Genomic DNA, 57421 nt, shown 5'->3' on the forward strand with positions numbered 1-57421 from the left:
CGTCCGATGTCCTCTCCCTGCATCGCCCGGCACAGGGAAGTGGTCGTCCCACGATTGACGCTTCGGCCCTGTCGCGCCTGAAGCAGGGGGCGATCCTCATCAATACCAGTCGTGGGGGAGAAGTGGACGGTCCTGCGCTGGCGGAGGCTCTGAAGGCAGGGCATCTGGGCGGAGCAGGTCTGGACGTGATGTCCCCCGAGCCCCCTCTGCCGGATGATCCGCTGCTTGGAGCGCCGAATGTCGTTCTGACGCCACATATCGGTGCGACGACGGAACAGGCTCTGCGGCGCATGGCGATGCTATGCGCGTCACAGGTTCAGGATGCTCTGGCGGGGCGTGTGCCGCCGCACTGTCTCTGACTTTTATGAACCTGCCTCCCTCTTCCTGACGGAGAGAGAGGCAGGCCTGTTTCAGCGAGCGCCCAAACCACCGCCGCTGCTAGTGGTGATGGCATAGGTCTGGGGTGTCTAGTATTCTTCGATGGTCATTTTATGGGACCACGTGCTCTGCGGAAGGGCCGCGATCTTGCCCAGAACGGCCTGTCGGGAACGCTTGATGATGAAATCGGCCAGTGGATCAAGGGTGTTGAGCTGGAACTCGTCTATCATGTCATACAATGCGCGGACATTAACATCGGTACAGGCCGTCATTTCCACACGGGGGAATATGGCGCACAAGACATCCATTCGGGCTTCAGTGATCAAGGTTGTGGCCATCATCGGGGCCTTTGAGCAGGTGGCTCGGTTCACCGGTGACACTGACGGGAATGTCTCCGCGCACCGTGATCCGGCGCAGGAGGCGGGGATGGGTGTCGAAATCGGCCGTGGCGTAATGCTGGGTGGCGCGATTGTCCCAGATGGCGATGTCACCGGGCTTCCAGTTCCAGCGGACGGTATTGTCGATCTGCGTGATGTAGGACTGGAAGATTTCCAGGAGCCGGTTGGCGTGCTGGGTGGGAATGCCGCGGATTTCCTTGAAAAAATGGCCCAGGATCAGTGTGCGTTCGCCGGTTTCGGGATGGACGCGGACCACAGGGTGTTCTGTTTCGTAAATGCGTGAAATGAAGCGGGCGCGGAAATCGGCGATTTCCTCGTTGCGGGTATCGTATTTGTAAAAATTGGTGTCGTAGTCGTTGCCATGAACCGCCCAGAGCGTGTCCGCGAGCTGTTGCAGCGAGGCGGGCAGGTCGTCGTAGGCCGTGGCGGTATTGGCCCAGAGCGTGCTGCCGCCATAGGGCGGGATCGTGATGGCGCGCAGGATCGAGGCCTTGGGATAGGCGGGAACGAACGTGACATCCGTGTGCCAGGAATCCGTGGAGCGGCCGTTGCGGGATTTCAGTTCGAATGTGTAGGGGGTGCCTTCGGCGGCGGGGATGGTCGGGTGGAGGATGGGGTCTCCGAAGATGCGGCTGAGAGTTTCATGCTGGGCGTCATCAAGGAACTGGTCGCGCAGGAAAATCACCTTGTGGCGCAGCAGCGCCTCATGGAGAAAGGCTTTGTGCTCTTCGGGCAGGGGCTTGCGGGCGTTGATGCCGTGCACGATGGCCCCGATGCGGGATGTGACCTTTTCAGTCGTGAGGCTGTCGGCGGCCGTGGGGTCGCGGGGGACGATACGCAGGGTTTTCATGAGGGGACTCCTTCGGACTGGGGGAGTGTGGTGTGGTTGCTGACGCGGTCGGGACGCGTGACGGTCGGTGGTGTGATGAAGAAGGTGAGGAGGGCGCTGGTCAGGAAAAGTGCGGCGTAGATGAGGATGATCCCCTGTGTGCCGACGGTGCCTTCGAACGCGTAAACGATGAAGGGGCCGATCCAGACGCTGCTGCCCGCCCCGAGGTTGAGCAGGGACATGGCGATGCCCTTATGGTCCGGCAGAAGGGACGGGGTCAGGGCGGAAAGCGGCACGTATCCGGCGAGCGTCATGCCGAAGACGGCGGCTGAGGCGTAGACCGCAAGCAGGCTGCTTTGTGCGTAGAGCAGCGGGATCCAGTACAGTCCGACGCAGCTCAGCGCGCTGCCGATGCCGCCAAACCAGATGACGGTCTGGCGCCAGGAAATATAGTCACTGGCAAAGCCGATCAGCAGGTTGAAGACGATGTTGCTGGCGAAAATGATTTCAAGAAACCGGATCCATACATCCTGCGACAGGCCAAGGCGGCCTGTAAAAAAGAACGGCATGAAGACGATCAGGCCATGCGTGGCGCTGGAATTGACTGCACGTACGATGCACGCCAGCCCCACACCCGGATTCTGGCGAATCTGACGGACGGTTTCGCGCAGGGTGGGGCCAATGTCCTTCAGGCTGCCTTTCTGCGCGCGCGGGGTCGCGGACAGCGGCAGGACGGCAAGCACGCCACCTGCTCCGACGCCGAGAAGTGCGATCCAGAGCGTAACGTATTGTCCGTAAACCGGCAGAAGGAGCTGCGCCACGATGGACCCGACCGTAGGCAGGCCGCAGGTAAAGCAGAACCAGAACAGCCCGACGGCACGGCCCAGACGGTCCTGCCGGATTGTGGTGACGAGCAGGGTCAGCAGTCCGTAGGAGAACAGCGGATAACCCGCCCCCCGCAACCCGTAGGTTAGCAGAAGAAGCGCTGGAGAGTGGGCCGGGATGGCCACGCCAAGGAACAGGAGCTGCGGGAGTATCCAGAACAGCAGGCCGGCCGTCATAACGGTCCGGCTGCCGAAAATATCGCATAGCAGTCCCGAGAACCAGGCAGCCAGCGCCGCGACCAGTCCATAGGCGGTGAAGAGGAGCGCGACGAAATGCTCCGTCTGGCCCGTCTGAACCAGGAACGGCGACAGATAGCCGACCTCAACGCCATCTCCGATCATGAAGACCAGAAGCCCGGCATACTGGAGAGCAAAGCTCCGCGGCAGGCGGCTGGCGGGCAGGAGCGGACCGTTTGAAACAGAGGGGGCGGGAAACGTCGTCTGCATCTCAGAAATCCGCATGAACGGCGCCGAAATACTGGCGTGGCGCACCGAGGACGACGGACTGGTAATCGCCGGACATGGGATAGCCGTTCTGGCCCATGGTGGAGATGTATTTCACGTTCGTCAGATTATAGACGTTGAAGTCCAGCGAGAGGTGCTGGAGGAAGCCCGTATGGGACAGGCGGTGGAGCTGCTTGGTCAGGTCATAGCGGGCGCCGAAATTGGTCAGCCAGTAGGACGGGACTTTCGTGTCGCCCGTGTAGCTGAGGTTTCGCTTGCCGACATACTGGGCCTCGATATGGGCCTGAAGATCGTGCCAGGTGTAGGACAGATCAGCGTGGTACATCAGGCGCGGATAGGCCACGACCTGCTGGCCCCGGATGTTGTAGGTGACGACTGCGCCGTTGACGGTCTGGGTGATGTTGTTGTCGTAGACAGCATGGTTGTAGCTGATGCTGTTGGTCAGGCTCAGCCCCTTGACGGGGGTGAGGGTCACGGCCCCGTCCACGCCGGTCATCGTTACGCCGCCGACATTCTGGATGGTCGTGTAAGGCTGGGTTGTCGGGCCAGTGGAGATGCGCTGCAACCGGTTGGAAAAGATCGTATGGTAGCCGTAGAGCGAGCCACTGACGAGGCGGCCGGTATATCGGTAGCCACCGGCGAAGTTCCAGTCGGTTTCAGGTTGCAGAGTATTCTTCGAGGCCAGATAGGCCGCCTGTGAGGTCGAGAACGGGGATGTGCCGCTGTTGTAGCCCGAGACGGGATAGACCTTCACGTTTTCCGCAATGTCGAAATAGAGCTGATGGCCGGGAGCGAAACGCCATTCCCCGCTGAAATGCGGCAGGAAAGGTTTGCTTGATGTCAGGGAATCTCCGCCCGCAATGGCGGTGGTGCGCGTGTAGGTTTCCCAGTTGGCGAGTGCACTGACGCGGGTCGTGTTCAGGACGGAGCGGAAACCGGCATGAAGCGAGATGGTGTTGGTGACGCGGTAGGTATCCTGGAAATAGGCGACGAACGTGTTGGTATTGAAGACCTGTCTGTAGCCGTCTTCGAAGGGATTCTTGAGATTGTCGAGACCATTGACCGGCGTTGCCGTGCCATTGAGCACGTCTTCCAGCAGGGGCTCCTGATAGAGCGGTTTACTGATGTCGAAATGGGTGTTTTCGTACCAGATTCCGGCATTCAGGACGTTATGCGCGATGCGGTAGGATAGCGATGTCGTGAAGCCGAAGCGGTCCGTGTCGGGCTGCGTAACCTGATCGATCAGCGGTGCGCCGTTGGGGGATGAGATCAGCGGGCTTGCGACCGAACCGCGCTGATAGGAACGGTGTCCATATACCGTGCTCTGCCAGCGCAGGCGGTCGGTCAGGGCAAGATCGGCCGAGACGCCCCCGATATAGGAATGCTGCATCTGCGCGCCTTCGTAATAGGACGCGGTATAGGGGCTTTTGAGGTTGGCGTAGGCGGCCGGGACCTGTCCGCCAGGCAGACCACGCTGGGCCAGTGCCAGACGATAGGCTTTTTCGTAACCGCCGGGCTGGCCGATGAAATTATCGATCGCGTAGCCACCGTTGTTGAACATGTCCAGGCTGTAGTCCTGGTAGTTCTGCATCTCCAGATCGGCGTAGTCGAAGAACGCCGTGATGCGGCTGTCCTGCCCGATCGGATGCAGGACCTTGGCGTTGACCTGCTGCATGAACTGGTCCTGTCCGCCGCGCCATTTGTCTGTGTCGTTGCGGGCATAGGAGACATAAAAGCGCGTGCCCTGGCGGTTCAGATCCCCGCTTTCGAGGCGCAGGAAGGTGCGGTAGGTCGAGTTGCTGCCAAAGGTCTGGTTCACGCTGGCACCGCGCTTATGGGATGGATCACGGGAGATGAACTGCACCGTGCCGCCCAGATTGGAGGTGCTGGCCACGCTTTCCGAACCCGTGGAGGCTGATACATCCATGCGTTCGATATTCTCGGACGAAATGGCCGATGTCGGGCTCAGGCCGTTGACGTTGCTGAACTGCTGGTCCCCGAGCGGGATGCCATCCAGTGTCATGCCGATCTGGCTCTGGTCAAAGCCGTGCATCAGGAACGAATTTTCCCAAGTGTTTACGCCCTGCGGATCACCGGAATTGAACAGCACTCCGGGCAGGCGCGTCAGGGCCTTAAGCGGATTGGTTCCGGCCGCATATTCGCGGATCGTGACGGCAGAGACGGGATTGGACACCCAGTTCGCCTGCCGGTGTCCTTCCACGCCGATGTTCTCGGTGGTGTGGGATGTCAATGCGTGTGCTTTGGTGGATGGCTTGTGAGCAGGCTGTGCCGGTGTGGCATGACGGGATTTCTCACCGGGCTTTGTGGTCGGTGTGGTTGTCGCGGCGAAGGCATGCGTGCTGACCGACAGGGTCAGCAGGGCAATCAGGGAAATGGAACTGCTGGACGTGCGGATGGCAGCGCGGCTCGAAAACGGGAAAGCGGGCATGGAGAGACACTCACAAGATACAGGAAACGGGGATTTTCAGGTCTTGGGAGGATCAACAGCGCCAGGCCGGATGGTCGGCGGCCGGGTGTGCGGATGTGTTCTGCGGGAAAAGGCTTTCGCGCAGGGTTTTGCCAGGTTTGGGTTTGATGCGACCGCGCCGCTTCAGTTCCGGCAGGACGAGGCGGATGAAGTCGTTGTAGCTGTCCGGGTTGACGACCTGGATCAGGTTCAGCCCATCGGTTTCTGAATCTTCGAGCCAGCGTTCGATCTGGTCCGCGACAGTTCCGGGGCTGCCGACGAAAGTCTTGGCGCGGCCAAATCCTTCCGCCGGGCTCGTTGCTTCGGCGATGGTCCAGGACCGGCCGCTGATGGCAGGGTCGAACTGTTCGAGGACGGACTGGCTGGCTTCCGTCGGGCGATAGGTCAGGACCTCATCCGTCTGGTTCTTTGAAAAATCCACGCCCGTCATGGAGGAATAATGAATGAGCGATCCGGTTGCGTCGTAGAACGCCTTGTATTCCGCGAACTTGCGGATGGCCTCTTCTTCCGTCTCGCCCACCACGACGGCGGCAGCGCAGATGAAGCGCAGGCTTGCAGGATCGCGGCCTTCACGGGCGGCTTCTTCCCGGATGCGCCGGACGTTCTTTCGCGTGCCTTCCGCTCCGGCCCCGACAACGAAAATGACTTCCGCATGCTTGGCCGCGAAAGCGCCGCCCCGAGCGGAGGCGCCGGCCTGAAGAAGGACGGGAACACGCTGCGGGCTGGGTTCAGCGGTATGGCCATCCGGGACGCGGTAGTACTGGCCGTCATGGCGGATAGGATGGACTTTTTCCGGATCGGTATAGATCCATTCGCCTGAAGCTGTCTGGCCGCGGATGACGGCGTTCTCTTCCCAGGATTTCAGCCAGAGCTTGTAGACGACATCCATGAACTCGTCGGCGCGGTCATAACGCTCATCATGCGGGATCTGATGGTCCAGCCCGAGATTGCGGGCCGCGCTTTCCTGCTGCGAGGTCACGATGTTCCAGCCCAGACGCCCCTTCGTCAGATGATCGAGGGTCGTGAGCTTGCGGGCGAGTAGATAAGGATGTTCGTAGGTCGTGGACAGCGTAATGCCGAAGCCGAGCGACGTTGTGGCAGCGGCCATGGCCGACACCAGCAGCAGCGGGTCGATCAGCGGGGACTGGATGCCGTGCTTCAGGGCGGCGTCCGGGCTGTTGCCGTAAACGTCGATCTGACCAAGCGCATCTGCGATGAACAGGGCATCAAAGCCGGCATCATCGAGCGTCCGGGCCAGCTCGGTCCAGTAGCTGATATCCTTGTAACGGTGGGTCTGGTCCGCGGGATGGCGCCACAGGCCATAATTCAGGTGCGAGACGGTGGCCATCGTGAAGCCATTGAGGATGATGTGCTGTCCCATTACGCTATTCCCACGCGCCACTGGAGTGGCGGAAGAGTGCCGTTGACAGCATAATCTCCGACGACACGCGTGCGATAGACGCGCGGATTGTGATTGCCGAGCGTGCGGACGTTGCGCCAGTGCCGGTCCAATCCGGCGACGCGAAGGGTGGCACCGCCGCTCAGTGCATCGAACAGGGCGGTCGTGGCTTCGAGTACCAATGGCAGGATACGGTCCTGAACCTGCCAGACTTCGAGTTCGGCACGTGCAACCGTGAGGTCGAGCTCCGGAGCGGGGCTGTCCGCGACGGCCTGAATGGCGCGGGCGGCGCGTTCGACGGCAGCCCCAGCAATGTAGGCACCACTGAAGACATGCCCCACGACTTCAAGGATCTGCGGGTCTTCGGCGGGAAGGTCCGCATTGCCGTGGCTGAAGGTGCGCTTGCGGCGACGGACGGCATCCGCAACGTCTGTTGCGGCAGCGCGGGCGATGCCGGCCACTGTGGCCAGATGATAGAGCTGGAAGAAGGCCTGTGAATACGGGAAGGCCGTGTTGCCGTAGCGCAGGTCGTCTTCTTCCGTATGGACATTGCGGAAATGCGCGGTGCCGCTGGCGGTCAGTCGCTGGCCGATGCCATCCCAGTCATCGACGATCTCAAGGCCGGGATCGTTGCGCGCAGCGAGCGTCTTGACGGTCTGTCCGTCTTCGGTGGTGCCGGTGACGGTCAGCCAGTCGGCATAGAGGGAGCCAGTGGTGAAGAACTTGGAGCCGTTGATGACCCACTGGCCATCCGTCCGGGACAGGGTCGTGCTGAACAGATCGCGTTTGGAGGCCGGCCCTTCCGCGGCGGCGGCCCCTGCGGTCTGTCCGGCGCCGAGGCGGTCGAGCCATTTTGCCCGGTATGCGCCAGCGGGTTCTGACAGGAGATGCTCGACGAAGCCAAAATGGGCCCGGAGCGCCTGCGCGACGTTTGAATCGGCCGTGGCCAGCGCCGTGATGAGGGAGAACAGATCTTCAAGGCTGGCGCCCAGACCACCATGGGCGACGGGAACACGAAGGGCCGTAAAGCCACTCTCCTTAAGGAGGCGGATCTGTTCGAAAGGCAGTTCGCGGTTCAGTTCGGCGTGCAGTGCCTGCCTGCGGATCTGCTCGAAAACGGGAGTGAAGCGGTCGTGAAACGGAGTGGTTTCACGGGCATCCTGTCCCCAGAGAAGGGAAAGGTCAGGAAGCGGAGCGGATATGTAGGTCATGGTATCTGCCTGTGGCGTGCGGTCCGAACAAAGGAGATGAGAGCAGGAAGGAACCTGGCATCATCGGAGGACAGGAACAGAGCAGCGTTGCACACATAAAACTAAACCGTTTCGTTTTATTGATAATACAAGAATTATTGTAGTGATTCTTTTGTTCCGTCAACAACATAGTTATTTAACTAAATAACTATAAAAATAAGTGTTTTAAATTGGGCGTTGTGCCCCTCGCTGTATGATCGGAGCGGGCATTCAGAAGTAGCTGAAACCGGGACGGTTCAAGGCGGGTTCAGGGCCGATACGGCATCTGCGCAGCATGGGGAGAATGTGACCTGGACCCCATTCGCAAACGCTGGCGGCAGGCGGATCATCTGTTCGTGAGTGGAAGCTGATGATCACACGTATTTTTCTGGAAAGCCCGATATGCACCTGTGCCTTGGGCTGGGCTGTATCCTGGGCGGTACTGGCCGGGCGACGGCCAGCACTATTCTTCGTGACGCCTGTTCAGTTGCAGGCGTGGCAGTGTTCCGGAGTGATGCTGCGCAGATAGGCTGCGAACTCGCGGAAGACCGGGGCACGGGGGTCGGAGGCGCGCCAGGTCAGGCCGATCGTACGGCGTGCTTCGGGTTCGGGCAGGCTGCGGACGGTGATCAGATCTTCGAAATCCGCGCGATTGCGGAGTGCGATCTGCGGGATGAGGGAAAAGCCCTCGCCGGCACCGATCATGTACCACAGCATCTCGAGACTGGTGGCCAGACGCTGCTCGCCTTCGCGGGGTACCGTCGGGCAGATGGACAGGGCCTGATCGCGCAGGCAGTGCCCGTCCTCAAGCAGAAGCAGGTCCGGGCGGCCGAGCTGGCTCAGGGAAAGTTTCGGTTTGTGCGCCAGTTCATGTGTGCTCGGGAAAACGGCGAGGAAGGCCTCCTCGAAAAGTGGCGCGCATTCCAGCGCGTCCGACGGCGTGGGCAGGGCCATCAGGGCCACGTCCAGCTCGCTGTTGCGCAGGGCGTGGACAAGCGTGTCCGTCATGTTCTCGCGCAGGCGCAGGCTGAGGGATGGATAATGTTCCCGCAGGCGGGGCAGAAGGCCGGGGATGTAATAGGGGCCGAGTGTGGGGATGACGCCGAGACGCAGGGGGCCTTCCATCGGTCCGGTCTGGGCGCGGGCGACTTCGAGCAGGTTGCGGGCGGCCGCCAGAACCTCGCGGCCGAGCGCAAGGAGCCGTTCACCATCGGGCGTCGGGGCGACATGGCGCCGGGAGCGTTCGAAAAGCGTTACGTCCAGAAGCTGTTCGAGCTTGCGGACCTGTTCGGACAGTCCGGCCTGACTGACGCCGCAGCGTTCTGCCGCGCGGGAGAAGTTGCGCAGGTCATCGACCGCAACCACATATTCGATATCGCGCAGGGACAGGCCGGAAAGGGGAACATAGCTCATGTCCCATAGATAAGACCGAATATCTCAATGGGGAAGTGCGGTTCTGCCTGTCAGGAAAAAATAGCGTTGAAACAGGCCGGCTTCAGGAAAAAGCTCCACGTTTTCTGATCGGGAGTCTTGATATCTTCATCTCGTCAATTCGGTTTTAGCGATCAGTCATATTGACAGGAACTGTTTCCTGTCCCTCTCTTTCTGTGGGACACAGAGTCCGCAACACAACTTCAACCCAAGGTCAGGAGACAGTCTGATGGTTCGCATCAACTCCCCGCTGAAGCCCTTCTCTACCGATGCTTTCCGCAACGGTGAGTTCCTCACGGTCACGGACTCCGACGTTCGCGGCAAGTGGTCCGTTTTCTTCTTCTACCCGGCTGACTTCACGTTCGTCTGCCCGACTGAACTTGAAGATCTCGCTGACAACCAGGCCGCTTTCGACAAGCTGGGCGTGGAAATCTATTCCGTCTCCACGGACAAGCATTTCACGCACAAGGCCTGGCACGACACGTCGCCGGCCATCGGCAAGATCAAGTACACGATGCTAGGTGACCCGACGGGCACGATCGCACGCAATTTTGATGTGCTGATCGAGGAAGCCGGTCTGGCTGACCGCGGCACGTTCCTGATCGATCCGGAAGGCAAGATCCAGTACATCGAGATCACCGCTGGTGGCGTTGGCCGGAGTGCTGCCGAACTGCTCGACAAGATCCAGGCTGCCCAGTACGTCGCCACGCATCCGGGTGAAGTCTGCCCGGCCAAGTGGAAGGAAGGCGGCGAGACGCTGAAGCCGTCCCTCGACCTCGTCGGCAAGATCTGATTCGGCACCGGATCTGATGATGGTGGGACCTTCGGGTTCCACCAGCCCCGCCTCCTTTGTGGAGGCTGCTGCACCGGACAGTCTTCCGGCTCGAACTCCAAACCCCGAAATCCGGAGAAAAACAATGCTTCAGGATGACCTGAAAACCCAGATGCGCGCCTATATGGAGTACCTGCGTGATGCGGTCGTGCTTGAGGCGACCCTTGGTACGGATGACCGCTCCAATGAGGTGCGCGGTCTGCTGGAAGATATTGCCAGCCTGTCTCCCAAGGTCACGTTCTCGGACAAGGGGCACGGCACCCGCATCCCGTCCTTCGTGATCCGCCGGCCGGGCACGGATGTGCAGGTCTGCTTTGCCGGTCTGCCGATGGGGCACGAGTTCACGTCCCTGGTGTTGGCGCTGCTTCAGGTCAGCGGGCATCCGCCGAAAATCGAAGCGGATGTGGTTGCGCAGATCCGTGCGCTGGACGGGGACTACCATTTCGAGACGTATTTCTCCCAGTCCTGCCAGAACTGTCCGGATGTGGTGCAGGCGCTCAATGCCATGAGCGTGCTGAATCCGAAGATCCATCACACGGCCATCGATGGGGCAGATTTCCAAGATGAGGTGGAGCGCCTTGGCATCCGCTCGGTCCCGCAGGTCTATCTGAACGGTGAGCCCTTTGCGTCGGGCCGGATGGAAGTGGCGGATATCCTGGCCAAGCTGGACACGGCTTCCGTGGCCCGTTCGGCAGAGAAGCTGAATGATATGGCGCCGTTTGACGTGCTGGTGCTTGGTGCGGGGCCAGCCGGTGATGCGGCGGCGATCTATGCTGCACGGAAAGGCCTGCGCACGGGCCTCGTGGCCGAGCGGTTTGGCGGTCAGGTCATGGATACGGCCGGGATTGAGAACTTCATTTCCGTGCCGGAAACGGACGGCCCGAAACTCTCGGCAGCACTTGAGGCGCATGTGCGTCAGTATGACGTGCAGATCATTGCCTCGCAGCTTGCGGCGAAGCTGATCCCGGCGGAGCAGACCGGTGGGCTGCACCAGATCGTTCTGGAAAGTGGCGCGATCCTGCGCTCGAAGACGGTCATTATTGCGACCGGTGCGCGCTGGCGGCATCTGGGTGTGCCGGGTGAGGACGAGTATCGCACCAAGGGTGTGGCGTACTGCCCGCATTGCGACGGTCCGTTCTACAAGGGGCGTCCGGTTGTGGTGACCGGCGGCGGCAATAGCGGCGTGGAAGCGGCGATCGACCTTGCGGGGATCGTCTCGCATGTCACGCTGCTGCAGCGCGGGGCGCATCTCAAGGCGGACAAGGTGCTTCAGGACCGGCTGCTGAGCCTGCCGAATGTCACGGTTCTGACGAACGCCCTGACCACCAAGATCGAGGGTGACGGCAAGGAAGTGACCGGCCTGACCTATAGCGATGGCGATGGTGGGCTGCATCAGATCAAGACGGATGGCGTGTTTGTACAGATCGGTCTGCTGCCCAATACGGAATGGCTGAAGGGTACGCTGAAGCTCAGCCCGTATGGCGAGATCGTCATTGACGACCACTGCGGGACGTCTGTTCCGGGCGTGTTTGCGGCGGGCGATGCGACGACCGTGCCTTACAAGCAGATCGTCATTGCGATGGGTGAGGGCGCGAAGGCTTCCCTGTCGGCATTCGATTATCTGATCCGTCTGCCGGTGGCGGCGAAGGCGAACTGAGAAAAGAAGGATTGGGGGTTTTCGGGAGGCGGTGTAGGTCTTGCGCATGCATCCTTACCTGATCCCCCTTCTGACGTTTGCTGCCGCGGCGGCTGTTTTCACGATTACGCCGGGCCTTGATACGGCCATGACATTGCGAACGGCCACGACGTCCGGCTGGAAGGCCGGTCTGGCGGCCGTTACGGGGATCTGCCTCGGGCTGGGCATCTGGGGACTCGCGGCGGCCTTTGGGCTGACGGCGCTGCTGGCGGCCTCCGAGACGGCGTTTACGGTCGTCAAATGGGCTGGCGCGCTCTATCTCGCCTGGCTTGGGATCGGATTGATCCTGCATCCCCGGGCTTCGCTTGGGATAGCGGAGACGGTCCCGGTGCATGACGATGCCCGCGCGGCGTTTCGCCGGGGCCTGCTGACCAATCTGCTCAATCCCAAGGTCGGCATTTTCTACATGACGTTCATGCCGCAGTTCATTCCACCGCATGTGAACGTAAAGGAGTTTTCGCTCCTGCTGACGGCCATTCAGGCCATATTGTCCTTCTCGTGGCTGGCGCTTCTCGTCGCCCTGACCGTGCCGCTGGGACGGTTTCTTTCCAGCCCCGTGGTTGTGCGGCGCATGGACAGGCTGACGGGCGGGATTTTTATCGCGTTCAGTCTTAAACTGGCGCTGAGCAGGAGAGCCTGACCCGATGACCAAAACCTATCTCTTCATGATCTGCTTCGTCGTGGGAGCAACCTGCGCCATCGTGTCTTACGGCATCACCCATCATTAAAATGGCGGGGCCGAAGCCCCGCCATTTTTTCAGTTCGCTGAAGCCATTCCCCGCAGGACGTAGGGCAGGATGCCCCCGTTGCGGTAATACTCCGCCTCATCGACCGTATCGACACGGCACAGCAGCGGGACATCCTGCGTGCTGCCATCCTGACGGGTGATCGTCATGGTTAAGGTCTGGCGCGGTGTCAGGGTTTCGATGCCGTGAATGGCGATCGTCTCCGTGCCGTCCAGCCCCAGCGTCTTGCGCGTCGTGCCCGGCTCGAAGGTCAGGGGCAGGACGCCCATGCCGACGAGGTTGGAGCGGTGGATGCGCTCGAAGCTCTCGGCAATGACGGCCTTGATGCCGAGCAGGCGCGTGCCCTTTGCGGCCCAGTCACGGGACGAGCCCATGCCGTATTCCTTGCCGCCGAACACGACGAGCGGCACCCCGTCCTGCGCATAACGGCTGGCGGCATCATAGATGGACATCTTCGCGCCATCCGGCTGATGCAGCGTGACGCCACCTTCGGTTCCGGGCGCCATCTCGTTGCGGATGCGGATATTGGCGAAGGTGCCCCGGACCATGACGCGGTCGTTGCCACGACGGGAGCCGTAGGAATTGAAATCCTTCACCGCGACCTGATGTTCCTGTAGATACACGCCTGCCGGGGAGGACGGTGCGATTGCACCGGCCGGGGAGATGTGATCGGTCGTGATGTTGTCACCCAGCAGCGCCAGAATCCGCGCGCCGGAAATGTCTTTCGTGGGCGTGGGTTCGGCGGTCAGGCCGTCGAAATAGGGCGGGTTCTGCACATAGGTCGAGCCCGGCTGCCAGTCATAGGTGGCCGAGGTTCCGGCAGAGGCGAGGGCCTGCCATTCCTTCGTGCCTTCCGTGATGTGGCTGTACCTCTCGACGAACGCTTCGCGCGTGACGGCAGAGCCGACAAGCTCCGCGATCTCGTGGTTGGTCGGCCAGATATCGCGCAGGTAAACCGGCGTGCCGTCGGGCGCGTGTCCGAGAACGGCTGTCGTGATGTCTTCGCGCATCGTCCCCAGCAGCGCATAGGCGACGACGAGCGGCGGGCTTGCGAGATAGTTGGCGCGGACGTTGGGCGAAATCCGACCCTCGAAGTTTCGGTTGCCGGACAGGACCGAAGTCGCCACCAGACCATTGCCTTCAATGGCGTCCACCAGTTCCTTCGCCAGCGGGCCGGAATTGCCAATGCAGGTCGTGCAGCCATAGCCGACCGTCTCAAAACCCAGCGCGTCCAGATCGGCGCTCAGATTGGCGCGATCCAGATAGTCCGTGACGACCTGCGAGCCCGGTGCGAGCGACGTTTTTACCCAGGGCTTCGGCATCAGGCCGAGCGCCCTGGCCTTGCGGGCCACCAGTCCGGCCGCGACCAGAACGGCGGGGTTGGACGTGTTGGTGCAGGACGTGATGGCGGCGATGACGATGGAGCCATGTCCGATCGCATAATCCGTGCCAGCGACGGGGGCGGTCTTGTGAATGTCGGCGGGTTTGACGCTGAGCGATTCCGTCAGGGCTTTTTCGAACGCCGGAGTGGCGGCAGAGAGTTCGATCCGGTCCTGCGGGCGTTTGGGGCCGGAAATGCAGGGCGTGACCGTGCCCAGATCCAGCGTCAGAATATCCGAAAAGACTGGCTCGGGCGTGGAGGCATCGCGGAACATGCCCTGTGCCCGCAGCCAGGCCTCCGTCAGTGCAATGCGATGCTCGTCACGGCCGGTCTGGCGCAGATAGTCGAGCGCCAGCGCATCCACGGGGAAGAAGCCGCAGGTCGCGCCATATTCCGGCGCCATGTTTGCGATGGTCGCGCGATCCGCGACTGGCAGATGATCCAGCGCCGGGCCGAAAAACTCCACGAACTTGCCGACCACGCCCTTGGCGCGCAGCATCTGCGTGACGGTCAGGACCAGATCGGTCGCGGTCGTGCCTTCCGGCAGACGTCCTTCCATCCGGAAGCCCACGACATCGGGGATGAGCATGGAAATCGGCTGTCCGAGCATGGCGGCTTCGGCCTCGATTCCGCCAACGCCCCAGCCCAGAACGCCCAGGCCATTGACCATGGTCGTGTGGGAATCCGTGCCATACAGCGTGTCGGGATAGGCGTAGGTGACGTCGCCGACCGTCCCCGTCCAGACCACCTGGGACAGATATTCCAGATTGACCTGATGGCAGATGCCCGCACCGGGCGGGACGACGCGGAACTGGTCGAACGCTTCCTGCCCCCAGCGCAGGAACGCGTAACGCTCGCCATTGCGCTCGAATTCCAGCGAGACATTCTGCTGGAGCGCGTCCTTGCGCCCGGCGACGTCCACCATGACGGAATGGTCGATCACCAGATCGACGGGGACGAGTGGATTGACCTTCTGCGGATCACCGCCGAGCGAGACGATACCGTCGCGCATGGCCGCCAGATCGACCACGGCCGGAACGCCGGTGAAGTCCTGCATCAGAATGCGGGCTGGCTTGAACGGCACTTCCTGCGTGGAGTGGGCGTTCTTCGTCCAGTCAACGATCGCCTGCGCGTCCTCGACGCGATAGGTCGAGCCATCCGTAAAGCGCAGGACGTTTTCGAGCAGCACCTTCAGGCTGACGGGCAGTCGCGAGATGTCGCCCAGTTTTTCCGCCGCGACGGGCAGGGAGAAATAGCGATAGGAGCGCCCCTCGATCGAGAGGTCGCGCTGGCAGTCCAGAAGGTCGTGTCCAACCTGTTTCATGATAGGAATGTTCCTTGAAGGGCTGTCAGAAAATTACTGGATGGCGCGCAGAAGGGCCTGCGTGACGTCCTGCGTGGTGGCCTTGCCGCCCAGATCGCGGGTCCGGAGGCCTTCGACCTGAAGGATCTGCTTCATCGCACCGTCCAGACGCTGGGACAGGTCCTGCCGTCCGACATGGGCGAGCATCATGCTGCCTGCCATCATCAGCGCCAGCGGATTGGCAATGCCCTGTCCGGCAATGTCTGGCGCGGAGCCGTGCACAGCCTCGAAGATGCCCATTTTCTCGCCGATATTCGCACCTGGCGCCATACCCAGGCCGCCCACGAGACCGGCTGTCAGATCAGACAGGATATCGCCGAACAGATTGGTCGTGACGATGACGTCGTAATTCTCCGGACGGATCACAAGCTCCATCGCGCAGGCGTCAACAATGCGTTCTTCCAGCGCCACGCGGCCTTCATATTCCGCAGCGACCTTGCGACCTTCATGCAGGAACAGGCCGCTCAGGATTTTGAGGATGTTCGCCTTGTGGACGAGCGTCACCTTCTTGCGGTTGTGCTTCACGGCATATTCGAAGGCGAAGCGGACGATCCGGTTGCATTCCGCGCGGGTATTGAACCCCGCACCATAGGCCACGGCTTCGGGATCGCCGTCCACGGCCATGTAATGCTCCATCGCAGCATACAGGCCTTCGATGTTCTCGCGGATCACGACCAGATCGACGTTTTCATAGCGGCCGCCAGGGACGATCGTCTGGGTCGGGCGGACATTGGCGTACAGGTCAAACGCCTGACGCAGCGTGACGTTGATGGAGCGGAAGCCCTTGCCCACAGGCGTGGTCAGCGGCCCTTTCAGCACGAGGCCGGTGCGGCGGATGCTGTCGAGCGTGGCCTCGGGAAGGGCCGTACCGTGCTGGTCGAATGCGCCTACGCCTGCGCTCTGGGGATCCCAGAGGAAGGGGGCGCCGAGGGCCTCCATGACGGTCGTGACCGACTGCATGATTTCCGGGCCAATTCCGTCACCGGCGATGAGTGTGGCGGGAATGGTCTTGGTCATGGCGCGTTCCTGTTCGGTCAAAGGGTGGGTCTGTGACGCGGCGGACCTTAAAGAAGTTTCATGTGCGAACCAATGTTTGCAGCAGGGTTTCATCATACTTTAAAGGTATGGAATGATTGAGCTCAGACATCTCCATGCCGTCATCGCCATTGCCGAAGAACGCAATCTGACCCGTGCCGCCGAGCGTCTCGGGATCCAGCAGCCTCCACTGACCCGGTTGCTCAAGGGTATGGAGCAGGAACTTGGTGTTCAGCTCTTTGAACGTCATGCCCGCGGTATGCGCCTGACCTCGGCCGGGCGCAGCATGCTCAAGGGAGCATATGATGTCATCGAACGTATGGATGAGACGGTCGAGGATGTCCGGCGGATCGTGCGTGGTGAGGCCGGAGAACTGTCGATCGGGTTCACGAACTCCGCGCTGTGTCATCCCAGTCTGCCCGATCTGCTGGGACAGTTTCGCGAGACCTGGCCGGATGTCGGGCTGACGCTGACGGAAGGCAATTCCAGCCAGCTTCTGGGGGCATTGCGGGAAGATACCGTGGATGTTGCTTTCGTCCGGACGTCCATTCCCTATGTGTCGGATGTGGTGGTCGAACTGATCGTGGAAGAGCCGATGGTGTTGGCAGTGCCAAAGAGCCATCGTCTTGCAAAAGAGGCCCCGGCTGCGGGTCTGAAACTGGCTGAACTTGAGGACGAGGACTTCATCCTGTATCAGAGCCAGTACAATAACGGCCTGTACAAGACGATCGTGGATGCCTGTCTGGGCGCAGGCTTTACCCCGCGGATCCGCCAGAAAGGCCCGCAGCTTCTGGCAGCCTTGAACCTTGTGGCAGGAGGATTGGGCATTTCACTCGTGCCCCAGTCCATGCAGCAGCATCACGCCGGGCAGGTGGTCTATATCCCGCTTTCGTCCCGTACGGCCCTGACGGCGCCGCTTTATCTGGTGTTCCGTTCGGTTCGGATGACGGGGGCCAAGCTGTATTTCATCCATCAGGCCCGCCGTATCCGGCAGGCCTATGGCGCGGTCGCGGCGGAATGAGGGTTCAGGAGTCCAGAGGCGTTGAAACGGATGGGGGTGTCTGGCGGGAGTCACTGATCCAGCTCTTGGTCAGAGTATAGGCCACGGACAGGATCAGTGGGCCGATGAAGATCCCGACCAGCCCCAGTCCGCCGAGCCCGCCAATCACGCCGAGCATGATGAGAATGAGCGGGATATCGGCCTGTTTGCGGATCAGGAACGGGCGCAGGACGTTATCGATGATGATCGTGATGATGGTGACGACCAGCAGAAGCGCTGCCGGGGCAAGACCACGGTCAAAATAGACCCAGATCACGGCCGGGATCAGGGTGACGCCCGGTCCGGCCTGAAGCAGGCAGACCATGAAGGTCACGGCGGTCAGGATACTGACCCAGGGCGCACCTGCGAGTTTCAGTCCAATGCCGGCCACGGCGGATTCAACGACTGCGGTGACGGTCACGCCAAAGGCCACGCCCCGGATCGTATAGGCGGCGAGCTGAAGCATTTCCTTGCCGCGATTGCCCGCCAGGATGGTGACGAGTGTGTCCGCAACCGCGATCGCTGATTCCGCGCGCATCAGGAGCACACCGAGGATGACCAGCGTGAGGATGAACTGCAGGGCCAGAATGCTGAAACTGCCCGCATAGGCCAGAAATGTGTGGATGAGGGTTTCCGGCGCCGGGATGACCTGCCGGATCATTTCGGGGAACTGCATGCGCTGCATGCGGTCCCAGAATGGCGCGATATGCGGACCGACCAGAGGAAGCCGGCCCATCCATGGCGGCTCATCCGGGATGTGGAGCGTGGAAGACGAGGAGACCAGCGCGATGATATCGCCGAAATGGCTCGAAACCGTCGTGATGGCGAGCCAGAGCGGCAGGATGAACACCAGCATCGCAATCAGGATGGTGAGGGAAACGGCCACCCGGCGGCTGTTTCCGACGAAGGTCTGAAGCCGTCGCAGCATGGGCCAGGTCGTCACCGCGATCGTGACGGCCCAGATCGTGGCGGGAAGGAACGGCTTGAGGATCCAGATGGCGCTGATGACAATGCCGCTCGCCAGCAGGGCAACCAGAACGGACCGGGTATTGTCCTGAGAACCGTTCTGGAAAAGGTCTGGCATTGAAGGCTTGGCTTTCCGTGGAAATAAAATCAGCAGTGCTGCGCTGGGAAAGATAGGCCGATCTGCCCGCAGGAGAAAGTAGGGGTATCTGAAATCTGCGAATGCTTAGTCTGGTGAGGCGGCTGACGGATCGGGCTTCCAGAGGCGGTATCCGTTGACGGCGAGCAGGACGAAGCCGGCATACAGGACTGCCGTCGGGTAAAGGCCACGGCTGATGAACAGGGCGACATAGGCGCTGTCTACCACGATCCACAGGGACCAGGTTTCGCGATAGCGCATGGTGTCCCAGCACTGGGCGAGAATGCTGTAGGCCGTGAGGGTAGCATCCGTGACGGGCATGGGATCATTGGTGAAGCGCGCGAGGACGAAGGCCCAGACCGCGCTTCCCGCTGCGCCGCAGAGCAGACCGTTCAGAAGGGTACGGCGTGTCGGGCGCCGGACGCGGATCCGGCCATCCGGTTTTTCCATCCGGCGCCAGTGCCGCCAGCCGTAGACAACATACAGGCAGAACGCGATCTGAAGCCCTGCATCGGCATAGAGCCGCGCTTTGAGGAACACCCAGCAGTAAAGCCCCGCCGCTGCCAGTGAAACGGGCCAGCAGATCATGCTGCGTCGTGACGTCAGCCAGACGGCGAGTGCGCTGAGGACGGCGCCCAGAATTTCGATCAGGGACATGAAGGGGCCTGAAGGATCCGGGTCAGCCAGCGCAGGAACTGCTGCCCGGAGGGCGAGCCGAACCAGTGCGCGTGGCCCAGAAGATAGTCCGTATAGGCCGCTTTCACGCCAGCCCGGTCGTGGACCAGCGTCTCGTAATAGGCGACCTCGGAGAGGGCATATTCGACGTGCACAAGCGGAAGGAAGAGGGGTACCAGACGGCGTTCTTCGCGGGAGAGCGCATATTGCGCCAGATAGCCCGACAGGAACGCTTCGAGCCGTTCATGAATGACAGGGCAGTCGTTCTGGGGTTCGAGCCATGCGATGGCGGTGCGTTCGATGGCGACCGCAAGATCATAGGCGGCGCAGGTCCGGTCCGACATGCCGAAATCGAGAATGCCGCAGACCTGTGCATCGGCGCCCGTCCCGGTCCAGAACAGGTTGGAGGGGTGCCAGTCGCCATGGCCCCAGCGGGGCTGGATCGTGCCGAGATGGGGTTTCAGTCTCTCATGAAACGGCAGCAGGGCGGTAGGGATATCCTCACGCCAGGGATGACGGGTCAGGGCCTCTGTCAGCCCGGCCTGTTGCGGGATCCAGCGTTCCAGTCCGGCCATCAGGTCAGGCGATGTGATGACCTCGAACGTGGAGAGCAGGGGGCGTCGTGAAGGACGTGCAGGGGCATCAAAGCTTCTGGCGGCCTCATGAAGCCGTCCCAGATGCAGGCCGCCCGAAAAGGCGTGCTTGACGTTGTGGAATGGCTCCCAGGACTGCACGGTTTCGTACAGGTCATGGCCGGGCATGATGGAAAAGACTTCGTATGCTGACCCACCGAGATCGAGGGCGGCCTGACCGGTTTTTGTGCGCCATGTCTGGCCGACTGGAACGCCCTGTTCGGCCAGATGCGTGATGAAGCGGTGTTCTTCCCCGAGAGCCGTGGCATCGCGTAGGCAATGGTCATGACGTTTGACGAAAACCTGGCTCCCATCCGCCAGCGCGACGACGCCCGTCGAGGAAAACGGTCGCCGTCCATGCCAGATGACCTGTCGGGCCGGAGCTGGAAGCGGGAAATGGGACAGGACCTCGCAGGCTTCGGCATCCGACAGTGCCGGCCAGTCCCGTTTGTTTTCGGGACCGTTGACGCCGAACTGTCCGGATGCCTCTGCCATGCTCAGAATCCCGTGGAGGCGGTGAACAGGGCCGCGAAGCCGCCACCGATATAATAGCTCGGGGCACTGCCGGCGATGGTGGTGCCATAGACGCCGGTCGTGTCCTTCGCGTTCAGGGTGGGGCTCGCCACGCCGGAAAGATAGTGCTCGTTCGTGATGTTGATGAAGTTCATCCGCAGGGTCGGCTGATGCAGATGGACGTGGTCCGAAAAGCGGTAGCCGATGGCGAGATCACCCGTCGTATGATCCGAGACGCGCTCGTCATTCATGAAGGTGGCGTACTGGTGGCCGGTGTAATGCACGGTGGCGACGCCGAAGATGTGTCCGTCATCGTAACTCAGCCCGGCTGCGGCCTGAAGGGTGGGGCTGCGGACGGCGATTTTGCCACGGGTGCGCAGAAGGTCCCCGCCGGACATCAGGTCGTTGTCGATGGTGGCGTGCAGGTATTCACCCGACACATAGGGGCTGAAATGGTGCCAGGGGCGCAGGCCGATTTCCACGTCCACGCCGCGTGATGTCTGGCCGCCGGCATTCATGGTCGTGCTGACAATGGAGCCGTTCTGCACGGCCTGCGTGGAGATCTGGCGGTTGGTGAAGTTGTAGTTGAACAGCGTCAGGCTGCCGATGATCCAGCGTCCCGTCCGGCGATATCCCAGCTCTTCGGAAATGGAATATTCATTGCGGACATCCGTGGAGCCGGTTCCGTACATCTCGCCCGATGAGGGGTCATAGGTGTTGTAAAGCGCGGTCTGATCGGGGGCGCGGAAATTGGTCGTGGCATTGAAGAAAAGCTGGTTCTCGCCATCAATCCGCCAGCGCACGCCCAGACGGGGCAGGGGCTCCATGCTGTTGGACGCGACATGGTACTGCGGCCCCGGCAGGCTGTTCGTGCCGTCACGGCTCATCATGACGGCCTTGAAGCCGAGGTCGATGGCCAGATGGTCGTGCAGCAGGGACATGTGATCGCCGACGAACAGGGCATTGGTCTGGGAAATGGTGTGGAAACTGCCGCCCAGAAGTCGCTCGCCGTTTGACAGGCGGATCACGTCCTTGCCGTTTTCCGCCCAGATATCCGGAGCATATCCATTGGTCTGGACGGCTGTGAACGGCTGCTGCTCGTTGTCATCGCCGTAATCGTACCAGTAACCGAGAACGAAATCGTTCCAGCCGGTCTTGTAATGCAGGGCGCTGGTAAAGCCGGAGCGGTAGCTGCGCTGGGTATAGTCTGCGCGGACCACGCCGACGCCGTCCTGCGCGCCGGGCAGGTTCAGCGTGTCGGACAGGGCCTGCGTGCCCTGATAGAGACCGGAGGTGGACATCGTGCTTCCGCCTGGCCAGTTGCCATAGGCGAACTGGGCGTAAGGTGTGACGTCCAGGGACAGGCGGTCTGTCAGTGTCAGATGAACGGGCGCTCCGCCATAAAGCGTGCGCTCTCCGTCCCGCCACAGGCGCCAGTAATTCGCGCCGTTTTCGGGATTGCTGCTGTCATAGCGGGCCAGAAGGTTGTTCTGCCCTTTGATCCCGTCCGATTTCCAGCTCTCCATCGTCGGTTCGGGATACCAGCTTGTGATGGTTGTGTTGAAAGAGCCGAGGAGACTGGCGCGGTTGCCCTGCCCCCATTCCTTGAGGAACTTGAAATCGACGTGCTGTTTCTCGTCGCGTCCGGGGCCGCGCCAGTTGTCGGTTGCGCCATGAGAATAGGATATGAAGCCACGGATGCCGGTATGGGCGATGTCGCCGGTATCGAGGCGGATGAATTCGCGGTTGGTGTTGTAGGACCCATAAGACACGCTGGCATCGCCCCCGGCTTTTTTGGCGGGGTCGCGGAATGTCAGGTTCATCAGGCCGCCGGCCGCGTTCAGGACCGGGCTGTCGAGATCGGCCGATCCCTGAGCCAGGGCGATTTCCTGATAGTTTTCACTGTCCGCGAACTGGCTCGGCGTGCCGGAATAATAGGCCACGTCATTCAGCGGCATGCCTTCGAGCACATAGCCGATGGCGCTGTTATCGAGACCGCGGACGGTGATGTTCGTATTCGGGGAAAAGCCCATCGGATCGGACGAGGCGACATTGGCGCCGGGCAGCATGGAGGCAAGCTGGAAAGCTGTTGCCATCGGGGCCTGTTTGGAAATGAAATCCTGACTGACCGTACTGACGGATTTCACGCCGTCCTGCAGATGGATCAGTCCGCCCCCCGGCTGGTTGCCGGGAGCGCTGTCCGGAATCCGGTGCACGATGATGTGCTCGGCCCTGAGGGGCTTAACTGCATGCGTTTGGACGGCCTGCGTCTGGGATGCTGTCTGCTGGACCGGTGGCTTGGTCGTAGCCGGCGTATCGGCGGCACGCGCGACCGAAAAACAGACCGTTGTGCCGAGCAGGACGGGCAGAAGACTGCGATATCGCGGACGCAAGACGGGAGACGCAGGTGTTTCCCGGGTATTGGGGCAGTATGGTCTGACAGACGCTGGGGCCGGAAGGGCCGGAGGTTGTCTGTGTGCCATGATGAGAGACTCCTCGCCTGCAAGCAATGAGATCTCAGCTCTGACAGGAAAGGTTCAAGCTGCTGGCTGCGTTGTGCATGAGCATGCGTCGGGCAGACAGCGACCACCATCCCTCCGCCAGTATGAACTGGATCAGGTTCAATGGGTCACTGCGCCGCATGACTTTTAAGGGTCACACCAGCAGAATCTCAGCCCCATGTCGGAGCCCCCCACGGTGAAGCGTCACAAATCCTCTCTGGAAGAGAAATTGTCAACATGACGGAGCCGCCCGAAGCCGGGCGTCGCATACGACCAGGGGTATGTTGCGAACAGCTCTGAGGAGAATGTTCATTTTTTATTAATAACGATGGTATAAATTTACAAACACTCACGCCCCTCCCTGAACATAGCGTGAGACCAGAGGTCAAAAAGGCTCTCATGCTGAACTGGATTGAAAAAACCGCCTATGTCCGCCAGAAAATCAAGGTGCTCTTTGCCGTTCTGATTCTGGTTTCTGTACTTCAGTTCATGGTTGAGCAGGTTTTTCAGCATCTGTTCGTGCATTACCGGCATGAACAGACCCTGTCGCAGTGCGCGGGACTGCTGTTCCAGATTGCCCTGACGCTCCTGATCGCCAGATTTGCCATCCGTATCGTCGCGGTTCCCTTCGAGGAGATTACGGCGGCCACGGAAAAAGTGGCCGGGGGGGCGCTCAACATCACCATTCCGTGCCTTCATCATCAGGACTGCGCCGGGCGTCTGGCCCGCTCCCTTCAGTCCTTTCGGGAAAACAGCCAGAACCAGCTGAAGCTTCAGGAAATCTCGGCCACCGAGGCGCGTGAGGCCGCGCGTATCCAGAAGGAACTCTCCGGAAAGAGCGAAAGCATCCGTCGGCTGCAGAGCGAAACGATCGGGACGATCTGCGCCGGGATGGAAATCGTGAAGAAGGGGGACCTGACCTTCACGTTCCAGGAGCATTTTCAGGACCGGTTTGAAGAGTTCAGGCGGGATTTCAATACACTCATCCATATTTACCGCACGGCGATTGCCAGGATTTCCGATGCAACGTCCATGATTGCCAACGGGACATCGGAAATCGCTTCGGCTTCCGCGGAACTGAGCGAGCGGACAGAACGGCAGGCCGTCAACCTTGCCCAGTCCGCCGCGTCCCTCAACAGCATCACGCAGACAGTCGGCAAAACCGCCCGCTCCGCGGTGCAGGCGCGTGAGACGTCTCTGGAAACACGGGCCCAGACGGTTGTGATTTCGGGGGTCATGCATTCGGCCAATACGGTCATGGGGGAAATCCGGGCCTCCTCGCGGCAGGTCGAGAGCATTCTGGGCCTGATCGAGGAGATCGCGTTTCAGACCAATCTCCTGTCGCTGAACGCGGGGATCGAGGCCGCGCGCGCCGGTGATGCGGGCCAGGGATTTGACGTGGTCGCAAAGGAGATCAGGGCTCTGGCCCAGCGTTCGGCCAAGTCCGCCCAGGATATCCGCAACATCATCACGTCCTCGGGGCGTCAGGTGGAAGAAGGTGTTCATTTCGTCGGCGAGGCGGATCGGTCGATGAAGGTCATCAGCCAGCATGTGGACGGGATCACGTCGCTGCTTGAAGAGATTTCCCGGTCCACGACGGGTGAGGCTGAAAGTCTTGAGACGATCAACAAGGCCATCAATGAAATGGACCAGATGACCCAGCGGAATGCCGCCATGGTGGAAGAGGTCAACGTGGCGTGCCGGAACCTGAGCAACGAGGCGAAGGATCTTTTCGCCGAACTGTCCAGATTCCGCTTTGCTCCAGCCCCGCCATCCGATGACTGGATGCATCCTGCAAACCGGAGCCTTGCTGCGGTAGAAGGCTGACGAAGACGGTCCTGTCCCGGCCGGGACGGTGGAACATTATCGCGACATGCCTCGACATCGGGCCTGATATTCCCGACACTGGCGGCATGCCGGCTCGTTCCTTGTGCTCTCCTGTCCTGAATGACGGATCCTGCCCATGATGGGGCACGCTTTCCGTTCTCTGGGGAGACGTAATTACCGCATCTGGGCCATGGGGGCCCTGGTCTCGAATATCGGGACCTGGATGCAGATGACGACGCAGGACTGGCTGGTCCTGACGGAACTGACCCGGCATGATGCGACGGCTGTCGGCATCGTCATGGCGCTTCAGCTCGCGCCACCGCTCCTGCTGATTTTCTGGACCGGGAAAATCGCCGACAGGGTGGAGAAGCATCGCTTTCTGCTGCTGACGCAGGCTGCACTTGGAACTCTGGCCATTGCGCTGGGGGTTCTGGTGGTGACGGGCCTGATCCGGTTGTGGGAAGTGGACCTGTTTGCGTTTCTGAGCGGCTGTGTGGCGGCGTTTGACAGCCCGGTGCGGCAGATTTTCGCGGGTGAACTGGTGGGCGAAGCGGATCTGGCCAACGCCGTTGCGCTCAATTCCGTCTCTTATAATGCGGGGCGTATGATCGGGCCGGCCGTGGCGGGGTTCTGTATTGCGGAACTCGGCTCGGGCTGGTCGTTCATTCTGAACGGGCTTTCGTTTTATGGCGTGCTGATGTCGCTCCTCTCCCTGCGGACACAGGAACTGCATCGTCTCGCACCCGTCAAACCGGAAAATGCGCATCAGGAAAAACAGGATCTGCTGACAGGCGTGCGCTACGTCTGGAAGCGCGATGACCTGCGGACCATCCTGTTCATGCTGTTTCTGCTCGGGGCGTTCGGTCTCAATTTCCCGATCTATATCTCAACCATGGCCGTCAGCGTCTTTCACGTTGGGGCACATGGCTATGGAGTTCTGAATTCGGCCATGGCGGTTGGGACGATCACCGGGGCCCTGTTCGCCGCCAGTCGGAAGACCATGCAGTTTTCGGCCCTGCCGCAGGGGGCCGTCGTCTTCAGTCTGGCCTGTCTGCTGGGTGCGCTTTCGCCGGGATACTGGGCTTTTGCCGTCACGCTGGTCATGGCCGGCATGGCGTCGCTGACCTTCACGGCGGTGAGCAACAGCTACATGCAACTGGCGACGGATCCCGGCATGCGGGGGCGTGTGGTGTCGATCCGTTTCGCCGTTTTCGCCGGATCGTCTCCGCTGGGGGCACCGCTGGTGGGCATGGTTGCGAACTGTCTGGGTCCCCGCTGGGCTCTGGGGGTGGGATCGCTCTCCGGCATTCTGGCGGCCGGGGTGGCGCTGCTTTACCTGCACCGGTTGCAGGCTGGAAAAGAGACATGCTCCTGACGTCTCGGGGCATGATCGTCAGAAGGCTGCGTCGGGGACTGGTTGGTGTCGTGGTGCTGTTCGGTCTGTTGCTGCTCTGGATGGGATGGGTGGCGTTCCGGGGTGTCTCGGCTGTGCCGGTCCGCTCGGAAATGGCGGTTATCCTCGGAACAGCCGTTACGCAGAAGGGGGAGCCGCGACCGGCGCTGCGTGAGCGGCTGGAAGAAGGGCTGCGGTTGTGGCGTGCCGGGTTTGTGCGGAAGATCATGGTGAGCGGTGCGATCGAAAGCGGCAACCATCAGGACGAAGCCCGGATCATGGCGGACTGGCTGATGGCCAGGGATGTTCCGGCTTCGGCAATTATTGTGGATTCGCACGGAAACAACACCTGGCTGACGGCCCTGCATGTCGCCCGGCTGCATCCCCAGGGCGCTATTGTGGTCACGCAGTGGTTTCATGTCCTGCGGTCGGAATGGGCACTTCGCCGGGCTGGGGTGAAACCGGTCTCGGGAGCGGCGCCGTGCCGCTTCCGGATGGTGGAACTCTGGTACCTGTTCCGGGATTCTGTAGCGCTTCCGGTCTATGTGCTGACGAAAGCGCCCTAGGACGGGGGGGAGATCAGTAGGGGACGCCGATCTGCTCGATGACCGTGGCAAGGGACGGGGCGAGCGGCATCATCGGGGCGAGCGTGGCCTGATAGGCGTGATACAGGTCTCCCTTGCCCTTGTAGATCGTTTCGGTAGGCTCGCCTTCGGGGCTGACTTCGTTGAACCAGCTCCCGAAATCGCGGTCGATCAGGGTTGTGTCGATATAGTCCCAGATCATGCGGTACCAGTGTTCGTAATGGGGGTTGCCGGTCCGTTTGTAGAGGTTGATGGCCGCCGTCAGGGCTTCGGCCTGCGCCCAGTGGATGCGACTGCGGTTGTGCGGCCCGTGCTCCCAGTTGATGGTGTAGAGCATGCCGGGCCGACCATCGGCGTTCCATCCGGTGTTCATCCCGGTCTCGAACAGGGCCTGCGCGTCGTGCAGCATCCATTCCGGCGTTGCGAGGCCGTGACGCAGCAGGGCGGCTTCAAGCTTCAGGGTCAGATGGGCCCATTCCACGAAATGCCCGGGCGTCATGCCGTAGGGGCGCAGATCATCGTTGGGTTTGTCGCTGTGATAGTCGCGCATGAGCGTCCAGTTGCGGTTGAAATGCTCCGGCATCGCGAATCCTTCCGCGGCGGCCAGTTCATGCACGAAGCGCGTGACGATGCGCCGGGCGCGATGGAGCCATTTCACGTCACCGGTGACGTCCGCCAGCGCCATGAAGGCCTCGGTAGAGTGCATGTTGCTGTTGGCGCCGCGATAGTCTTCCTCGTCCGACCAGTCCGGGGCGAAGCTCTCGCGCATGACGCCTTCCTCCTCGCTCCAGAAATGGGTTTCGATCTGATCGATCGCATCCCGGAGCAGATCGCCCGCGCCCTCCGCCCCGATCAGGACGGCCGAGGATGCGGCGAGGGCTACGAAAGCGTGCAGGTAAGCCTGCTTGCGGTCATTGTCCTTGTCCGCGAAATGCTGCCAGCCGCCATGGGCATCATCACGGAAATTCGTGCGCAGGGCATGGATTCCATGGGCGACGAGCGGCGCGCTTCCAGGGAGACCCTGAAGCTCGGCCACGGCATAGGCATGCACGCAGCGCGCGGTCAGCGTGGCTTCGGGTTTCGCATTTTCAGGCAGCGTGCCTTCCAGATCCAGCCCGGTAAAACCGCCGTCTATGCACCCGCCCTTGCTGAAATCCAGAAGGCGGCGACCCTGCATTTCCAGCCACGTCCGGTGAGAGGGGCGGCGGATCCAGCTGTCGCGGCTGAGGAGGGTGGGTGAAAGGCGGTCGGTCATGAGGCACTCCGGGCAGGTCGACAGATGTGGCTATCAGGACGTTTCAGGGACGCCGGGGTTCCGGAAGGGTGTGTGGACAGACATGATGCTCACGAAGATGCGCACGGATGCGGATGTGGCTTGCGTCGCGCGATGGGTTTGCCGATACATGACAGTATGACTGACCGTCCTTCGATCATCGTCGCTCCCAGCCTTCTGGCTGCTGACTTTTCCCGCCTCGGGGAAGAGATCGCCTCCATTGCGCGTGCGCCCTGGCTTCATCTTGATGTGATGGACGGGCATTTCGTGCCGAATATCTCGTTTGGCCCTCCGGTCATTGCGGCCCTTCGCAAGCATACGGATGCGAAATTCGACGTCCATCTGATGATCGATCCGGTGGACCCGTATCTGGAGGCCACTGCGAAAGCAGGCGCCGATCACATCACGGTGCATGTCGAGAACGCGCCTCATCTGCACCGTTCGCTTCAGACCATCCGCGCCCTGGGCTGTCGTCCCGGCGTTGCCATCTGTCCGGCGACGCCTGCCGTGGCGCTGTCGGAAGTCATGGATCTGGTGGACATCATCCTCGTGATGACGGTCAATCCGGGATTCGGCGGCCAGAGTTTCCTCGACAGCCAGCTTTCCAAGATCAGGACGCTCGCGGAAATGAGCCGGGAGAGCGGTCGGGACATCATCCTTGCCGTGGATGGGGGGATCGACCCCAGTACGGCACCGCGCGTGGTTGAGGCCGGTGCCACCATGCTCGTTGCCGGATCGGCCATTTTCGGAAAAGAGGACCGGGATGCTGCCATCAGGGCGCTTGAAGGACCGTTCGTGGAACAGATTACCGGATGACAGGCAGTCGCTGGCTTCGAGGTCTTCGTCTCTCCCTTGCCCGTCTGCCCTTCGGGGGGCCTGCTTCCGAAGGCCCAGTGCATGCGTTCCGTGATCCCTGGAAAGGCGATCCGGATCAGGGTGCACGCCTGATTGGTGGCCATTTCCGTTTCGACCGACAGGACTATCCGCTGCCGAACGGAAACTGGGAGCGTGGTCCCTGGCCGGAGCCGGTGCGCGAATGGCTCCACGGCTTCAACTGGTTGCGGGATCTGCGGACCCTCGGGAGCGACAGGGCCCGCCTGACCGCGCGGGGACTCGTCAGTGACTGGCTGGCGCATCCGCCAACCGATCCGCTGGTTCGCGATGCGTGTGTCACGGGGTCCCGCCTGGCGTCGTGGCTGTCCAATCATGAGTTCTGCCTGGCCTCTGCCGATCCGCGGCTTCAGCAGCGTCTGATGGAACGGATGCTGGTGGAGGGCCGGACCATCGCTGCCCTTCTGCCTCTGCCCCCGCAGGGCACGCGTGGCCTGATGGCATTCCGGGGACTGCTGGCGGCAGCCATGGCGATGCCTGAGCAGACGGGGTTCATGTCCCGATTCCTGCGGTATCTGCCCGGGGAACTGGAGCGGCTGGTTCTGGCGGATGGCACAGTGGTGGAGCGCAGCCCGGAGGCGCAGTTCCTTGTTGCGCGGGAACTGGCGGAAATGTCCGTCATGTTCCGTACCGCCCATGCCAGTGTTCCGCCCTTTATCGATCGGGCGCTGGACAAGGTCTGTCCCGTGCTGCGGGCGATGCGGCATGGGGATGGCGGTCTTGCGGTTTTTAACGGGGCAAACGAGCGGCACAGTGCGGCTGTGGAAGACGTTCTGGCGCAGGGCTCGCGGCAGAAGCTGATTGCGCCTGCCATGCCGCAGGGAAAATTCACGCGGCTGGCACTCGGCAAATCACTGCTGCTCGTGGACAGCGGTCCCCCCGCGCCAGCCGGTTTTGACAGCATGGCGCATGCCGGAACGCTGTCCTTCGAATTCTCGCACCAGCGTCATCGCCTGTTCGTGAATTGCGGAAGCGCCGTGGTCGGGGCCTGGCGTGATGCCATGCGATGCAGTGCCGCGCATACGGTACTGGTAGCAGATGGTCTGTCGTCCGCGGACTTCGGACCGGATGGCGGCATGACGCGCCGGCCGGTTACCGTGTCCTGCGATCATCAGACGGACGGTTCCGCGCACTGGCTGGATCTGTCGCATGATGGCTACCACGCGCCGCTGGGCGCAAAATGGACCCGTCGCCTGTATTTCGGCTCTGATGGCGAGGATCTGCGCGGGCAGGAAATCATTGATGGGGAACGCAATATCGACTTTGCCATCCGCTTCCATATCCATCCGGATGTGAAAGTGACGCAGGATGATGAGGACATCATTCTGCAGGTTGGCGGGGCGATCTGGCGTTTCAGGCAGCGTGACGGCGCCGTGCGGCTGGAAAACGACGTTTATCTGGGGCGCGGAAAGCGCGAAGTCTGCCAGCAGATCATCATTACGCCGCGGGCCCTTCCTGACGTGGCTCCGCCGGAAGGAGAGGCCCCACCGGCTGATGAAAAAACTGACGCCGAGAAGGCGGTCAAACGCACGCATCAGAGCGTGACCTGGCTGCTCGAACGCATCCCGGAATAGGCTGTTTCGTGTCCGGGATGCGATTGTGAAGATACTTGAAATCACCAACGTGGATTTTGCGCTCCGGCAGTTCCTGCTGCCGCTGATGCGGGAGCTGCGTGATGCCGGGCATGACGTTCAGGGGGCCTGTGCCGAAGGCTCCCATCTGGAGCCTGTGCGGGCCGAGGGCTTTACGGTGCATGGTGTTCCGATGGCCCGCTCCTTTTCCCCAATGGCGCAGTACAGGGCATTTGTTGCTCTGGTGAGGCTGATCCGGCGGGAAAAGCCTGATCTGGTCCATGGGCACATGCCGATCAGCGGAATTCTGGCGCGCTTTGCCGCGCGGCTCTGCGGAGTGCGCGTCGTGGCCTATACCTGCCATGGCTTCCTGTTCAATCAGCCGGGATCATGGCGTCGCCGGATGCTTTCCCTGATCCTGGAATGGGCGGCAGGGCGCATAACGGATCTGTATATGACGGTCTCCCGTGAAGAGGCGCGGGACGCACGCCGGCTGCATCTGAACCGTAACCCCATTGCCATCGGCAACGGTCGTGATCCCCGGCGCTACCATCCCGATCCGGAGACGCGTGCACGCTTGCGCAGGGAGCTCGGGGTGCCGGAAGACCGGCCGGTGGTCATCGTGGTGTCGCGCCTGGTGCGGCACAAGGGTCATCCCGAACTGCTGCGTGCGATGGAAGACGTGCCGGAGGCGGAGCTCTGGGTGGTTGGGGAGCGTCTGCCTTCGGATCATGGTGCAGATCTGACGGCAGCCTTCGAGTGCGCGCGCGACCGTCTTGGCCCGCGTCTGCGGATGCTTGGATATCGTGAAGACGTCCCGGAGTTGCTGAGGGCCGCAGATGTGTTTGCGCTGCCCAGCCATTTCGAGGGGCTGCCCATGTCGGTCATCGAAGCGATGCTGACGGGATTGCCGGTCGTGGCGACGGATGTCCGGGGGCCGAGAGAGCAGGTGCTGGACGGCAAAACGGGATTTCTGGTTCCGCCGGGCCTGTCCATGCCTCTCGCAAAGGCTCTGCGCACACTGACGCAGGATGCAGCGTTAAGACAGAAGATGGGCGCGGCCGGACGGCAGGTCGCGCTTGAGGCGTATGACGAACGGCATATCCTGAAGCATGTCGTGGCGCTTATGGAAAAAGCCTGTTCCTGAAACCCTGTCAGCCCTGGAAAAGCTTGAGGATCATTGAGGACTGCCCATCCATGATCGAAAGGGACTGCACGGCGAGCTGCTGTTTGGTCTGGGCGGAAAGAAGCAGAACGCTCTGTTTTGCCAGATCGGCGTCGGTCAGGGCGGATATTCCGGTGGTGATGGCATCCTGCTGGGCGGCGGTGTTCTTCGTCAGCTGCGAAATGAGGTTGGTGCTGTCGCCAAGGTTGGCGTTGATGGACGTCATTTTCGAAATGGCCGCTGTTACGGCTCCGATCGCGACCTGATAACCGCTGACCTGCTGGCCTGTGATCGTACTTCCAGAAAAGTTTCTGCTGTCTGCGGCCAGCAGAAAGCTGTTGGCTGGTACGGAATGGTAGACGGAAAGGTAGGTATCCAGCGTACTGTCATAAGGGTGCTGGATGTTGCTGAAGACAGAAGGTGCTGCTGGCGTTGCCCAGACAGGCGTTCCGTCATCGGCGGTGACCGTGCCGGAAGGAAGGGAGCCCGCGATATTCGAACCGCTTGCAACGATGGAAAGCGTGCCGCTGTCGATGCTGCTGGAAGCCGTACTGATGCCCAGGGAGGTCAGCGTGTCGACGATCGGGGTGAACAGACTGTCCTGATACGTGGAGGGGGACGTCATGTCGGGTGTGACGTTTACGGCCACGATATTCTGCGTCTCTCCCTGCGGAAAGTCGGAAGATGAGGAGACGGCATAGGTCAGATTGCCGGTTGTTCCGTCCTTTTCAAGGCTGACATACGTGGGAACGCCTGTGGGAGTTGTGGAGATTGCGAAGACCGTACTCCCACCGCTTTGTGAAATGATTTTTGAAGGTGCAGGAATGCCGGTGGTGGCATCCACGGTCATTGCCGGCGTGCTGTCGACCAGGGACTGGAGACTGCCGGCTATGGTCTGCGAACTGGAAAGCTTTCCGTCGCTGGTCGTCTGGTTCAGGACGAGCTGGTAGCCATCCTTTCCGGCAGCGGTGCCATTCGTGTTGAAATCCATCCGGGTGGCAATGGGATCGGCGAGGCTGGCCTGGGCAGAGCTCAGGCTGACCTGCTGCCCGTAGGTGGAAACGAAGCTTTCCGTTGAAGGTGTGGTCTTGATGTTCCCGCTGCTGTCGTAAGCCAGGGTGCCATCGTCATTTCTCTGGGCGACGGAGACGGTTTTGGTATCACTCGACACGGCAACGATGTGGCCGGACAGAGGCGCCGTGTTGATGGCATTGGTCAGAGCGGAGACACTGGGGCTGGAAGACAGGGACGGCGCGTAGATGTTCCCGCCGCTGATGGTCAGTGCGCCATCGGTGCTGCTGCGGTCGACATGGAAACCCTGGCCGGAAATGGCTGTCATGAATGTGTCCGAAATGGCCTCGTCGTCCATTTTCCCCGATCCGGCGGATGTTATGGTGACGGGGGTGATCACGCTCTGTGCGGTGGGATTGCCCAACGCATCGAATGCAGAACTCACGGTATAGACCGGATTGCCGTTGCTGCCCTGCGAGACCTGAATGGCTTCGCCGGAATTCAGCGTATAGAATTTCACACCGTTCGGATCAGTGTACTGGGACGTGATAACGGTGTTGGTGCCGGATGTCAGGTCGCCGGTGCTCGGATCCCACTGAAGATCCGCTCCCCCTCCTATGGCGGTATTGATCGTGGCCAGCGTGGATGTTCCCGGATTATTGGCTCCGGTATCGCTTTCCTCGGCGACGAACTGGTACTGGACTGCCGGATCCTGGGCCGTTCCGGTGCCGGTGGCCTGGGCGATATTGTGTAGGGTCAGGGTGGTGGTTTTGGGGCCGGCAATGACCAGGGATTCCGGGTCGAACGGAATGGTGACACCGGCCTGATCGACGTTGAGGCCTGAAAGGCCGAGCCCTGCGGAGGTGGCATTGTTGCCGGCCATCTTGAGCGTCCCGCCATACACGTCCAGCGACGTAGACGCGGTACTGTAATTGACGCCGCTGACGAGGGCGCCCGCCAGAAGATTGACGCCGTTGAATGTGGCGGATGAGGCCATGGAGTCGATCTGGGTCAGTGTCTGGGAAATCTGGGTATTGATGGTGCTGGTGTCGATGCCGGTATTCTGCCCCTCGCTGATATTGGCGGCGAGGGAGGTCAGGGCATTGTTGATGAGTGTGCCTTGGGCACTGGCCGTCTGGACGATCTGTCCGAGAACATTCAGGCCTTGTGAAATGCCGGTCAGGGCAGAGGACTGGGCCTGCATGGTGTTGGCAATGGAATAGATCGCCGGATTGTCCGAGGCGGTCGAGACGCTCTTTCCGGTTGAGACTGCTGTTTCGGTCTTGTTCAGCGCAGTGGTGGCCTGGGACAGGGCCTGGAGCCCGGAGAGAACGGCGGCATTATTCACACTCAGCACGGATCTGTACTTCTCAGAAAACGCAGGATGTTACGAGGATGTCAGCCTCGATATAATTTTCCGTTAATGGCAGGAGTGTCTGTCTTTCAGCGGCGAAAAAATTTTTCCGGACATTCTGTATCGAAGGGATTGGGTATTGGGGATGGAATTGCAGGCCCGGAGAATTTTAATGGAAGCATGAATTAATACTTAAGGATGTGAAATACATTTATTCATTGTAATTTGCAAAGCATCCATAATTCACTATTCTGTTTTGGTGTTATTATCAGGACTAAAATACTCTGGTTATGATGACTTCGATTCTCCCGTAAACTTGTCTTTTGTTTCTGCGCTATTTTCATGAGACTGTCGTCGCACGAGATGATTGAAGACAAAGGTATTCCCCATGAAGGTCGGTCTGTTCGTTCCATGTTACGTGGACATGTTTCACCCCGAGACAGGAATTGCGACTCTGGAACTGCTGGAGCGCTTTGGGCTGTCCGTCGAGTATCCCGTTGACCAGACATGCTGTGGCCAGCCCATGACCAATACGGGCTGCGAGCGTGAAGCGGCCAAGACGGAAGAACTGTTCGTCCGTAATTTTGAAAAATACGATTATATTGTCACGCCATCCGGAAGCTGCACGAATCAGGTCCGCAACAACATGACGGCCATCGAGCAGAGCGACGCCGTCAAACACGTTCGCAGCCGGACCTACGAACTGGTCGAGTTCCTGCATGATGTCCTGAAAGTCGATGCCTTTCCCTGGGCCGAGTTTCCGCATCGTGTTGCGCTTCACAACAACTGCAACACGCTGCGGAACCTGCGGATCGCCAGCATGACCGAGCGCCGTGAGGAGCCCTTTTCCAAGCCAAAAGCGCTCCTGAAGATGGTCAAGGGGATCGAATTCGCCGATCTGACGCGGCCTGATGAATGCTGCGGCTTTGGCGGGACGTTCTCCGTGTTCGAGGAAGGTGTCTCGGCCAAGATGGGTCAGGACAAGGTTACGGACCAGCTGAAATCCGGGGCGGAATATGTCACGTCCTCCGACAGCTCCTGCATGATGCATCAGGAAGGCTGTGCCCGGCGGATGGGCGCCAATCTCAAATACATCCACATCGCCCAGATCCTGAATGGAGCACGCGCATGACCGCCGAACTGCATGAAGAACTGACCGATCCGCATGCCGATCAGCTGGATCACGGCGCGGCATCCTCCCGGCCGCTGAAATCGCGGATTTCGGAACCTCAGCCCCGTGGTGCGAAAATCCACGGGAACCGGCCGGTCGATCAGTCCGAGGCGGCAAACCGCTTCATGGCGGCGACCGAACACGAGGCTATGCATGACGCGCGTCTGTGGGACCTGCGCCAGAAGCGTGACAAGGAAATGCATGGGATCGAGGAATGGGAAGAGCTCAGAAACCTAGCCTCGGGCATCAAGGAGCACACGCTTTCCAAACTCGATTACTATCTTGAGCTGTTCGAGAAAAATGCGACGGCCAACGGGATCAAGGTCCACTGGGCCAAGGACGGGGCCGAGCATAACGCCATCGTTCTCGAGATCCTGCGCAGTAAGGGCGTCGAACGGCTGATCAAGAGCAAGTCGATGCTGACGGAGGAATGTGGCTTCCGGGAATTCATGGCCGAGAACAATGTCGAGGTCATCGAAACGGATCTTGGCGAGCGTATCCAGCAGCTGGATGATGAAGCACCCAGCCATGTTGTCGTGCCCGCCGTGCACAAGCTGCGGACCGATGTCGCGAGTGTTTTTGCCAAAACAATCGGTTCCGATCCTGACAATGCGGATGCCCATTACCTGACGGAATGTCAGCGCGAAGCCACGCGCCCGCTGATCCTCTCGGCGCAGGCCGGTATGACGGGCGGCAATTTCGTGGTTGCGGAGACGGGCACGTTCGTTGTCTGCACCAATGAAGGCAATGCCGATCTTTCCGCCAACACGCCGCCGTTGCATATCGCATCCATCGGGATCGAAAAGCTGATCCCCGGACTGGATGATCTGGCCGTGTTTGTGCGGCTGCTGTCGCGCAGTGCTCTGGGCTCGCCGATCACGCAGTATACGTCCCATTTCCGCGGTCCCCGCAAGGGAAGCGAGATGCATGTCGTGCTCGTGGACAACGGCCGCTCCGCCCGGCTTGGCATGGAAAAGTTCTGGCCGGGACTGAAATGCATCCGCTGCGGCGCCTGCATGAATACCTGCCCGGTTTTCCGGCGCAGTGGTGGCCTGAGCTACGGCGCGACCTACGCCGGGCCGATCGGGCTGATCATCGATCCGACCTTCAACGTCCACAAATACCGCAACCTGCCGTATTCCTCGACGATGAACGGCAGCTGCACCAATGTCTGTCCGGTGAAGATCAATATTCACGAACAGATCGCTGACTGGCGCAAGACGCTGGCAGGCGAGGGGGAAATCTCCCCGGTCAAGAAGGTCATGATGAAGGCGGCCGGCGAGGTTCTGGCATCCCCGGTGGTCTATCGGGCCAGTCTGCCGCTGGGACGCAGCGCGCTGCGGCATCTTCCGCATTTCATGCTCTACAACAAGCTCAATACCTGGGGCCGCAAGCGCGATATTCCCGAGACGCCCAAACAGACGTTCAATGAATGGTATCGCAAGAACCGGAAGCAGCAGGACGAAGGGAAAAAGTCATGAGCGGTTCACGCGAAGCCATTCTGGACACAATCCGGAAAAACCACGTCCAGGGCGACCGTCCCCGACCGACTGTGCCGCTGTTCGATCAGGCCGCACCAGCCGACCTGAAGGCACTGTTCCAGAAGTCGCTTGAGCGCATGGGCGGCAAGATGCTGACCCCGGATGCGGCCGATCCGATGGCGCCCGTGCGTCAGGCTATCGTCAAGCCGGGACCGGTCCTGTCCTGTGTGCCGGAATTTCAGGGGGATATGCAGATCACGCCCCAGACGAAGCCGACGGATATTGCGCCGGTTGAATATGCCGTTCTGCGGGCGGCGTTCGGTGTGGCGGAGACGGGATCGTTGTGCTTCACGGAAAAACAGCTTCTCGTGAACACGACGGGCTTTCTGCCGCAGCATCTGGTAGTCCTGCTGGATCCGACGCAGATCGTGTATAACCTGCACAATGCTTACCAACGCCCGGAATGGACGCAGGCGCATTATGCCGTGTTCCAGAGCGGTCCGTCAGCGACAGCGGATATCGAGGGTGTGCTTGTGCACGGGGCGCAGGGTGTGCGCTCGCTGAGCGTGCTGTTTCACCCCGCATCCTGATCCAGATGGTGGCATCAACCCTGCACCCCTGAGGGGGAGCAGAAGAATTAGGGGGAATCCAACTGTTTGTTGGGTTCCCCCTTTGGGCTGCCTGCTATTAAGCTGCCCATGACTGTACGGACAAGTGCAGTGTCCGGATTGGACGCGATCTGGAAAACGAATTTAAATATATGGATTTCCTTTGGAAAATATTGAGCAGTTTCAGATACGTGCCGTCTTCGATCACAAGACAATCCGTGTCTATCAGGCCTATAGCGATGAAATAGCGGATGCTGCCCTATCAAACGGTACGTTTCGACCGCCTACGTTCAAAATGGAACGTATGACCTGGATTAAACCCTCATTTCTGTGGATGATGTATCGAGCGGGATGGGGCTACAAGGATGCGGGGCAACGCCGAATTCTTGCCGTGGATATTACGCGCACAGGCTTTGAGTGGGCTCTCACGAATAGCTGCAACACCCATCGGGATCATTCCATAAGTCCCGAAGAATGGAACAGGCTTAAACTTAAATCGCCTGTGCGAGTTCAATGGGATCCAGAACGCAATTTGCAGCTTGAGCCTCTGCCCTATCGTTCTCTTCAAATTGGACTAAGTAAAGATGCTGTCAGTCTCTATACTGGTGAATGGATACAGAAAATCACAGATATGACAGACCTTGCTCATGACATTCATGCCTGCGTTTTATCTGGTGATCTGGAAAATGCGCGCAAAAAACTTCCAAAGGAATCAGTTTACGGGTTCTCTGTCTGAGTGGGATGCAGAACTACAATGTGACGTGCCATTTACGCTGTAGGTCGTAAAATCGGTCAAGTAATCGTTCCTGAAGTTTATGAACCTGGGGCAACATAGCGGCGGAGGAACGGAGCGGTGACGCTGTGTTCTGAGGCCGCGACGGCCTCCGGTGTTCCTGAGGCCACGATCCGGCCGCCCTTGCGTCCTGCACCGGGGCCGAGGTCGATGATCCAGTCACTGGCCGCTGCTACGCGCATGTCATGCTCGGCCAGCACGACGGTGTTGCCCTGATCGACCAGAGCCTGAAGCTGGAGCATCAACCGGTCCACATCGGCCGGATGCAGGCCGGTTGTGGGTTCGTCCAGAACATAGAGCACATGTCCGCTGCGCTGTTTCTGAAGTTCGGTCGCGAGCTTGATGCGCTGTGCTTCGCCGCCTGACAGTTCGGTGGCGGGCTGTCCGAGCCGGAGATAGCCCAGTCCCCCGCGGCACAGGGTATCGAAGCCGCGCGCCAGAGCCGGCACATCCGCAAAGACGTCACAGGCATCGTCAATGCTCAGGCCCAGCACGTCCGCAATACTGTGCCCGTTCCACAGGACTTCCAGTACTTCGGGTTTGTAGCGGCTGCCGTGGCAGACGGGGCAGGGTGTCTGCACGGTTGGCAGGAACAGAAGCTCCACATCGACTGTTCCCACGCCCTCACAGCGCGGGCACCGTCCCTTGGCGACATTGAAGGAGAACCATCCGGCATCGAAACGGCGCTTTTTGGCGTCCGGCGTTTCGGCAAACAGGCGGCGGATCGTGTCGAACAGGCCGGTATAGGTTGCGGGATTGGAGCGCGGGGTCCGCCCGATCGGCTTCTGGTCGATCATGACCATGCGTTTGATCGGGCCGGTTCCACCCGAAACGTTCCCCTTGGGTTCGCGGTGTTCGGGGGGCGGGGCATCATCCGTGCTGTCGTCGTCGGGGTCGATGTCTACTTTCTGGCCCAGAGCGCGGGCCATGATGGACACGAGCGCCTGTCCGACCAGGCTGGACTTTCCGGACCCTGACACACCTGTCACTGAAACCAGCACTCCGAGCGGGAGCGTCAGGGCCAGATGGTCCAGATTGTTCCAGCAGATGTCGGTCAGTTCCAGCGTACCGGGTGGCTTGCGGACCGGTGTGGTGCGAGGCTGGACTGTACCGAACAGATAGGGGCGGGTGCGGGAGTCTTTCACGTCCCGCAGGCCGTCGGGCAGGCCACTATAGAGGACGCGGCCGCCGCGTTCCCCGGCATCCGGGCCGACATCCACCAGCCATTCCGCACGGCGGATTACGTCCGGATTATGCTCGACGACGATCAGCGAATTGCCCGCGTCGCGCAGTCCGTCCAGTGCCCGCAGAAGGGCCTGCGTGTCGGCAGGATGCAGGCCGGAACTGGGTTCATCCAGCACATAGACCACGCCGAACAGGTTTGAGCGGATCTGGGTGCCAAGCCGCAGACGCTGGTATTCGCCTGGCGAGAGTGTCTGCACGCCCCGGTCGAGCTGGAGATAGCCCAGACCCAGATCCAGCAGCACGTCGATGCGTTCGATCATGGCGTCGACCATGCTACGCGCTGCTACGGCCGTGGCGTCCTTGCCGTTCGCAAGGGTTTTGGCGGATGCGCGGAGCGAGGTGGCGATGTCTTCGAGGGTACGGCTCGCGAAGTCGGCGATGTTCAGTCCGTCGAATGTTACGCGCAGGGCATCGGGGTTCAGACGCTGTCCGTGGCAGACCGGGCAGGGGGCGGAGACCATGAAGGACGCCGCGCGTTTGCGCATTTTCTCGCTCTGCGACTGCGTGAAGGTGTGCAGGACATAGCGCCGCGCGCCGCTGAAGGTGCCGTTGTAATCAGACGGAATGCCGCGCTTGATGGCGTCCATGACCTGAGCATGGGTGCGGCCGGGATAGACGGGCTCGGTCGGTGTTTCTTCCGTGTAGAGGATCCAGTCGCGGGTCTTTTTCGGCAGGTCGCGCCAGGGGCAGTCCACATCCACGCCACGGGTGATGAGAATGTCCCGGAAGTTCTGTCCCTGCCACGCCGTGGGCCAGGCTGCGACTGCACGGTCGCGGATGCTCAGGCTGTCATCGGGAACGAGTGTCTGTTCCGTCACGTCATAGATGCGGCCGAGCCCGTGACATTTCGGGCAGGCGCCCATGGGGGTGTTGGGCGAAAAGGACTCCGCTTCCAGTCGTGACAGGCCGGGCGGATAGGTGCCTGCGCGGGAATAGAGCATCCGCAGCAGGTTCGAGAGCGTCGTCAGGCTGCCAACGCTGGAGCGGCTGCTGCTTCCGCCGCGCTGCTGCTGAAGCGCGACGGCGGGCGGTAGTCCGTCGATGGAGGCCACGACCGGCACCGGCATCTGGTCGAACAGGCGCCTGGCATAGGGGGAGACGGACTCCAGATAGCGCCGCTGCGCCTCGGCATAAATCGTCCCGAAGGCCAGCGAGGACTTGCCGGACCCGGAAACGCCCGTGACGACGACGAGGCGGTCACGCGGCAGGTCCACGTCCACGTTTTCCAGATTGTGTTCCCGCGCCCCTCGGACGCGGATCATCTCATGGGGCGAGGGCGTCTGGGACATGGGGCACTCCTGATGATGTCCGCAGGAGTGTAGACCCGCCAGACATCAGAGTACACAAACCACGCCTCAGAAGCCGCGGCTGAGGCGTGCTTCCTGAAAAGCGGCGTTGATGAGCTGTGTCTCGCGCATGGCCAGTTCGCGGATTTTTTCTCCCATCGCGCCGACCTTGTCCGGATGGTACTGGCGGATCAGATCGCGATAGGCGCGCTTGATGTCGTCAGGCGATGCGAATTCGCTGACGCCGAGGACTTCGAACCATGTCCGGTCCGCAGGCGGCTCATCGATCGGGTCTTCCGCTGTTTTCTGATCGGTGTTTCCTGCATCCTTTTTCCCCGGGATCATCTGCATCACGATGCCCAGAATGACCAGGGCTCCAAGCGTAAGGATGATGAACTTCGCGAAAGCAAAGATGAGCCCGAACACAAGTCCCAGATGCGTCAGGACCCAGTAGACAAGAAACGCTGCTCCGATGAGCGCGAGAAGCTGTATGAAAAGTCTTCCGCCAGTAGTTGCAGGCTATCCTATCATGGCCGGGTGGACTTCAGGGAGCGACTTCTTTCTCCGGACTGTCTTTCCCGTCCCTGTTAGAGCCAGCCGTTTGCCCGAGCGATCCGTCCGGCCTCGATGCGGTTGCGGGCATCGAGTTTCTGCACGATTTCCGAGAAGTAGTTGCGGACCGTGCCGGAAGAGAGGGACAGTTCCTCGGCGATTTCGCGGTTGGTGCGTCCGGCTTCGGCGAGGCGAAGCATGGCGCGTTCGCGTTCGGAGAGGGGATCGGGCAGAGCGTCCCAGACGGCTTCGGCCAGGTCGGGTGCGATAGCCCGGCCGCCTGCCGCGACCTTGCGGATGGCGGCGGCGAGCTGCGTGATGGGCGCGTCCTTGAGCATGTAGCCGCGCACACCGGCCTGAAGCGCGCGGCGCAGATAGCCGGAGCGGCCGAAGGTCGTCACGATCATCACGCGGCTGGGCAGGCCTTCCTGAAGGATCTTTTCCGCAAGCTCGATGCCGGTGACATGGGGCATTTCGATATCGGTCAGGACGACATCGGGGCGGTGTTCGCGGATCAGGTCGAGCGCCTCGCGCCCGTCGGTCGCCCGTCCGACGATCCGGATGTCGTCTTCGAGTTGCAGCAGGGCCTCGAAGGCATCGAGGAGCATGGTCTGGTCTTCGGCGAGGATGAGGCGGATCATGGGAGTGTCGTTGCAGTCAGCTTGAAGCCCTGGGGCTGGGGGGAGAGGGTTAGCGTACCGCCTGAGGCGGCAAGCCGGGCGCGCATGCCGCGCAGGCCGTTGCCTTCGACGATGCTGCGGGCTGGCTGTGGGGCCTGGAGCGGGCCGTCGTCTTCGAGGGTGAAGGTGTGGATATGGCCTTCCGCGTTCTGCTGGAAGGTCAGGGTGCAGGTCCGGGCATCGGAATGACGGATGACATTCGTGACGGCTTCGCGCAGGGCTAGGGCGAGCACGCTGTTCTGCGGCTGATCGGCGGAGGGGGCGTGACCGTTCAGAACGAGCGTGATGCCAGCCGTATTCAGGGCCTTGCGGGCACGGTCCAGTTCGCGCTGAAGCGACGCACCGTTCATGCCGGCGACGGCTTCGCGGACTTCGCGCAGGGACGTGCGGGCGATCTGGCTGATTTCCGCGACTTCCTGCCGCGCACGGGGGGCATCGGACGTGAACAGGCGGTCGGCCAGTTCGGCTTTCACGGAAATGACCGTCAGGGAATGGCCGAGAAGATCATGCAGATCACGCGCGATGCGTTCGCGCTCGGCGGTCGTGGCGAGGGTGCGGATCTCGTTCTGGGCTTCGCGCAGTTCGAAATTGCGGATGCCGAGCTGCCACTGCACCAGCGTGCCCATATAGGTGATGATGCTGAAAAAGGCGCCGGGGATGACTTCCAGCGTGGTCTTGTGGCGGAAATGCCCGGAAATGATCAGGACGACCTGAAGCAGGATGACCATCGTGATGGACTGCCGCTTTCCGGGCAGGCGGGCGCACATCCCGGCGGCGAAAATGCAGTAGACCTCCCAGTCCCCATGCGTCCAGGCACAGGCATAGCCGATCAGGTCGGTCAGGATGATCTCGCCGTAGCCGTAATACCGGTCTTTCCGGTAGGGCGCGAAATAGACCAGCAGGAAGACCAGCATGGCGGCCGTGGAAAACAGGACGCCGGCAAGCGTGGGGCGGTGATAGCCCAGCAGCCAGGGGACCGGATAGAACAGCAGGTAGCTCAGATAGGCCACCAGATACTGGTTGAAATGGGGCCACGGCGTCTTGCGGTCTGCCAGATGGCGGGAGAGGGAATCTGCGGCCATCAGGCGAGGGTGGTTGAGGACGTGTCCGGGGTCAAGAATACGCCCGAACGCCATAGTCGCATGGCGCTTCCAGCCCAGATGGCGATGGCCGTGCCGAAACCCGCGACTTCAAGGTGATGCGGTTCGGGCAGGAGCATGGAAAGGCCGGAAATCAGGACTATGGCGCCGCCCATGAAGAGATGAACCGGCTCCTTCAGGGCACGGCCCAGCGGGATATAAGACAGACCGATGATGGCGCCGAGGAGCGGATAGAACAGATCCAGCTGGTGATGGGCATGTGTCCATGATGCGGCGATGAAAATCCCGATGAAGCGCAGGATTTTGATACGGCGCGCCAGCTTTGGGTCGAGAGTGATTTCGGGGCCGCGCAGAATGAGGTCGCGCCGGATGAAGCCCAGGACGAGAAGGATCGTCGGGATGGCGAGGATTGCAACGGTCAGGGTGATGGGAAGCGTGGCCGCCTGTGCGCCGCGTGCAGCCCAGAGAGCCGCGAAGGCCAGACCTGCACAGTCGGTCAGCAGGCCACGCCAGTTTTTCCGTTCCGTCATCATCCGCGTTCCGTCTCTGCCGGGGCTACCCGCCGTGAGGATGCCCGTTCCTGCGCTGGAAAACAGGGTGCAGTGTCAGATGTCGCGGATGACATCGGTCATGGCTGGGGTCATGACGGGGCTCAGACCGGACGGAGCAGGATGTGCTTCTTCTTGCCGGACGAGACCTTCAGGACACCATCCCGCAGGTCGTCGAGCGTGAAGGTCTGGTTCTCGTCCGAGACCACCACGTCATTGACGCGACCGCCACCGCCACGGATCAGGCGGCGGGCTTCACCACCACTGGCAGCGAGGCCGGCTTCCTGAAAGACGCGGAAAGCGGGCAGGCCTTCGGCGATCAGGTTGGCGGGCAGGTCGATTTCCGGCAGCGCGGCCTGAGCGGAGCCCTGTTCGAAGACGCGGCGGGCTGTTTCGGCGGCTTCTTCGGCGGCGGCGCGGCCGTGGCAGATGGCGGTGGCCTCGGTCGCGAGGATCTTCTTGGCCTCGTTGATTTCCGAGCCTTCGAGCGCGCCCAGACGCTCGCACTCCTCAACGGGAAGATCCGTGAAAAACTTGAGGAAGCGGCCGACATCGGCGTCCTCGGTGTTGCGCCAGAACTGCCAGTATTCAAAGACCGGCAGCTTCTCCGGACGCACCCAGGTCGCGCCCTTGGCGGACTTGCCCATCTTGGCGCCCGAGGATGTGGTGACGAGCGGGGTGGTCAGGCCGAAGATCTGCTTGCCGTCCGTACGGCGCGTCAGATCGATGCCGGAGACGATGTTGCCCCACTGGTCCGAGCCGCCCATCTGCAGGACGGCGCCGTGACGGCGGTTCAGTTCGCGGAAATCATAGGACTGTAGGATGGAGTAATTGAATTCCAGGAAGGTCAGACCCTGTTCGCGTTCCAGACGCTGGCGAACGCTGTCGAAGCCCAGCATCCGGCTGACCGAGAAATGCACGCCCACATCCTGCAGCAGGTTGATGTAGGACAGCTTGTCCAGCCAGTCGGCATTATTGGCGAGGATGGCACCGCTGGACGGGTCTTCATCGCTGAAAGTGATGAACTGGCGCAGGGATTTTTCGATCCCGGCGATGTTGTGCGCGATCGTCTCGTTCGTGATGAGGGAGCGGGCCTCGTCGCGGAAGGACGGGTCGCCAATCTTGGCCGTGCCGCCACCCATCAGCGCAATCGGGCGATGGCCGTGCTTCTGGAGCAGACGGAGCGCCATGATGGAGAGCGCATTGCCGACATGCAGGGAGTCCGCGGTCGGGTCGAAGCCCACATAGGCGGTGATCGGTCCGGCCAGCATGGCCTCGTCGAGGGCGTCGAGGTCGGTGCACTGGAAGATCAGGCCGCGGGCCTGGGCTTCGAGGAGGAACGGACTCTTTGGCATGGGTCGGTCTTGCTACGCTGCTACAGGGAAGGAAAGGACGCGGACCCTAGCATGACCAGCGCCGGAGCGGAAACTCCAGCAGCGGCCATGGCGGCGGCCCAAGTGCTCATTCCGTTTCGTAAGGCCAGTCGGTGCGGGCCATGCGGGACGGGACGACGAAGAAGCAGAGTGTCCCGAGGGCGGCGAAGGCCAGTGCGACCGGCCCGAAGATGCGGCTGCCCAGAATGAACGGATTGCAGAATTGCAGCACGAAGGCGGGCGCGACGGTTGCTGCAACGATGACACCCTGCGGAGGCTGCTTCATGACGAGGAAGGGCAGCGGGCAGCAGAACGTCACGCCGAGGGTTGCAACCAGAAGTTCTGCGGCGTCCAGCAGGGCATGCGAGGGCGCGAGCGGCTTGAACAGGGTGACCGGCAGCATGAGGCTCAGCGTGCGCAGCGGGGCCGTCATGAAAACCCTGTTGGCCTTGGCGGTGAAAACCGCCCGCACGAAGTCCAGCCGGCTGCCGAAGCGACCCGTTGTCAGAAGCAGCGGCCAGTGTTTGCGGTTGCTGATCCAGGCGTCCTGCAGGGCGATCAGGATGGTCATGCCGGGGGTCAGATGCGCGATCCGGTTGCCGAAACTGCCATGTCCGAGCGGCAGGCTCCCCATGATCAGGACCGCGCAGGCGGGCATGAACAGGCTGGTCAGGAGATCGTTGCGCAGATTGGTCGGCGCTGCGGGAGCGAGGAGCATCTGCCGCAACTGGTAGAAGCTGAGATCCCGCGGGGCGACACGGGGCGTCGTTTCGGGAAGTGCAAAATCCGGGGTCGAGGCAGTGAAGCCGTCCGTGGGGGCCATCATCGCCGGGGAATGCAGACGGTTCGGCAGAGTCATGATGGCGGCCGTCAGGAGGCCCATCATGGCGAGATCGGCCGGGATGGTCAGCAGGGCCGGGCGTGTGAGGGCCCAGAGCGGAAAATCGGTGGCGAAGGTCAGGAGCATCAGGCCGAGCAGCAGGCCAACGCCAATGACCGCCGTGATGCCCTTGATCCGGCGGGAAGCCTGCTGCGGCGGGGCATACCACTGGATGACGGCCGGCACGGTATTGAGAAGCGTGTAGAACAGCGTGTCATGCAGGGGCAGGCCGCTCCAGGCGAGCAGACCGGAAAGGGCGAGGATGGCCACCATGGACATAAGGGCTGCCGCGCGGGCCTCGGCCTGGAGCAGGCCGGGGATGGCGGGGGCCTGGGATGCGCCGATCTGGTTGCCGGAATGGGTCTGAAGGCAGTTCTGCACGAAGGTCGCGGCGATGGCCGCGTTGAAGACATTGGCGTGTTTGAGCGCCTTTTCCAGACTCTGGGTCAGGAGGGCGGTGTGCAGTTCATGGGCCGTCAGACCCGCCAGCAGGATGAAGATCACAGCCGTGAAAATCATCGGATTGCCGACAAGGAAAATGCGTGTCCCATAGAGCCGCAGCGCGCGGATCATGTCGCTGCGTTCCAGTGCGCCCGAGGGCAGGAAACTCCTCATGCCGCGGCATCCGGGGTTTCAGTCGCAGGTGCCGTGCGCGGCGCCGTGATTTCCAGAAAGGCGTCTTCGAAATCCGGAATGACTGTCAGGGTGCCTTCGGGAAGGATCAGGTCTCCGGTCCAGCCATGCACCAGCAGCGCATCGGGACGCTGGCCGAGGATCTGGAGATCGGCGGGCAGGGCGGCGAGGAGCTGGTCGGGCGTGGGATGTTCGAGCCAGCGCGTGGTGGCGCGGAAGGTCTCGGTCGGGACGTCGAGCACGACATGTCCCTGCCGGACGAAGAGCAGGCGGGAGCACAGGCGTTCGAGATCGGACAGGATATGTGACGAGATCAGGATGCTGGCGCCGGTCCGCTGCGTGTAGGTATCGAGCAGGTTCATGAAGTCGCGCCGGGCATGGGGGTCCAGACTGGCGACGGGTTCGTCCAGAACCAGAAACTCGGGGTTGTGACGCATGGCGAGCACGATGGCCAGGCGCTGTTTCTGGCCACCCGACAGGGAGCGCACCTGCTTTTTCGGATCGAGGTCGGCCCAGGCGATCAGGGCCGGATCGATGGGGGGAAGCTCCCCGTAGAACGCGGCGATGTAGTCCATGAGCTGGGCGACGCGGAAGCTGCCGAAACCGGTCATGGTCTGGGGAACGAAGCCTGTCCGTGCCCGGATTTCGCGGGGGAGGGCCGCGATGCTGTGACCGAAAATGTCGATGCTGCCGCCATCCGCGAGCAGGAAGCCCATGAGGCATCCGATCAGCGTGGATTTGCCCGCCCCGTTGCGTCCCAGAAGGGCTACAGTTTCGCCCTGCGCGATGGAGAAGGAGACGTCATCCAGCGCCCGGAAGCTCCCGAAGCTCTTGGTGAGGTGCGAGACCTCCACAGGCAGGGACGAAGGGGCGGCGGGGTGCAGAATGTTTCGGTCTTGCATGAAATATCCGGTTACATATTTGTCTGGACGGAGCAAGGGATTGTGCAGCCCGAATCAAAAAAGGCTCTCCGGAAGGGAGAGCCATTTTTGAAGTGTCTGACGGGGCGGATGTCCCGGATCAGTCTGCGGCCAGAGCCAGCGCCTTGCGGCCACGCATCGTGTTCACGTGGTCTTCGAGGGCTTCAGCAACCCGGTCGGCCTGCTTGGCGAAGATGTGGTCGGCGTCTTCGAAGATGCGATAGTCGACGGTCACGTTCTTCTGGGTGTTCAGCTTGTCCACCAGCTTGCGGATGCCCGGCTCGGGAGCCATTTCGTCCCGGCCGCCGGCAATCATCAGGCCGCTGCACGGACAGGGGGCCAGAAAGCCGAAATCGTAGTCGTTGGCTGGCGGGGCCACACTGATCCAGCCGCTGATCTCGGGGCGGCGCATCAGGAGCTGCATGCCCACGAAGGCGCCGAAGGAATAGCCCGAGATCCACAGTTCCGTGGAGTTCGGATTGACCATCTGCATCCAGTCGAGGGCTGCCGCTGCATCGGAAATCTCGCCGATACCGCCATCGTAACGGCCCTGGGACCGGCCCACGCCACGCGAATTGTAGCGCATCACCGAGAAGCCCATCTTCTCGAAGCTGCGATACATCGTATAGGTGATACGGTTGTTCATGGTGCCGCCGTGGAGCGGATGGGGATGCAGCACCAGGGCAAGCGGAGCGTTGGGTTCGCTGGAGTGGTGGTAACGACCCTCAAGCCGGCCGTCGGGGCCGGCGAACATCACTTCAGGCATGAATACTCTCGCACTGTGTCAGGCAGGATTGGAACTCTGCCGTCCGGTGACGCAGTGTATATCGATTCGCAAAACCCGATTTCCACCAAAATCGACACGGCGTTGCGATTTCCGCCAGTTTGTCCAATCTGGAAAACATGATGACTGCACTCAAGACCGTCTCCGGGACGACCTATCTGGATGCCAACGCCACTGAGCCTCTGCGCCCCTGCGCGAAGGAGGCGGCGCTGGAGGGGATGATGCTGTCCGGAAACCCGTCTTCGGTGCATGCCGAGGGACGGGAAGCGCGGCGGTTTCTGGAGGATGCCCGCAGCCGGGTTGCAGCGGGTTTCGGGCGGATTTCCGGCACCTGCGTGTTTACATCCGGGGCGACGGAAGCCGATGCGATGGCGGTTCATGCTTTCGGACGGGAACGCCGGATTTTCGTTGGGTCTACGGAACATGATGCCATCCTCAGGGCCGCGCCGGAGGCTGAAATCCTGCCCGTGAACAGGGACGGAATTCTGGACGTGGAACACCTGCGCGCGCGGTTGCAGGACACCGGACCGGCGCTGGTCTGCGTGATGTCCGCGAATAACGAGACGGGGGTGCTTTCGCCGCTGGAGGACGTGCTGGCGGTCTGTCGCGACTCGGGGGCACATGTGCATGTCGATGCCGTGCAGAGCGCGGGGCGGGTGCCGTTTGCGCTGGGCGGATGCAGTGTTGCGGTGTCCGGGCACAAGATGGGTGGGCCAAAAGGGGCGGGCGCGCTGCTGCTGGCGGAAGACGAGCCTATGGACGCGCTGGTGGCTGGTGGCGGTCAGGAGCGGGGACGCCGGGGCGGGACGCAGGCTCTGCCGGCCATTCTGGGCATGGCGGCGGCGTTCGATGCGGCGCGTGCGCAGGACTGGGCTCCGGTGCAACGTCTTCAGGATCGGGTCGAAACGGCTGCGAAAAATGTTGGCGCGCGGGTTGCCGGGGAAGCTGTGGCTCGGCTGCCGAATACGAGCTGCCTGATTCTGGATGGGGTAGCGGCTCAGGTGCAGCTCATGGCGCTGGATCTGGCCGGATTCTGCGTCTCGGCGGGGTCGGCCTGTTCGTCGGGGAAGGTGTCGTCTTCGCATGTCCTGCGGGCGATGGGGGAGACGGAGGGCGCGTCGCAGGCCATCCGCGTTTCGCTGCCCTGGAATGTGCAGGAGGCCCAGGTCGAGGCGTTCTGTGAGGCCTATGAGGCGATGGCGCGGCGTCTGCGGAAATGAGGCGGGCAAAGGGGCAGCGGGCATGATCTATCTCGATTATCTTTCAACGACGCCGTGTGATCCGGCAGTCGTGAAGGCCATGCTGCCCTGGTTCGGGGAGGATTTCGGTAATCCGCACAGTCCGCATGGGCCGGGGCGGAAGGCGGCGGACGCCGTGGAGCGGGCGCGGGAGTGCGTGGCGCGGCTTCTGGGCGTGGAGGAGCGGGAAATCGTGTTCACGTCTGGTGCGACGGAAGCAAACAACCTCGCCATCAAGGGGGCTGCACGGCATCTGGCGCGGCTGGGCGATCCGCGGCGTCGGATTGTCACGGTGGCGACGGAGCATAAATGCGTTCTGGAATCGGTGCGCGATCTGCAAAGCGAGGGCTTTGAAGCGGTCGTGCTTGGCGTGGATGGCGAGGGACGGGTTGATTCCGAAGCCCTGCGGGAGGCGCTGAAAGCGCCGACGCTTCTGGTCAGCATCATGGCGGCGAATAACGAGACCGGGGTGTTGCAGGATATTCCGCAGCTTGCACAGATCGTGAAGGAAAGCGGGGCGCTGATGCATGTCGATCTGGCGCAGATGGCGGGGAAGATGCCGGTGTCGCTGCGGGATGTGGATCTGGCGTCCGTCTCCGCTCACAAGATGTATGGTCCCAAGGGGATCGGCGCGCTCTATGTCCGGAGGAAGCCGCGTGTCCGGCTGGAGCCGCTGTTTTCCGGGGGCGGGCAGGAGCGGGGGCTTCGGTCCGGGACGCTGCCGACGCCGCTGGTCGTGGGATTCGGGGAGGCTGCGGATCTGGCGGCTGCAGGCCTGGGTGATGAGGCGGCGCGTCAGGTTTTTCTGCGGGATGATCTGTGGGCGCAGCTTCGCGAAGGCCTGCCGGGGATTGCGCTGAACGGAGCCGGGGCGCCGCGTCTGGCGGGGGCGCTGAACGTCTGTCTGCCGGATGGAGTCCGGGCGCTGGATGTCCTTGAAGCCTGTCCGGATGTCGCCGCTTCGACCGGATCGGCATGCACGGCGGCGGAGATTGCGCCGTCCTATGTCTTGACGGCGATGGGACTTTCTGCGGAGAAGGCGTCCCGGTGCTTGCGCCTGTCGGTCGGACGCTCTACCTCCAAGGCCGATATTGACCGTGCGGCCTCTCTTCTGATCGCAGCTGCCCGGGCGTGCCAACCCAACTGAAACCGGAAAAAGCGGACGAACTATGCCCAAGATGACCTTTATCGAGCGTGATGGAACCCGTCGTGACGTTGACGCGCCCGTCGGCCTGTCGGTGCTGGAAATCGCACACAAGCACGACATCGATCTGGAAGGCGCCTGCGAAGGGTCGCTGGCCTGCGCGACCTGTCATGTGGTTGTCGATCCGGAATGGGCCGCCAAGCTGAGTGCGCCGACCGATGACGAGGAAGACATGCTTGACCTGGCGTTCGGTCTGGAAAAGACGTCCCGTCTGGGCTGCCAGATCGTCATGACGGACGCGCTTGATGGCCTGACCGTCCGTCTGCCGAAGGCGGGCTGAGCATCATGCGGATCCTCGTTGCCATGTCGGGAGGCGTGGACAGTTCCGTAGTGGCCGCGCTGCTCAAGCGGCAGGGCCACGAGGTGATTGGCGCGACCCTCCAGCTTTACGACCACGGACAGGCCGCCAAGCCCGGCGCGTGCTGTGCGGGGCGTGACATCATGGATGCACGTGCCGTGGCAGATCGTCTGGGCTTTCCGCACTATGTGATTGATGCGGAAAGCCGGTTCCGCGACAGCGTGGTTGAGAGTTTTGCCGATGCCTATGCGCGGGGCGAGACCCCGGTCCCGTGCGTGGCCTGCAATCAGGGCGTGAAGTTCACGGACCTTCTGGGCATGGCGCGGGATCTGGGCTGTGAGGCCATGGCGACCGGACATTATGTCCGCCGCGTCGAAGGGCCGGAGGGGGCGGAAATGCACCGTCCGGTCGATGCGGAACGGGACCAGACCTGGTTCCTGTTCGCGACGACAAAAGACCAGCTCGATTATCTGCGTTTTCCGCTGGGGGAGATGCCGGACAAGGCGCATGTCCGTGCGCTGGCGCAGGAACTGGGGCTGGAAATCGCGGCCAAGCCGGACAGTCAGGACATCTGCTTTGTGCCCAGCGGTTCTTATGCCGAACTGGTCGAGAAGCTGCGTCCGGAAGTCCGTGGCGAAGGTGAAATCGTAGACGAAGACGGCCGCGTGCTTGGTCGTCATGAAGGTGTGGCGCGCTATACGGTCGGGCAGAGCAAGCGTCTGGGCGACATCCACACCGCAACGGGCGAGCGCCAGATGGTGACGCGCATTGATGTGCCGAAGCGGCGCATTGTAGTCGGGCCGCGCGTGCAGGTTTCGGAAGCCGACAGCCGCCGGACCGTGCGTCTGCGGGACATGAACTGGCTAATCGATGCGCCTGCGGCAGGCGTGCGCTGTGGCGTGCAGATCCGGGCGCGGGAGAAGCTGCGCGAGGCTCTTGTGAAGCCGCTGGAGAATGGTGGCGCGCTGGTGGAACTGACCGAGGCTGCCATGCCGGCGCCGGGTCAGGCCTGTGTGTTGTATGATGGAAGCCGCGTTCTGGGTGGTGGCTTTATTACTGCGGGAGACGCCTGATGGCTGGGGTGCTACTTCTGGGATCGCGCCGGTATTCGTCTTGGTCCCTGCGGGGCTGGCTGGCGGTGCGTCTGGCCGGGCTGGATGTGACGGAAGAGGTCATCCCGCTCAAGGGTGGGGGCAAGACGACCGAAATCCATGCGCGTTCGCCCAACCGGATGGTGCCGTATCTGACGCATGATGGCGCGGATGTCTGGGAAAGTCTGGCGATCTGCGAATACTGCGCGGAAATTGCGCCCTCGCTGTGGCCGGAAGACCGGATCGTTCGGGCCCATGCCCGCAGCATCAGTGCGCAGATGCATGCCGGTTTCCGCCCGATCCGCCAGAACTGCTCCATGGATGTGGAGCGCGTTCCGGCCCCTCCGCCGGAAATCAGCGAGGAACTGGCGGCCGATGTGGCGCTGCTGAGTCGTACGCTCAAGAGCGCGCTTCTGCGCTCAGGCCAGCCGACACCGTTCCTGTTCGGGGAGCGGATGACGGTCGCGGACTGCATGTATGCGCCGATCGCCATCCGGATTCATACGTTCGAACTGGATGTCGATCCGGTCGTGAAAACCTGGGTGCGGACGATGCTCGATCATCCGCTGATGCGGGAATGGTACGAACTGGCAGCGGCTGAACCGGCGGAGTGGCGTCTGGTCTACTGACGCTCGGTGAGGCGTTTAGTGATGGGCGAAGCTCATGCCGGTCTGAAGGGCGGTTCTGAGGACTTCGCCCCAGATATTGCCATTGCCCCCCATGCCACCACCCTGATGGCCCCGGACAGTGTAACCAGAATCATCGTCATTGGCGGCGGCTGCCATGTCGGCAGGCGAGGAATGTGAGGCACAGGCTGAAAGCAGAACGAAAACGGTCGCGGCGCAGGTTTTTTTCACGGGGACCGGTTCCTCCTGTTTCCCTGCCGGAAAGAATGCGTCCTGTCCTCATGACTGTCATGTCAGGAACCGTAAGGAAGCGTAATCGTGCCGCCCGCGGGATGGAAACCTGCGCCATTCTGTAACGCTCTATGTCTGTAATGGGCATGAGGCGTCAGGAATGAGTGCGGCGGACAGTCACGAAACGGATGCGAAAACGCAGGCGCGCAGCGCGGGCCTGCACTATGTGGACCGGTCCATGCCGGGGATTGCGCGTCGCCGGGCCGGGCGCGGTTTTGCGTTTTATGCACCCGATGGCAGGCTTGAATCGGTGCTGACCGAAGAGCAGGTGCCGGGACCAAACGGGCTTTGTCTCTCGCCGGATATCAAGACACTTTACATGATTTCCACCGCGCCCGATCCGGGCGTTCGCTATGGTCAATGGCCGCCCGCAAAACGGTCGCGTGTTCTGTGACATGACGCCGGAGGGGCAGAGGCTCGTGCCGGATGGCATGAAGGCGGATGTGTTCGGCAATCTGTGGTGCGGGTCCACGGGACCGTATGGTCTGTGTAGTGTGTTCTGCTACAGTCCGGGCGGGAAGCTGCTGGGCAGATCCGGTTGCCGCATGGTGTGTCGAATCTGACATTCGGCGGCCTCAAGCAGAATGAGTTCTACATGTGCGCGGCGGGGAGTCTGTATCGTGTCATGCTGAACCCGCAGGGCGCGGCATTGTGTTGAATTTTCCCTGTCGGGGAATGGGTCACGGCAGTTTTCACAAGAAACTCCGGGGGGCTGTTGGCAGTTAAGCAGGCTGGATCTGTTCGCCTGCGGTTCGTCATGCTGTAAGGGGCTGCCGGAGCGGACATCGGGGAGGAAAACGCGGACATGAACTCTCTGGGGTTGTTTGCTCTGCTGCTGGCTGTGGCAACACTGCTCGGGATCATCAATTACCGGACTCTGAAACTGCCGCTGACCATCGGGATCCTGCTGATCTCGATGCTCATCTCCCTGATTGTCATGATCCTGAACCCGCTATTTCCGGGCTATGACCTGCAACAGGTCCCGCAGTCCCTGCTGGGAACGATCAATCTGCCGCGGACGCTGCTTGATGGCGCGTTGTCCTTCCTGCTGTTTGCGGGAGCGATGCAGGTCGATCTGGGCCTGCTACTGTCGCGCGGGAAATCGGTTGCGGCGCTGGCCATTCTGGGAACGTCCCTGGCCGTGGGGCTGCTGGCGGTTCCGGCCTGGCTCATCTTTCCCGTGTTCGGGCTGGCGGTCCCCTTCAGCTGGTGCGTGCTGCTCGGAGCGATGCTGGCGCCGACCGATCCGGTTTCAGTGGTGGGCATGCTGCGCAGGCTGGGGCTGCCGCCGGCTTTGCAGGCGACATTCGCGGGTGAAAGCCTGTTCAATGATGGTGTGGGTGTCGTCATTTTCGGGACCATGATCGGGCTGGCGACCGGAGAGACGAGTTCCGTTTCGATCGGGGATTTCGTGCTGCGGTTTCTGGTGGAAGCCGTGGGTGGCGGCCTGCTCGGTGCCTTTACGGGCTGGCTGACCCTGTTGCTGCTGCGGGGCGTGGAGGACACGCAGATTGATCTTCTGGGCTCTCTGGCTCTGGCGACGGGGACGTACAGCTTGGCGAACGGGCTGCACATGTCCGGGCCGATTGCGGTCGTGGTGGCAGGCATGAGCCTTGCGGGCAAGGCGGGTCATCGGGCCATCACGCAGAAATCCCGTGAGGAAATGGTGGTGTTCTGGAACCTGATCGATGAGATCCTGAACGCCCTGCTGTTCCTGCTGATCGGGTTCGAGCTTCTGGAAATCCGGCTTCACCTGGCGCCGCTCCTGACGATGCTGGTGGTTATCCCGCTTTCGGTTCTGGTGCGGGGGGCGAGCGTTTTCCTGTCCACCATGCCTGTTCATCTGCAACCCGGAGAACGGGGTCGTGCTTTGGGCGTTCTGACTTGGGGCGGGTTGCGGGGTGGCATTTCCGTTGCTCTGGCCCTGGGGCTTCCGGCCGGGGAACTGCGCGAGACGCTGCTCCCGGTTTGCTATGGCGTCGTGGTCTTCACGATCATCGTGCAGGGCCTGACGATGGGGCGGGTGGTGCGCTGGCTTTACCCCGAGACGGCTCCACCGTCCTGAAGCGCCATTTCCGCAAAAGGTGTTTGGCGGCCTCTGTGGGTTCTGCCGGGAGGCTGTGATAGATTCGGAAAACAGACGGTTTTGTTGGAGTATTTTGCAGATGGTACGCTTGAAGCATTTCAGGGGGTTTACGATGGCTGCGGCGCTGGGAGCGGGGCTTGTCATGCCTCAACTGGCATCTGCCACGCCGCTTGCGGGTCAGAAGGCGTGCTGGGATTCAAACGTGGGCGAGGACCCGCGCCCTGAAATCAGCTGTCAGAGCCTGTCGCCCGAGTTCCTGCGCAAGCTGGAACATGCGACCCCGGCTCAGGTGAGCAAACTGTTTGCCGTTCCTGGAAAAGACGGAAAGCCGACCTATTTTGAAGGCGTGGGCAAGATTCCGGGCTTTCACAACGGATATGTCGATCTGGTCTACAGCAAGGGGCATGTGACGAATGTGAGCGCGGTGACGACCGAGTTCCAGAACAATGGTATGGCAGGCCCGGAAATGGATTTCCGCTGGGATGCCGTAAAGGGCGAATGCTCGGATTTTCCCGGCTCGACCCAGCGCTGCAATGCACTTTAATAAAGCCCGATCATCACGGATGAGCCAGGAGGCATCGCGCTAACGCCGCATGATCAGGCGGAACGGCGCAGCCGCCGGGTTGGCGATAGCTATATCGCGCGTTCTTGAGAACGCATGAAACATCCGATCATGGAATTCTGGCAATAAGGCCTAAGAAATTCCCAGTATTGTTTTCGCAATAAGCTCGGTTGTTGCCAGAGTAGTAATCGTTCCTGTCCGCAAGGCAGCCAGAATGGCTACAAGTTTGGAACTTTCACTGGCAATGGTAATGACGTTGGGAATGCGCCGCAGGTCTTCCAGTGCCAGTCCGATTACGCGACCTTGCAAGGAAATGTCCGCATGCTTTCCTTCAATCGTGATGAAATCATATCCCATCATGTCTCCGACGGTTCCGGCGAGCTTTGCTTCCGCGACTTCCTGGGGTGAAAACCAGCCCATCCGAACCATGTTGCTGTCTTCGCTGACATCTCCAATGCCGATCAGCGCGACGTCCGCACGACGGGCCCTGTGCAGGGTGCGACGAACGACATCATTATCCATCAAGGCACGACGAAGGGCTGCATCAGAGACTAGGGCCGGCGCATAAAGTGTTTCGCTCATGCCGCCGAAGCGTGCCGCAAGCCGTCGGCAGATGTGATCAGAGCTCATATACTCGCCAGCCCGGGTCGAACCGCCGATTGCCGAAACGAATGTAATCGCGCGTGCAACCGGCATGCCGATCTGGTCTGCGATCGCAGCGACATTGCGTCCCATTCCGACCGCGACAATCATTTCGTCGCGTAATATGCTTTCAAGATGCGCAGCCAGCATGGCTGCTACGGCACTGCGCTGTGCATCGGGATCATTCTGGTTCACCGCCGTAAGCAGGCGTTCTATACCAAAACGTTTTTGAAACTCCTGCTCAAGTTCTGCAGCCGCAGCCGGGCGTGTGCGGACGCGGATCTCGACGATCCCTTCTTCACGCGCCCGTTTCAGGAGTTTGCTGACGGTAGGCCTGGAAAGGGCAAATTTTCTCGACAGTTCTTCCTGAGTGACCTGCTCAAGGTAATAAAGTGCCGCCAGTTCCGTGAGTTGATCGGCGGGGAAATCAGACCGACTGCTCCGACGTCCCTCCATGGATGGAACAGAACTGTCGGCCGAGCCCTTTGAGAGTCGGGAAGTGAGTTGCTCGATACGCTTTTGCGGCTTTTCAAACAGAAATCCGGCCCTCGTAATAGGTAATCCGCTCGACTTTTTCCGCAGATGCGCCACCGCTGAACTCGGAAGAAAGATATGCATGCACGATGGTTTTGGCAAGTTCCGGCCCAATGACACGGGCGCCCAGCGTAATGATCTGGGCATTGTTGCTCTTCATGGCCCGTTCGGCCGAATAGGTGTCATGTGTTTGGGCCGCGCGTATGCCCGGAACCTTGTTGGCGCTGATTGCAACACCGATTCCGGTTCCGCAGAGCAGAATGCCGCGCTCATGTTTTCCGCTCATGATGGCATCTGCAACCGTTACGGCGATATCGGGGTAAAGCACGGACTTTCCTTCATGGGTGCCGTAATCCGTTACGTCGTGTCCCCAGGATTCCAGGGTAGTCCGGATGATGTCCTTGAGGGTTGTCGCTGCTTCATCGCAGCCAAGCGCGATCTTCATTGTTTTTCTCCATTTTAGCCAGAATGTCTGCCGGGCGATAATCGACTGTATTGACGTGTGTTTTCTTGCACAAAAGAAAAAAATAAAACACATTTGTTAAATCACATATATGTGAATTTCCAGGTTTTGGAATGAATTTTCCGCATAAATCACACGGTAGTGAGATAAATTTCGCTAAAAACGTGTGATAGTGTTTGATGGCTTTCCTGATTGGCGTTATGTTCAGGAACTTTTGTAAGGCGGATATATCAAACGTTCTGCTTTG

Annotated in this window: 50 protein-coding genes and 1 riboswitch; of the genes, 23 read left to right on the forward strand and 27 right to left on the reverse strand. The window is 61.2% G+C overall.

Annotated elements, in window-relative coordinates; translation table 11 throughout:
• The coding region (locus HKD31_RS12435) for an NAD(P)-dependent oxidoreductase (protein WP_276529681.1) at positions 1-359 on the forward strand (359 nt) is incomplete at its 5' end.
• A 108-nt stretch (positions 360-467) separates the two neighbouring features.
• On the opposite strand, the gene HKD31_RS12440 is transcribed toward HKD31_RS12435, so the two are convergent.
• From HKD31_RS12440 to HKD31_RS12470, 7 genes are all read right to left on the reverse strand, one after another.
• Positions 468-686, reverse strand: a complete 219-nt coding sequence (locus tag HKD31_RS12440) for a hypothetical protein (RefSeq protein ID WP_228120662.1) — start codon at positions 684-686, stop codon at positions 468-470.
• A 7-nt stretch (positions 687-693) separates the two neighbouring features.
• Positions 694-1626: a TauD/TfdA dioxygenase family protein gene (locus tag HKD31_RS12445; RefSeq protein WP_194265413.1), complete on the reverse strand. Its 933-nt coding sequence runs from the start codon at positions 1624-1626 to the stop codon at positions 694-696.
• Complete coding sequence (locus tag HKD31_RS12450) at positions 1623-2936, reverse strand: MFS transporter (RefSeq protein WP_194265412.1); 1314 nt, start codon at positions 2934-2936, stop codon at positions 1623-1625. Before HKD31_RS12450 ends, HKD31_RS12445 begins: the two co-directional genes overlap by 4 nt.
• A gap of 1 nt (position 2937) precedes the next feature.
• Positions 2938-5403: a TonB-dependent receptor gene (locus tag HKD31_RS12455; RefSeq protein WP_194265411.1), complete on the reverse strand. Its 2466-nt coding sequence runs from the start codon at positions 5401-5403 to the stop codon at positions 2938-2940.
• A 52-nt stretch (positions 5404-5455) separates the two neighbouring features.
• Positions 5456-6823, reverse strand: a complete 1368-nt coding sequence (locus HKD31_RS12460; RefSeq protein ID WP_194265410.1) for an LLM class flavin-dependent oxidoreductase — start codon at positions 6821-6823, stop codon at positions 5456-5458.
• The gene (locus HKD31_RS12465) at positions 6823-8052 is read right to left on the reverse strand and encodes an acyl-CoA dehydrogenase family protein (RefSeq protein WP_194265409.1); all 1230 of its coding nucleotides are present in this window, start codon (positions 8050-8052) and stop codon (positions 6823-6825) included. Before HKD31_RS12465 ends, HKD31_RS12460 begins: the two co-directional genes overlap by 1 nt.
• Before the next feature lie 501 nt (positions 8053-8553).
• Positions 8554-9483 carry a hydrogen peroxide-inducible genes activator gene (locus tag HKD31_RS12470; protein ID WP_194265408.1) on the reverse strand — a complete coding sequence of 310 codons (930 nt, stop codon included), beginning with the start codon at positions 9481-9483 and terminating at the stop codon, positions 8554-8556.
• A gap of 247 nt (positions 9484-9730) precedes the next feature.
• Between HKD31_RS12470 and ahpC the strand changes: the two genes are divergently transcribed.
• The 3 genes from ahpC (at position 9731) to HKD31_RS12485 (ending at position 12669) form a co-directional block, all read left to right on the forward strand.
• The gene (gene ahpC, locus HKD31_RS12475) at positions 9731-10294 is read left to right on the forward strand and encodes an alkyl hydroperoxide reductase subunit C (RefSeq protein ID WP_011252874.1); all 564 of its coding nucleotides are present in this window, start codon (positions 9731-9733) and stop codon (positions 10292-10294) included.
• Positions 10295-10418: 124 nt separating this feature from the next.
• On the forward strand, positions 10419-11990 hold the full coding sequence (gene ahpF, locus HKD31_RS12480; RefSeq protein WP_194265407.1) for an alkyl hydroperoxide reductase subunit F: 1572 nt from the start codon (positions 10419-10421) through the stop codon (positions 11988-11990).
• A 46-nt stretch (positions 11991-12036) separates the two neighbouring features.
• The gene (locus HKD31_RS12485) at positions 12037-12669 is read left to right on the forward strand and encodes a LysE family translocator (protein ID WP_194265419.1); all 633 of its coding nucleotides are present in this window, start codon (positions 12037-12039) and stop codon (positions 12667-12669) included.
• 117 nt (positions 12670-12786) lie between these two features.
• On the opposite strand, the gene acnA is transcribed toward HKD31_RS12485, so the two are convergent.
• Together acnA and HKD31_RS12495 are read right to left on the reverse strand one after the other, a co-directional pair.
• Positions 12787-15480 carry an aconitate hydratase AcnA gene (gene acnA / locus HKD31_RS12490; protein WP_194265406.1) on the reverse strand — a complete coding sequence of 898 codons (2694 nt, stop codon included), beginning with the start codon at positions 15478-15480 and terminating at the stop codon, positions 12787-12789.
• 33 nt (positions 15481-15513) lie between these two features.
• The gene (locus HKD31_RS12495; protein ID WP_194265405.1) at positions 15514-16536 is read right to left on the reverse strand and encodes an isocitrate/isopropylmalate dehydrogenase family protein; all 1023 of its coding nucleotides are present in this window, start codon (positions 16534-16536) and stop codon (positions 15514-15516) included.
• 112 nt (positions 16537-16648) lie between these two features.
• On the opposite strand from HKD31_RS12495, the gene HKD31_RS12500 reads away from it, so the two are divergent.
• Positions 16649-17575 carry a LysR family transcriptional regulator gene (locus HKD31_RS12500; RefSeq protein WP_194265404.1) on the forward strand — a complete coding sequence of 309 codons (927 nt, stop codon included), beginning with the start codon at positions 16649-16651 and terminating at the stop codon, positions 17573-17575.
• A 4-nt stretch (positions 17576-17579) separates the two neighbouring features.
• Here HKD31_RS12500 and HKD31_RS12505 read toward each other — a convergent pair whose 3' ends face one another.
• From HKD31_RS12505 to HKD31_RS12520, 4 genes are all read right to left on the reverse strand, one after another.
• A complete protein-coding gene (locus HKD31_RS12505; protein WP_062495459.1) occupies positions 17580-18677 on the reverse strand; it encodes an AI-2E family transporter in 1098 nt (365 codons plus the stop codon).
• Between the two features lie 105 nt (positions 18678-18782).
• Entirely contained in the window at positions 18783-19352 is a 570-nt protein-coding gene (gene pnuC / locus HKD31_RS12510) for a nicotinamide riboside transporter PnuC (RefSeq protein WP_194265403.1), read from the reverse strand.
• Entirely contained in the window at positions 19343-20497 is a 1155-nt protein-coding gene (locus HKD31_RS12515) for a phosphotransferase enzyme family protein (RefSeq protein WP_194265402.1), read from the reverse strand. The genes pnuC and HKD31_RS12515 overlap by 10 nt, the downstream gene beginning before the upstream one ends.
• Positions 20498-20499: 2 nt before the next feature.
• Entirely contained in the window at positions 20500-22998 is a 2499-nt protein-coding gene (locus HKD31_RS12520) for a TonB-dependent receptor (protein ID WP_194265401.1), read from the reverse strand.
• Between the two features lie 92 nt (positions 22999-23090).
• Positions 23091-23220: riboswitch (TPP riboswitch) on the reverse strand.
• Positions 23221-23388: 168 nt separating this feature from the next.
• Here HKD31_RS12520 and HKD31_RS12525 point away from each other — a divergent pair.
• From HKD31_RS12525 to HKD31_RS12535, 3 genes are all read left to right on the forward strand, one after another.
• Entirely contained in the window at positions 23389-24843 is a 1455-nt protein-coding gene (locus HKD31_RS12525; protein WP_338085579.1) for a methyl-accepting chemotaxis protein, read from the forward strand.
• A 136-nt stretch (positions 24844-24979) separates the two neighbouring features.
• The gene (locus HKD31_RS12530) at positions 24980-26218 is read left to right on the forward strand and encodes an MFS transporter (RefSeq protein WP_062495454.1); all 1239 of its coding nucleotides are present in this window, start codon (positions 24980-24982) and stop codon (positions 26216-26218) included.
• A complete protein-coding gene (locus tag HKD31_RS12535; protein ID WP_194265400.1) occupies positions 26209-26802 on the forward strand; it encodes a YdcF family protein in 594 nt (197 codons plus the stop codon). The genes HKD31_RS12530 and HKD31_RS12535 overlap by 10 nt, the downstream gene beginning before the upstream one ends.
• A gap of 13 nt (positions 26803-26815) precedes the next feature.
• Here the strand turns inward: HKD31_RS12535 and HKD31_RS12540 are convergent, their stop codons facing one another.
• Positions 26816-28075, reverse strand: a complete 1260-nt coding sequence (locus tag HKD31_RS12540) for an AGE family epimerase/isomerase (RefSeq protein ID WP_194265399.1) — start codon at positions 28073-28075, stop codon at positions 26816-26818.
• A gap of 156 nt (positions 28076-28231) precedes the next feature.
• On the opposite strand from HKD31_RS12540, the gene rpe reads away from it, so the two are divergent.
• The 3 genes from rpe to HKD31_RS12555 are packed head-to-tail and all read left to right on the forward strand — an operon-like array spanning position 28232 to position 31702.
• Positions 28232-28909, forward strand: a complete 678-nt coding sequence (gene rpe / locus HKD31_RS12545) for a ribulose-phosphate 3-epimerase (RefSeq protein WP_194265398.1) — start codon at positions 28232-28234, stop codon at positions 28907-28909.
• Positions 28906-30558, forward strand: coding sequence for a heparinase II/III family protein (locus HKD31_RS12550; protein ID WP_194265397.1), 1653 nt, complete (start codon positions 28906-28908; stop codon positions 30556-30558). Before rpe ends, HKD31_RS12550 begins: the two co-directional genes overlap by 4 nt.
• 25 nt (positions 30559-30583) lie before the next feature.
• On the forward strand, positions 30584-31702 hold the full coding sequence (locus HKD31_RS12555) for a glycosyltransferase (RefSeq protein WP_194265396.1): 1119 nt from the start codon (positions 30584-30586) through the stop codon (positions 31700-31702).
• A gap of 7 nt (positions 31703-31709) precedes the next feature.
• On the opposite strand, the gene HKD31_RS12560 is transcribed toward HKD31_RS12555, so the two are convergent.
• Positions 31710-34088 carry a flagellin N-terminal helical domain-containing protein gene (locus HKD31_RS12560; RefSeq protein WP_194265395.1) on the reverse strand — a complete coding sequence of 793 codons (2379 nt, stop codon included), beginning with the start codon at positions 34086-34088 and terminating at the stop codon, positions 31710-31712.
• Between the two features lie 385 nt (positions 34089-34473).
• Between HKD31_RS12560 and HKD31_RS12565 the strand changes: the two genes are divergently transcribed.
• The 4 genes from HKD31_RS12565 (at position 34474) to HKD31_RS12580 (ending at position 38081) form a co-directional block, all read left to right on the forward strand.
• The gene (locus HKD31_RS12565) at positions 34474-35217 is read left to right on the forward strand and encodes a (Fe-S)-binding protein (RefSeq protein ID WP_011252898.1); all 744 of its coding nucleotides are present in this window, start codon (positions 34474-34476) and stop codon (positions 35215-35217) included.
• Positions 35214-36737, forward strand: a complete 1524-nt coding sequence (locus HKD31_RS12570; RefSeq protein WP_041111752.1) for a lactate utilization protein B — start codon at positions 35214-35216, stop codon at positions 36735-36737. Before HKD31_RS12565 ends, HKD31_RS12570 begins: the two co-directional genes overlap by 4 nt.
• Positions 36734-37327 carry a LutC/YkgG family protein gene (locus HKD31_RS12575; RefSeq protein ID WP_194265394.1) on the forward strand — a complete coding sequence of 198 codons (594 nt, stop codon included), beginning with the start codon at positions 36734-36736 and terminating at the stop codon, positions 37325-37327. The genes HKD31_RS12570 and HKD31_RS12575 overlap by 4 nt, the downstream gene beginning before the upstream one ends.
• 181 nt (positions 37328-37508) lie before the next feature.
• Positions 37509-38081 (forward strand): DUF4291 domain-containing protein, encoded by a 573-nt coding sequence (locus HKD31_RS12580; RefSeq protein WP_194265393.1) that lies wholly within the window; start codon positions 37509-37511, stop codon positions 38079-38081.
• Positions 38082-38158: 77 nt separating this feature from the next.
• Here the strand turns inward: HKD31_RS12580 and HKD31_RS12585 are convergent, their stop codons facing one another.
• The 9 genes from HKD31_RS12585 to HKD31_RS12625 all read right to left on the reverse strand — a co-directional run bounded on the left by HKD31_RS12585 (position 38159) and on the right by HKD31_RS12625 (position 48121).
• Positions 38159-40672, reverse strand: a complete 2514-nt coding sequence (locus tag HKD31_RS12585) for an excinuclease ABC subunit UvrA (protein WP_194265392.1) — start codon at positions 40670-40672, stop codon at positions 38159-38161.
• A 66-nt stretch (positions 40673-40738) separates the two neighbouring features.
• Positions 40739-41095: a J domain-containing protein gene (locus tag HKD31_RS16300; protein WP_338085580.1), complete on the reverse strand. Its 357-nt coding sequence runs from the start codon at positions 41093-41095 to the stop codon at positions 40739-40741.
• Between the two features lie 161 nt (positions 41096-41256).
• Positions 41257-41862 carry a response regulator transcription factor gene (locus HKD31_RS12595; protein WP_141353618.1) on the reverse strand — a complete coding sequence of 202 codons (606 nt, stop codon included), beginning with the start codon at positions 41860-41862 and terminating at the stop codon, positions 41257-41259.
• Positions 41859-42983 carry a sensor histidine kinase gene (locus HKD31_RS12600; protein WP_194265391.1) on the reverse strand — a complete coding sequence of 375 codons (1125 nt, stop codon included), beginning with the start codon at positions 42981-42983 and terminating at the stop codon, positions 41859-41861. Before HKD31_RS12600 ends, HKD31_RS12595 begins: the two co-directional genes overlap by 4 nt.
• Positions 42983-43534 carry a hypothetical protein gene (locus HKD31_RS12605; RefSeq protein ID WP_194265390.1) on the reverse strand — a complete coding sequence of 184 codons (552 nt, stop codon included), beginning with the start codon at positions 43532-43534 and terminating at the stop codon, positions 42983-42985. The genes HKD31_RS12600 and HKD31_RS12605 overlap by 1 nt, the downstream gene beginning before the upstream one ends.
• A gap of 119 nt (positions 43535-43653) precedes the next feature.
• Positions 43654-44904 carry a tyrosine--tRNA ligase gene (gene tyrS, locus HKD31_RS12610; RefSeq protein ID WP_194265389.1) on the reverse strand — a complete coding sequence of 417 codons (1251 nt, stop codon included), beginning with the start codon at positions 44902-44904 and terminating at the stop codon, positions 43654-43656.
• Between the two features lie 106 nt (positions 44905-45010).
• The gene (locus HKD31_RS12615; protein ID WP_194265388.1) at positions 45011-46417 is read right to left on the reverse strand and encodes an ABC transporter permease; all 1407 of its coding nucleotides are present in this window, start codon (positions 46415-46417) and stop codon (positions 45011-45013) included.
• The gene (locus tag HKD31_RS12620; RefSeq protein ID WP_194265387.1) at positions 46414-47337 is read right to left on the reverse strand and encodes an ABC transporter ATP-binding protein; all 924 of its coding nucleotides are present in this window, start codon (positions 47335-47337) and stop codon (positions 46414-46416) included. The genes HKD31_RS12615 and HKD31_RS12620 overlap by 4 nt, the downstream gene beginning before the upstream one ends.
• 118 nt (positions 47338-47455) lie before the next feature.
• The gene (locus HKD31_RS12625) at positions 47456-48121 is read right to left on the reverse strand and encodes an alpha/beta hydrolase (RefSeq protein WP_011252909.1); all 666 of its coding nucleotides are present in this window, start codon (positions 48119-48121) and stop codon (positions 47456-47458) included.
• Between the two features lie 137 nt (positions 48122-48258).
• Here HKD31_RS12625 and HKD31_RS12630 point away from each other — a divergent pair, with 137 nt between their 5' ends.
• Genes HKD31_RS12630 through HKD31_RS12650 form a run of 5 tightly spaced genes read left to right on the forward strand, consistent with a single transcriptional unit; the run spans position 48259 to position 52599 of the window.
• A complete protein-coding gene (locus tag HKD31_RS12630) occupies positions 48259-49359 on the forward strand; it encodes a cysteine desulfurase family protein (protein ID WP_228120665.1) in 1101 nt (366 codons plus the stop codon).
• Positions 49360-49381: 22 nt separating this feature from the next.
• Entirely contained in the window at positions 49382-50524 is a 1143-nt protein-coding gene (locus HKD31_RS12635; protein ID WP_194265386.1) for a cysteine desulfurase family protein, read from the forward strand.
• A 22-nt stretch (positions 50525-50546) separates the two neighbouring features.
• The gene (locus HKD31_RS12640; protein ID WP_011252912.1) at positions 50547-50861 is read left to right on the forward strand and encodes a ferredoxin family 2Fe-2S iron-sulfur cluster binding protein; all 315 of its coding nucleotides are present in this window, start codon (positions 50547-50549) and stop codon (positions 50859-50861) included.
• A gap of 5 nt (positions 50862-50866) precedes the next feature.
• Positions 50867-51952, forward strand: coding sequence for a tRNA 2-thiouridine(34) synthase MnmA (gene mnmA, locus HKD31_RS12645; protein ID WP_194265385.1), 1086 nt, complete (start codon positions 50867-50869; stop codon positions 51950-51952).
• A complete protein-coding gene (locus HKD31_RS12650) occupies positions 51952-52599 on the forward strand; it encodes a glutathione S-transferase family protein (protein ID WP_194265384.1) in 648 nt (215 codons plus the stop codon). Before mnmA ends, HKD31_RS12650 begins: the two co-directional genes overlap by 1 nt.
• A 15-nt stretch (positions 52600-52614) precedes the next feature.
• Here HKD31_RS12650 and HKD31_RS12655 read toward each other — a convergent pair whose 3' ends face one another.
• Positions 52615-52827, reverse strand: a complete 213-nt coding sequence (locus tag HKD31_RS12655; protein ID WP_194265420.1) for a hypothetical protein — start codon at positions 52825-52827, stop codon at positions 52615-52617.
• 160 nt (positions 52828-52987) lie between these two features.
• Between HKD31_RS12655 and HKD31_RS12660 the strand changes: the two genes are divergently transcribed.
• The 3 genes from HKD31_RS12660 to HKD31_RS12670 all read left to right on the forward strand — a co-directional run bounded on the left by HKD31_RS12660 (position 52988) and on the right by HKD31_RS12670 (position 55517).
• Positions 52988-53281 carry a hypothetical protein gene (locus HKD31_RS12660; protein ID WP_194265383.1) on the forward strand — a complete coding sequence of 98 codons (294 nt, stop codon included), beginning with the start codon at positions 52988-52990 and terminating at the stop codon, positions 53279-53281.
• 411 nt (positions 53282-53692) lie between these two features.
• A complete protein-coding gene (locus HKD31_RS12665) occupies positions 53693-54952 on the forward strand; it encodes a cation:proton antiporter (protein ID WP_041111765.1) in 1260 nt (419 codons plus the stop codon).
• A gap of 100 nt (positions 54953-55052) precedes the next feature.
• Positions 55053-55517, forward strand: a complete 465-nt coding sequence (locus tag HKD31_RS12670; RefSeq protein ID WP_194265382.1) for a hypothetical protein — start codon at positions 55053-55055, stop codon at positions 55515-55517.
• 150 nt (positions 55518-55667) lie between these two features.
• Here the strand turns inward: HKD31_RS12670 and HKD31_RS12675 are convergent, their stop codons facing one another.
• Together HKD31_RS12675 and rpiB are read right to left on the reverse strand one after the other, a co-directional pair.
• Positions 55668-56768: a sugar-binding transcriptional regulator gene (locus tag HKD31_RS12675; protein ID WP_338085581.1), complete on the reverse strand. Its 1101-nt coding sequence runs from the start codon at positions 56766-56768 to the stop codon at positions 55668-55670.
• Positions 56707-57156: a ribose 5-phosphate isomerase B gene (gene rpiB, locus HKD31_RS12680; protein ID WP_062495412.1), complete on the reverse strand. Its 450-nt coding sequence runs from the start codon at positions 57154-57156 to the stop codon at positions 56707-56709. The genes HKD31_RS12675 and rpiB overlap by 62 nt, the downstream gene beginning before the upstream one ends.
• Positions 57157-57421 lie beyond the last annotated feature (265 nt).

This window comes from Gluconobacter potus, assembly GCF_015244705.1.
GTDB classification, from domain to species: Bacteria; Pseudomonadota; Alphaproteobacteria; order Acetobacterales; family Acetobacteraceae; genus Gluconobacter; species Gluconobacter potus.

Coding starts and splice junctions, on each gene's coding strand:
- HKD31_RS12485 (WP_194265419.1), top strand. CDS start 12,037: ATGCATCCTTACCTGATCCCCCTTCTGACGTTTGCTGCCGCGGCGGCT.
- HKD31_RS12605 (WP_194265390.1), bottom strand. CDS start 43,534: ATGATGACGGAACGGAAAAACTGGCGTGGCCTGCTGACCGACTGTGCA.
- HKD31_RS12600 (WP_194265391.1), bottom strand. CDS start 42,983: ATGGCCGCAGATTCCCTCTCCCGCCATCTGGCAGACCGCAAGACGCCG.
- HKD31_RS12440 (WP_228120662.1), bottom strand. CDS start 686: ATGGATGTCTTGTGCGCCATATTCCCCCGTGTGGAAATGACGGCCTGT.
- HKD31_RS12640 (WP_011252912.1), top strand. CDS start 50,547: ATGCCCAAGATGACCTTTATCGAGCGTGATGGAACCCGTCGTGACGTT.
- HKD31_RS12550 (WP_194265397.1), top strand. CDS start 28,906: ATGACAGGCAGTCGCTGGCTTCGAGGTCTTCGTCTCTCCCTTGCCCGT.
- HKD31_RS12540 (WP_194265399.1), bottom strand. CDS start 28,075: ATGACCGACCGCCTTTCACCCACCCTCCTCAGCCGCGACAGCTGGATC.
- HKD31_RS12585 (WP_194265392.1), bottom strand. CDS start 40,672: ATGTCCCAGACGCCCTCGCCCCATGAGATGATCCGCGTCCGAGGGGCG.
- HKD31_RS12500 (WP_194265404.1), top strand. CDS start 16,649: ATGATTGAGCTCAGACATCTCCATGCCGTCATCGCCATTGCCGAAGAA.
- HKD31_RS12495 (WP_194265405.1), bottom strand. CDS start 16,536: ATGACCAAGACCATTCCCGCCACACTCATCGCCGGTGACGGAATTGGC.
- HKD31_RS12630 (WP_228120665.1), top strand. CDS start 48,259: ATGATGACTGCACTCAAGACCGTCTCCGGGACGACCTATCTGGATGCC.
- acnA (WP_194265406.1), bottom strand. CDS start 15,480: ATGAAACAGGTTGGACACGACCTTCTGGACTGCCAGCGCGACCTCTCG.
- HKD31_RS12470 (WP_194265408.1), bottom strand. CDS start 9,483: ATGAGCTATGTTCCCCTTTCCGGCCTGTCCCTGCGCGATATCGAATAT.
- HKD31_RS12535 (WP_194265400.1), top strand. CDS start 26,209: ATGCTCCTGACGTCTCGGGGCATGATCGTCAGAAGGCTGCGTCGGGGA.
- HKD31_RS12625 (WP_011252909.1), bottom strand. CDS start 48,121: ATGCCTGAAGTGATGTTCGCCGGCCCCGACGGCCGGCTTGAGGGTCGT.
- mnmA (WP_194265385.1), top strand. CDS start 50,867: ATGCGGATCCTCGTTGCCATGTCGGGAGGCGTGGACAGTTCCGTAGTG.
- ahpF (WP_194265407.1), top strand. CDS start 10,419: ATGCTTCAGGATGACCTGAAAACCCAGATGCGCGCCTATATGGAGTAC.
- HKD31_RS12575 (WP_194265394.1), top strand. CDS start 36,734: ATGAGCGGTTCACGCGAAGCCATTCTGGACACAATCCGGAAAAACCAC.
- HKD31_RS12650 (WP_194265384.1), top strand. CDS start 51,952: ATGGCTGGGGTGCTACTTCTGGGATCGCGCCGGTATTCGTCTTGGTCC.
- HKD31_RS12570 (WP_041111752.1), top strand. CDS start 35,214: ATGACCGCCGAACTGCATGAAGAACTGACCGATCCGCATGCCGATCAG.
- HKD31_RS12595 (WP_141353618.1), bottom strand. CDS start 41,862: ATGATCCGCCTCATCCTCGCCGAAGACCAGACCATGCTCCTCGATGCC.
- rpiB (WP_062495412.1), bottom strand. CDS start 57,156: ATGAAGATCGCGCTTGGCTGCGATGAAGCAGCGACAACCCTCAAGGAC.
- rpe (WP_194265398.1), top strand. CDS start 28,232: ATGACTGACCGTCCTTCGATCATCGTCGCTCCCAGCCTTCTGGCTGCT.
- HKD31_RS12670 (WP_194265382.1), top strand. CDS start 55,053: ATGGTACGCTTGAAGCATTTCAGGGGGTTTACGATGGCTGCGGCGCTG.
- HKD31_RS12565 (WP_011252898.1), top strand. CDS start 34,474: ATGAAGGTCGGTCTGTTCGTTCCATGTTACGTGGACATGTTTCACCCC.
- HKD31_RS12660 (WP_194265383.1), top strand. CDS start 52,988: ATGAGTGCGGCGGACAGTCACGAAACGGATGCGAAAACGCAGGCGCGC.
- HKD31_RS12620 (WP_194265387.1), bottom strand. CDS start 47,337: ATGCAAGACCGAAACATTCTGCACCCCGCCGCCCCTTCGTCCCTGCCT.
- HKD31_RS12460 (WP_194265410.1), bottom strand. CDS start 6,823: ATGGGACAGCACATCATCCTCAATGGCTTCACGATGGCCACCGTCTCG.
- ahpC (WP_011252874.1), top strand. CDS start 9,731: ATGGTTCGCATCAACTCCCCGCTGAAGCCCTTCTCTACCGATGCTTTC.
- tyrS (WP_194265389.1), bottom strand. CDS start 44,904: ATGCCAAAGAGTCCGTTCCTCCTCGAAGCCCAGGCCCGCGGCCTGATC.
- HKD31_RS12520 (WP_194265401.1), bottom strand. CDS start 22,998: ATGGCACACAGACAACCTCCGGCCCTTCCGGCCCCAGCGTCTGTCAGA.
- HKD31_RS12450 (WP_194265412.1), bottom strand. CDS start 2,936: ATGCAGACGACGTTTCCCGCCCCCTCTGTTTCAAACGGTCCGCTCCTG.
- HKD31_RS12445 (WP_194265413.1), bottom strand. CDS start 1,626: ATGAAAACCCTGCGTATCGTCCCCCGCGACCCCACGGCCGCCGACAGC.
- HKD31_RS12615 (WP_194265388.1), bottom strand. CDS start 46,417: ATGAGGAGTTTCCTGCCCTCGGGCGCACTGGAACGCAGCGACATGATC.
- HKD31_RS12505 (WP_062495459.1), bottom strand. CDS start 18,677: ATGCCAGACCTTTTCCAGAACGGTTCTCAGGACAATACCCGGTCCGTT.
- HKD31_RS12665 (WP_041111765.1), top strand. CDS start 53,693: ATGAACTCTCTGGGGTTGTTTGCTCTGCTGCTGGCTGTGGCAACACTG.
- HKD31_RS12515 (WP_194265402.1), bottom strand. CDS start 20,497: ATGGCAGAGGCATCCGGACAGTTCGGCGTCAACGGTCCCGAAAACAAA.
- pnuC (WP_194265403.1), bottom strand. CDS start 19,352: ATGTCCCTGATCGAAATTCTGGGCGCCGTCCTCAGCGCACTCGCCGTC.
- HKD31_RS12635 (WP_194265386.1), top strand. CDS start 49,382: ATGATCTATCTCGATTATCTTTCAACGACGCCGTGTGATCCGGCAGTC.
- HKD31_RS12455 (WP_194265411.1), bottom strand. CDS start 5,403: ATGCCCGCTTTCCCGTTTTCGAGCCGCGCTGCCATCCGCACGTCCAGC.
- HKD31_RS12530 (WP_062495454.1), top strand. CDS start 24,980: ATGATGGGGCACGCTTTCCGTTCTCTGGGGAGACGTAATTACCGCATC.
- HKD31_RS12465 (WP_194265409.1), bottom strand. CDS start 8,052: ATGACCTACATATCCGCTCCGCTTCCTGACCTTTCCCTTCTCTGGGGA.